This window comes from Pseudomonas peli (genome assembly GCF_050563605.1).
GTDB classification, from domain to species: Bacteria; Pseudomonadota; Gammaproteobacteria; order Pseudomonadales; family Pseudomonadaceae; genus Aquipseudomonas; species Aquipseudomonas peli_A.
Map to the genome: position 1 here is coordinate 172,266 of NZ_JBNXUH010000003.1, position 56,566 is coordinate 228,831.

Annotated in this window: 51 protein-coding genes and 1 riboswitch (2 of these 52 only partly in view); of the genes, 24 read left to right on the plus strand and 27 right to left on the minus strand. The window is 62.0% G+C overall.

Translation table 11 applies throughout. The features are described 5' to 3' along the window. The 3 genes from ACQ4LH_RS05395 to ACQ4LH_RS05405 form a co-directional block, all read left to right on the plus strand. Nucleotides 1–1,674, plus strand: the 3' portion of a protein-coding gene (locus ACQ4LH_RS05395; protein WP_430696267.1) for a primosomal protein N'. It extends 546 nt beyond the left edge of the window; only the last 1,674 of its 2,220 coding nucleotides appear in the window; its start codon lies beyond the left edge, outside the window; its stop codon occupies nucleotides 1,672–1,674. Between the two features lie 235 nt (nucleotides 1,675–1,909). After that, the gene (dbpA, locus tag ACQ4LH_RS05400) at nucleotides 1,910–3,289 is read left to right on the plus strand and encodes an ATP-dependent RNA helicase DbpA (protein WP_430696268.1); all 1,380 of its coding nucleotides are present in this window, start codon (nucleotides 1,910–1,912) and stop codon (nucleotides 3,287–3,289) included. Nucleotides 3,290–3,367: 78 nt separating this feature from the next. Continuing rightward, the gene (locus ACQ4LH_RS05405) at nucleotides 3,368–4,603 is read left to right on the plus strand and encodes a diguanylate cyclase domain-containing protein (protein WP_430696269.1); all 1,236 of its coding nucleotides are present in this window, start codon (nucleotides 3,368–3,370) and stop codon (nucleotides 4,601–4,603) included. A gap of 21 nt (nucleotides 4,604–4,624) precedes the next feature. Here the strand turns inward: ACQ4LH_RS05405 and ACQ4LH_RS05410 are convergent, their stop codons facing one another. Then, a complete protein-coding gene (locus ACQ4LH_RS05410; protein WP_430696270.1) occupies nucleotides 4,625–5,419 on the minus strand; it encodes an acyl-CoA thioesterase in 795 nt (264 codons plus the stop codon). A gap of 50 nt (nucleotides 5,420–5,469) precedes the next feature. Then, nucleotides 5,470–6,300 carry an alpha/beta hydrolase family protein gene (locus ACQ4LH_RS05415; protein WP_430696271.1) on the minus strand — a complete coding sequence of 277 codons (831 nt, stop codon included), beginning with the start codon at nucleotides 6,298–6,300 and terminating at the stop codon, nucleotides 5,470–5,472. 138 nt (nucleotides 6,301–6,438) lie between these two features. On the opposite strand from ACQ4LH_RS05415, the gene ACQ4LH_RS05420 reads away from it, so the two are divergent. Continuing rightward, nucleotides 6,439–7,437, plus strand: coding sequence for a GlxA family transcriptional regulator (locus ACQ4LH_RS05420; protein ID WP_430696272.1), 999 nt, complete (start codon nucleotides 6,439–6,441; stop codon nucleotides 7,435–7,437). 35 nt (nucleotides 7,438–7,472) lie between these two features. On the opposite strand, the gene ACQ4LH_RS05425 is transcribed toward ACQ4LH_RS05420, so the two are convergent. Beyond that, nucleotides 7,473–8,210, minus strand: a complete 738-nt coding sequence (locus ACQ4LH_RS05425; protein WP_430696273.1) for a substrate-binding periplasmic protein — start codon at nucleotides 8,208–8,210, stop codon at nucleotides 7,473–7,475. A gap of 79 nt (nucleotides 8,211–8,289) precedes the next feature. On the opposite strand from ACQ4LH_RS05425, the gene ACQ4LH_RS05430 reads away from it, so the two are divergent. Then, on the plus strand, nucleotides 8,290–9,528 hold the full coding sequence (locus ACQ4LH_RS05430) for an NAD(P)/FAD-dependent oxidoreductase (RefSeq protein ID WP_430696274.1): 1,239 nt from the start codon (nucleotides 8,290–8,292) through the stop codon (nucleotides 9,526–9,528). 237 nt (nucleotides 9,529–9,765) lie between these two features. Here the strand turns inward: ACQ4LH_RS05430 and ACQ4LH_RS05435 are convergent, their stop codons facing one another. Next, nucleotides 9,766–10,626: a type 1 glutamine amidotransferase domain-containing protein gene (locus ACQ4LH_RS05435; RefSeq protein ID WP_430696275.1), complete on the minus strand. Its 861-nt coding sequence runs from the start codon at nucleotides 10,624–10,626 to the stop codon at nucleotides 9,766–9,768. A 125-nt stretch (nucleotides 10,627–10,751) separates the two neighbouring features. Then, the gene (locus tag ACQ4LH_RS05440) at nucleotides 10,752–11,534 is read right to left on the minus strand and encodes a substrate-binding periplasmic protein (protein WP_430696276.1); all 783 of its coding nucleotides are present in this window, start codon (nucleotides 11,532–11,534) and stop codon (nucleotides 10,752–10,754) included. 171 nt (nucleotides 11,535–11,705) lie between these two features. Between ACQ4LH_RS05440 and yccS the strand changes: the two genes are divergently transcribed. Continuing rightward, nucleotides 11,706–13,877, plus strand: a complete 2,172-nt coding sequence (yccS, locus tag ACQ4LH_RS05445; RefSeq protein WP_430696277.1) for a YccS family putative transporter — start codon at nucleotides 11,706–11,708, stop codon at nucleotides 13,875–13,877. Continuing rightward, the gene (locus tag ACQ4LH_RS05450) at nucleotides 13,874–14,356 is read left to right on the plus strand and encodes a GreA/GreB family elongation factor (protein ID WP_430696278.1); all 483 of its coding nucleotides are present in this window, start codon (nucleotides 13,874–13,876) and stop codon (nucleotides 14,354–14,356) included. Before yccS ends, ACQ4LH_RS05450 begins: the two co-directional genes overlap by 4 nt. Here ACQ4LH_RS05450 and ACQ4LH_RS05455 read toward each other — a convergent pair. Next, a complete protein-coding gene (locus tag ACQ4LH_RS05455) occupies nucleotides 14,353–15,108 on the minus strand; it encodes a substrate-binding periplasmic protein (RefSeq protein ID WP_430696279.1) in 756 nt (251 codons plus the stop codon). The genes ACQ4LH_RS05450 and ACQ4LH_RS05455 overlap by 4 nt on opposite strands. 151 nt (nucleotides 15,109–15,259) lie before the next feature. Between ACQ4LH_RS05455 and ACQ4LH_RS05460 the strand changes: the two genes are divergently transcribed. Beyond that, on the plus strand, nucleotides 15,260–15,493 hold the full coding sequence (locus ACQ4LH_RS05460) for a DUF2789 family protein (protein WP_090250004.1): 234 nt from the start codon (nucleotides 15,260–15,262) through the stop codon (nucleotides 15,491–15,493). Here the strand turns inward: ACQ4LH_RS05460 and ACQ4LH_RS05465 are convergent. The 3 genes from ACQ4LH_RS05465 to ACQ4LH_RS05475 form a co-directional block, all read right to left on the minus strand. Further along, nucleotides 15,476–16,000 carry a M48 metallopeptidase family protein gene (locus ACQ4LH_RS05465; RefSeq protein WP_430696280.1) on the minus strand — a complete coding sequence of 175 codons (525 nt, stop codon included), beginning with the start codon at nucleotides 15,998–16,000 and terminating at the stop codon, nucleotides 15,476–15,478. The two genes, ACQ4LH_RS05460 and ACQ4LH_RS05465, sit on opposite strands and share 18 nt — an antisense overlap. 91 nt (nucleotides 16,001–16,091) lie before the next feature. Further along, nucleotides 16,092–17,192, minus strand: coding sequence for a PQQ-dependent sugar dehydrogenase (locus tag ACQ4LH_RS05470; protein ID WP_430696281.1), 1,101 nt, complete (start codon nucleotides 17,190–17,192; stop codon nucleotides 16,092–16,094). Nucleotides 17,193–17,229: 37 nt separating this feature from the next. Then, the gene (locus tag ACQ4LH_RS05475; protein ID WP_430696282.1) at nucleotides 17,230–17,679 is read right to left on the minus strand and encodes a hypothetical protein; all 450 of its coding nucleotides are present in this window, start codon (nucleotides 17,677–17,679) and stop codon (nucleotides 17,230–17,232) included. A 177-nt stretch (nucleotides 17,680–17,856) separates the two neighbouring features. Between ACQ4LH_RS05475 and ACQ4LH_RS05480 the strand changes: the two genes are divergently transcribed. After that, the gene (locus tag ACQ4LH_RS05480) at nucleotides 17,857–18,867 is read left to right on the plus strand and encodes an alpha/beta hydrolase (RefSeq protein ID WP_430696283.1); all 1,011 of its coding nucleotides are present in this window, start codon (nucleotides 17,857–17,859) and stop codon (nucleotides 18,865–18,867) included. Between the two features lie 69 nt (nucleotides 18,868–18,936). Here the strand turns inward: ACQ4LH_RS05480 and ACQ4LH_RS05485 are convergent, their stop codons facing one another. Together ACQ4LH_RS05485 and ACQ4LH_RS05490 are read right to left on the minus strand one after the other, a co-directional pair. After that, a complete protein-coding gene (locus ACQ4LH_RS05485) occupies nucleotides 18,937–21,429 on the minus strand; it encodes a collagenase (RefSeq protein ID WP_430696284.1) in 2,493 nt (830 codons plus the stop codon). Nucleotides 21,430–21,618: 189 nt separating this feature from the next. Beyond that, entirely contained in the window at nucleotides 21,619–21,990 is a 372-nt protein-coding gene (locus ACQ4LH_RS05490) for a hypothetical protein (RefSeq protein ID WP_430696285.1), read from the minus strand. 565 nt (nucleotides 21,991–22,555) lie between these two features. Between ACQ4LH_RS05490 and ACQ4LH_RS05495 the strand changes: the two genes are divergently transcribed. Next, on the plus strand, nucleotides 22,556–23,239 hold the full coding sequence (locus tag ACQ4LH_RS05495; protein WP_430696286.1) for a polysaccharide lyase family 7 protein: 684 nt from the start codon (nucleotides 22,556–22,558) through the stop codon (nucleotides 23,237–23,239). Between the two features lie 53 nt (nucleotides 23,240–23,292). Here ACQ4LH_RS05495 and fba read toward each other — a convergent pair whose 3' ends face one another. From fba to tkt, 6 genes are all read right to left on the minus strand, one after another. Beyond that, the gene (gene fba, locus ACQ4LH_RS05500) at nucleotides 23,293–24,357 is read right to left on the minus strand and encodes a class II fructose-bisphosphate aldolase (protein ID WP_430696287.1); all 1,065 of its coding nucleotides are present in this window, start codon (nucleotides 24,355–24,357) and stop codon (nucleotides 23,293–23,295) included. Nucleotides 24,358–24,525: 168 nt separating this feature from the next. Beyond that, on the minus strand, nucleotides 24,526–24,852 hold the full coding sequence (locus ACQ4LH_RS05505) for an MliC family protein (protein ID WP_430696288.1): 327 nt from the start codon (nucleotides 24,850–24,852) through the stop codon (nucleotides 24,526–24,528). 12 nt (nucleotides 24,853–24,864) lie between these two features. Continuing rightward, nucleotides 24,865–25,053, minus strand: a complete 189-nt coding sequence (locus ACQ4LH_RS05510; RefSeq protein WP_430696289.1) for a hypothetical protein — start codon at nucleotides 25,051–25,053, stop codon at nucleotides 24,865–24,867. 127 nt (nucleotides 25,054–25,180) lie between these two features. Beyond that, a complete protein-coding gene (locus tag ACQ4LH_RS05515; RefSeq protein WP_430696290.1) occupies nucleotides 25,181–26,344 on the minus strand; it encodes a phosphoglycerate kinase in 1,164 nt (387 codons plus the stop codon). A 4-nt stretch (nucleotides 26,345–26,348) separates the two neighbouring features. Continuing rightward, nucleotides 26,349–27,404 (minus strand): erythrose-4-phosphate dehydrogenase, encoded by a 1,056-nt coding sequence (gene epd / locus ACQ4LH_RS05520; RefSeq protein WP_430696291.1) that lies wholly within the window; start codon nucleotides 27,402–27,404, stop codon nucleotides 26,349–26,351. Between the two features lie 66 nt (nucleotides 27,405–27,470). Further along, complete coding sequence (tkt, locus tag ACQ4LH_RS05525; RefSeq protein WP_430696292.1) at nucleotides 27,471–29,471, minus strand: transketolase; 2,001 nt, start codon at nucleotides 29,469–29,471, stop codon at nucleotides 27,471–27,473. Between the two features lie 197 nt (nucleotides 29,472–29,668). Between tkt and ACQ4LH_RS05530 the strand changes: the two genes are divergently transcribed. Then, nucleotides 29,669–30,700 carry an ArsR/SmtB family transcription factor gene (locus ACQ4LH_RS05530; RefSeq protein ID WP_430696293.1) on the plus strand — a complete coding sequence of 344 codons (1,032 nt, stop codon included), beginning with the start codon at nucleotides 29,669–29,671 and terminating at the stop codon, nucleotides 30,698–30,700. Continuing rightward, nucleotides 30,697–31,887 (plus strand): methionine adenosyltransferase, encoded by a 1,191-nt coding sequence (gene metK / locus ACQ4LH_RS05535; RefSeq protein WP_430696294.1) that lies wholly within the window; start codon nucleotides 30,697–30,699, stop codon nucleotides 31,885–31,887. The genes ACQ4LH_RS05530 and metK overlap by 4 nt, the downstream gene beginning before the upstream one ends. A 69-nt stretch (nucleotides 31,888–31,956) precedes the next feature. On the opposite strand, the gene ACQ4LH_RS05540 is transcribed toward metK, so the two are convergent. Continuing rightward, nucleotides 31,957–32,871 (minus strand): hypothetical protein, encoded by a 915-nt coding sequence (locus tag ACQ4LH_RS05540; RefSeq protein ID WP_430696295.1) that lies wholly within the window; start codon nucleotides 32,869–32,871, stop codon nucleotides 31,957–31,959. Between the two features lie 90 nt (nucleotides 32,872–32,961). On the opposite strand from ACQ4LH_RS05540, the gene ligB reads away from it, so the two are divergent. Together ligB and ACQ4LH_RS05550 are read left to right on the plus strand one after the other, a co-directional pair. Continuing rightward, entirely contained in the window at nucleotides 32,962–34,632 is a 1,671-nt protein-coding gene (gene ligB / locus ACQ4LH_RS05545; protein ID WP_430696296.1) for an NAD-dependent DNA ligase LigB, read from the plus strand. Nucleotides 34,633–34,695: 63 nt separating this feature from the next. After that, entirely contained in the window at nucleotides 34,696–35,085 is a 390-nt protein-coding gene (locus tag ACQ4LH_RS05550) for a DUF1090 domain-containing protein (protein ID WP_430696297.1), read from the plus strand. Nucleotides 35,086–35,090: 5 nt separating this feature from the next. Here the strand turns inward: ACQ4LH_RS05550 and ACQ4LH_RS05555 are convergent, their stop codons facing one another. From ACQ4LH_RS05555 to ACQ4LH_RS05570, 4 genes are all read right to left on the minus strand, one after another. Next, nucleotides 35,091–35,540 (minus strand): c-type cytochrome, encoded by a 450-nt coding sequence (locus ACQ4LH_RS05555; RefSeq protein WP_430696298.1) that lies wholly within the window; start codon nucleotides 35,538–35,540, stop codon nucleotides 35,091–35,093. A gap of 121 nt (nucleotides 35,541–35,661) precedes the next feature. Next, nucleotides 35,662–36,048, minus strand: coding sequence for an MAPEG family protein (locus ACQ4LH_RS05560; RefSeq protein ID WP_430696299.1), 387 nt, complete (start codon nucleotides 36,046–36,048; stop codon nucleotides 35,662–35,664). 98 nt (nucleotides 36,049–36,146) lie between these two features. Further along, nucleotides 36,147–37,430 carry a Zn-dependent hydrolase gene (locus ACQ4LH_RS05565; protein WP_430696300.1) on the minus strand — a complete coding sequence of 428 codons (1,284 nt, stop codon included), beginning with the start codon at nucleotides 37,428–37,430 and terminating at the stop codon, nucleotides 36,147–36,149. A gap of 95 nt (nucleotides 37,431–37,525) precedes the next feature. After that, nucleotides 37,526–39,013 (minus strand): NCS1 family nucleobase:cation symporter-1, encoded by a 1,488-nt coding sequence (locus ACQ4LH_RS05570; protein ID WP_430696301.1) that lies wholly within the window; start codon nucleotides 39,011–39,013, stop codon nucleotides 37,526–37,528. Between the two features lie 637 nt (nucleotides 39,014–39,650). On the opposite strand from ACQ4LH_RS05570, the gene hydA reads away from it, so the two are divergent. The 3 genes from hydA (at nucleotide 39,651) to preA (ending at nucleotide 43,846) form a co-directional block, all read left to right on the plus strand. Next, the gene (gene hydA / locus ACQ4LH_RS05575; protein ID WP_430696302.1) at nucleotides 39,651–41,090 is read left to right on the plus strand and encodes a dihydropyrimidinase; all 1,440 of its coding nucleotides are present in this window, start codon (nucleotides 39,651–39,653) and stop codon (nucleotides 41,088–41,090) included. 113 nt (nucleotides 41,091–41,203) lie between these two features. Continuing rightward, complete coding sequence (locus tag ACQ4LH_RS05580) at nucleotides 41,204–42,571, plus strand: NAD(P)-dependent oxidoreductase (protein ID WP_430696303.1); 1,368 nt, start codon at nucleotides 41,204–41,206, stop codon at nucleotides 42,569–42,571. Next, a complete protein-coding gene (preA, locus tag ACQ4LH_RS05585; protein WP_430696304.1) occupies nucleotides 42,572–43,846 on the plus strand; it encodes an NAD-dependent dihydropyrimidine dehydrogenase subunit PreA in 1,275 nt (424 codons plus the stop codon). Nucleotides 43,847–43,922: 76 nt separating this feature from the next. On the opposite strand, the gene ACQ4LH_RS05590 is transcribed toward preA, so the two are convergent. Next, nucleotides 43,923–44,543 carry a TetR/AcrR family transcriptional regulator gene (locus ACQ4LH_RS05590; RefSeq protein ID WP_430696305.1) on the minus strand — a complete coding sequence of 207 codons (621 nt, stop codon included), beginning with the start codon at nucleotides 44,541–44,543 and terminating at the stop codon, nucleotides 43,923–43,925. A 141-nt stretch (nucleotides 44,544–44,684) separates the two neighbouring features. Continuing rightward, nucleotides 44,685–44,835, plus strand: a riboswitch (S-adenosyl-L-homocysteine riboswitch). A 22-nt stretch (nucleotides 44,836–44,857) separates the two neighbouring features. On the opposite strand from ACQ4LH_RS05590, the gene ahcY reads away from it, so the two are divergent. From ahcY to ACQ4LH_RS05615, 5 genes are all read left to right on the plus strand, one after another. Continuing rightward, nucleotides 44,858–46,252 (plus strand): adenosylhomocysteinase, encoded by a 1,395-nt coding sequence (gene ahcY, locus ACQ4LH_RS05595; protein ID WP_430696306.1) that lies wholly within the window; start codon nucleotides 44,858–44,860, stop codon nucleotides 46,250–46,252. An 86-nt stretch (nucleotides 46,253–46,338) separates the two neighbouring features. Beyond that, the gene (gene metF, locus ACQ4LH_RS05600) at nucleotides 46,339–47,184 is read left to right on the plus strand and encodes a methylenetetrahydrofolate reductase [NAD(P)H] (protein ID WP_430696307.1); all 846 of its coding nucleotides are present in this window, start codon (nucleotides 46,339–46,341) and stop codon (nucleotides 47,182–47,184) included. 243 nt (nucleotides 47,185–47,427) lie between these two features. Further along, on the plus strand, nucleotides 47,428–48,801 hold the full coding sequence (ppnN, locus tag ACQ4LH_RS05605; RefSeq protein ID WP_430696308.1) for a nucleotide 5'-monophosphate nucleosidase PpnN: 1,374 nt from the start codon (nucleotides 47,428–47,430) through the stop codon (nucleotides 48,799–48,801). A 106-nt stretch (nucleotides 48,802–48,907) separates the two neighbouring features. Continuing rightward, nucleotides 48,908–49,681, plus strand: coding sequence for a substrate-binding periplasmic protein (locus ACQ4LH_RS05610; protein WP_430696309.1), 774 nt, complete (start codon nucleotides 48,908–48,910; stop codon nucleotides 49,679–49,681). A gap of 153 nt (nucleotides 49,682–49,834) precedes the next feature. Continuing rightward, complete coding sequence (locus ACQ4LH_RS05615; RefSeq protein ID WP_430696310.1) at nucleotides 49,835–51,718, plus strand: DEAD/DEAH box helicase; 1,884 nt, start codon at nucleotides 49,835–49,837, stop codon at nucleotides 51,716–51,718. Between the two features lie 108 nt (nucleotides 51,719–51,826). Here ACQ4LH_RS05615 and ACQ4LH_RS05620 read toward each other — a convergent pair whose 3' ends face one another. After that, nucleotides 51,827–52,405 carry a YceI family protein gene (locus ACQ4LH_RS05620; RefSeq protein ID WP_430696311.1) on the minus strand — a complete coding sequence of 193 codons (579 nt, stop codon included), beginning with the start codon at nucleotides 52,403–52,405 and terminating at the stop codon, nucleotides 51,827–51,829. A 60-nt stretch (nucleotides 52,406–52,465) separates the two neighbouring features. Then, nucleotides 52,466–53,011, minus strand: a complete 546-nt coding sequence (locus tag ACQ4LH_RS05625; protein WP_430696312.1) for a cytochrome b — start codon at nucleotides 53,009–53,011, stop codon at nucleotides 52,466–52,468. Nucleotides 53,012–53,313: 302 nt separating this feature from the next. On the opposite strand from ACQ4LH_RS05625, the gene ACQ4LH_RS05630 reads away from it, so the two are divergent. Continuing rightward, nucleotides 53,314–54,720 carry an adenosylmethionine--8-amino-7-oxononanoate transaminase gene (locus tag ACQ4LH_RS05630; protein WP_430696313.1) on the plus strand — a complete coding sequence of 469 codons (1,407 nt, stop codon included), beginning with the start codon at nucleotides 53,314–53,316 and terminating at the stop codon, nucleotides 54,718–54,720. 84 nt (nucleotides 54,721–54,804) lie between these two features. Continuing rightward, complete coding sequence (locus ACQ4LH_RS05635; protein WP_430696314.1) at nucleotides 54,805–55,524, plus strand: 16S rRNA (uracil(1498)-N(3))-methyltransferase; 720 nt, start codon at nucleotides 54,805–54,807, stop codon at nucleotides 55,522–55,524. A 56-nt stretch (nucleotides 55,525–55,580) separates the two neighbouring features. On the opposite strand, the gene ACQ4LH_RS05640 is transcribed toward ACQ4LH_RS05635, so the two are convergent. Together ACQ4LH_RS05640 and ACQ4LH_RS05645 are read right to left on the minus strand one after the other, a co-directional pair. Then, nucleotides 55,581–56,051, minus strand: coding sequence for a chemotaxis protein CheW (locus ACQ4LH_RS05640; RefSeq protein WP_304870112.1), 471 nt, complete (start codon nucleotides 56,049–56,051; stop codon nucleotides 55,581–55,583). A gap of 31 nt (nucleotides 56,052–56,082) precedes the next feature. Further along, nucleotides 56,083–56,566, minus strand: partial view of a chemotaxis protein CheB gene (locus tag ACQ4LH_RS05645; RefSeq protein ID WP_430696315.1) — the final stretch only. The gene runs 536 nt beyond the window's last position; 484 of the gene's 1,020 nt are visible here — the last part of the coding sequence; its start codon lies beyond the right edge, outside the window; it ends in the stop codon at nucleotides 56,083–56,085.

The window sequence follows — 56,566 nt, forward strand, 5'->3', positions numbered from 1 at the left end:
GTCCGCCGCCATGCACCCAGCGAGCGCCACGCCAACTGGCTGGCGCAACCGGAACTGCCGCTGAATGCCGAACAACGCGCGGCCAGTGAAGCGATCCGCTCGGGTCTCGGCAGCTTCAACGCCTTTCTCCTGGCCGGGGTGACTGGCAGCGGCAAGACTGAGGTCTATCTGCAACTGATCCGCGAAACCCTGGAGGCCGGCAAACAGGCCCTGGTGCTGATCCCGGAGATCAACCTCGGCCCGCAGACTCTGGCGCGTTTCGAGCAGCGCTTTAATGCGCGCATCGCCCTGTTGCACTCGGCAGTAAATGATCGCGAACGCCTGGACGCCTGGCTGGCGGCGCGTGATGGCGAGGCGGACATCATTATCGGCACCCGCTCGGCGCTGTTCACCCCCATGCAGCGGCCGGGGTTGATCATCATCGACGAAGAACACGACGCCTCCTATAAACAGCAGGAAGGCCTGCGCTATCACGCCCGCGATCTGGCCGTGGTGCGCGCGCATCAGGAAAACATCCCGATTGTCCTCGGTTCAGCCACGCCTTCGCTGGAAAGCCTGCACAACGCCTACAACGGCCGCTACGCCCTGCTGCACCTGCGCGAACGCGCCGGCGGCGCCAAGCAGCCGCGTTTTCTGCGTCTGGATGTAAAAAGCCGGCCGCTGGATTCCGGTATCTCCGGCCCGATGCAACAAGCCATCGCCCAAACCCTACAAGCTGGCCAGCAGGTGTTGGTGTTCCTAAACCGCCGCGGTTTCGCCCCGACTCTGCTGTGTCACGACTGCGGCTGGCTATCGGAATGCCCGCGTTGCGATGCGCGGATGACCGTGCACCAGCGCTCACGCGAGCTGCGCTGCCACCACTGCGGCCACGTCGAGCGCCAACCGAGCAACTGCCCGAAATGCAATAACGTCGACCTACGCCCGGTCGGTGCGGGCACCGAACGCGCCGAAGAACGCCTGGAGATTCTCTTCCCCGACGTGCCGGTATTGCGCGTCGACCGCGACAGCACCTCGCGCAAAGAAGCCATGACCACCCTGTTCAACACCGTGCAGCGCGGCGAGCCGTGCATCCTGGTCGGCACGCAGATGCTCGCCAAGGGCCACCACTTCCCCCGCGTGACCCTGGTGGCGATTCTCGATGCCGATGGCGGGCTGTTTTCCGCCGATTTCCGCGCCAGCGAGCGCATGGCCCAGCTGATTGTGCAGGTCGCCGGTCGCGCCGGACGCGCGGAAGAGCCGGGCAAGGTGATTATCCAGAGCCACCTGGCCGACCATCCTTTATTGGTGCAGCTGACCGAGCAGGGCTACTTCGCCTTCGCCGAACAGGCCCTGAGCGAACGGCGCGGCGCCGGCCTGCCGCCGTTCTGCCACCTCGCCCTGCTGCGCGCCGAAGCCCATAAACCCGGGCAGGCCGAAGGCTTTCTCGACGACGCCTGCAGCGAAGCCGAGCTGTTGTTGACCGAGCTGAAACTCAGCGGCATCGAACTGCTCGGCCCGGTACCCGCTCCGATGGAACGCCGCGCCGGTCGTTACCGCGCCCAACTGCTGGTCCAGGCCAACGCCCGCGCGCCGCTGCACCGCTTGCTCAATACCTGGATGCTGGCCCTCGAACAAATGCCCAGCGGCCGCGCCGTGCGCTGGTCGTTAGACGTAGACCCGATCGACCTCTTCTAGAACCTTTTTACGATCTGCTGCGCGTCGGCCCTGCTGCGTTAAAAACAGGCTCGGAATGCTCATTTACACCAGTAAACTCCGCTTCCTCGCCTGTTTTTTCCTTGCATGGCTCTAGCTCGCGAGATCGTAAATAAGGTTCTAAGCCGCGCCGGCCCACGACCGGCTGCCTGTTAACGTCAGGGCGTAGGGCGCAGCCTGTTACACTGCACGCCATTTCGTTTAGCAGGCCTGTACCGTGACCAACACCGCTTTCTCTTCTCTGCCGCTTTCCGCCGCCATGTTGGCGAACCTCGAGTCGCTCGGTTACACCGAGATGACCCCGATTCAGGCGCAGAGCCTGCCCGTCATGCTCAAGGGCATGGACCTGATTGCCCAGGCCAAGACCGGCAGCGGCAAGACCGCGGCCTTCGGCATCGGCCTGCTCAACCCGCTCAACCCGCGTTTCTTCGGTTGTCAGGCGCTGGTGATCTGCCCGACCCGCGAGCTGGCCGACCAAGTGGCCAAGGAACTGCGCCGCCTGGCGCGCTCAGCTGACAACATCAAGATTCTTACCCTGTGCGGCGGCGTGCCATTCGGTCCGCAGATCGGCTCGCTGGAACACGGCGCGCAGATCATCGTCGGCACCCCGGGGCGCATCCAGCAGCACCTGAGCAAGGGCACGTTGAAGCTCGACGGCCTCAACACCCTAGTCCTCGACGAAGCCGACCGCATGCTCGACATGGGTTTCTACGACAGCATTGCCGAGATCATCGGCCAGACCCCAAGCCGCCGGCAGACTCTGCTGTTCTCCGCCACCTACCCGAGCGGAATCAAGCAGCTCAGCGCCAGCTTTATGCGCGACCCGCAGCAGGTCAAAGCCGACGCCCTGCACGACGATACGCAGATCGAGCAGCGCTTCTACGAGATCGCCCCGGAAGAACGCATGGACGCGGTGGTCAAGCTGCTCAACTGCTACCGACCGCAATCCTGTGTGGCCTTCTGCTTTACCAAGCAGCAGTGCCAGGAAGTGGTCGACCACCTCACCGCCAAAGGCATCTCGGCTGCCGCGCTGAACGGCGACCTGGAACAACGCGACCGTGATCAAGTGCTGGCGATGTTTGCCAACCGCAGCCTGTCCGTACTGGTGGCCACCGATGTGGCCGCACGCGGCCTGGATATCGATGCGCTGGACATGGTGATCAACGTCGAACTGGCGCGCGATTCGGAAATTCACATTCACCGCGTTGGCCGTACCGGTCGTGCCGGCGAAAAGGGTCTGGCCATGAGCCTGGTCGCCCCAGCCGAAGGCCATCGCGCCCAGGCCATCGAAACCCTGCAAAGGGCTCCGCTCAACTGGCATCCGCTGAGCAGCCTGAAACACCAGGGCGGCGCGCCGTTACAGCCGCCAATGATTACCCTGTGCATCGGCGCGGGCCGCAAAGAAAAACTGCGCCCTGGCGATATTCTCGGTGCCCTGACTGGCGATGGCGGCATCCCCGGCGCGCAGGTCGGCAAGATCGCCATCTTCGACTTTCAGGCTTATGTGGCCGTTGAGCGCGTCGTGGCCATGCAGGCGCTCAAGTGCCTGACTGAAGGCAAGATCAAGGGCCGCACACTGCGCGTGCGCACCCTATAGTTGCTTAAAGTAGTTGCCTAGCAGCGCGAACTGAACAGACGGCCGCAGTCATGCGGCCAGCAAAGAGGAGCCCTCCCCTTGCGCAATATTCTGGTGATCGAAGACAGCCCCCTGGTGCTGAAAATTCTCGAACATCTGTTTCGCAAGGAGACCGGCTTTCAGCCGATCTTCTGCGCCTCCATGGGCGAAGCCCAGGTGATGCTGGAAACCTCGGCCGAGCTGTTCTTCGCCGCCATCGTCGACCTCAACCTGCCGGACGCTCCGGACGGTGAGATCGTCGATGTGGTGATGGGTTATCACCTGCCCTGCATCGTCCTCAGCGGCACCTACAACGAGCAACGCCGCGATCAGATGCTGCTCAAAGGCGTGGTCGACTACGTGCTCAAGGAAAGCCAGCACTCCTACGAGTACGCCTTCCGCCTGCTGCACCGCCTGGAAAGCAACAGCGAAGTGAAGATCCTCATCGCCGAGGACTCCGACGCCACCCGCCATTACATCCGCCACGTGCTGACCCCGCACCGCTACCAGATTCTCGAAGCCTGCGACGGCGACGAAGCCCTGCGCATCCTCAAGGAACAGCCGGATATCGACCTGCTGGTGGTCGACCACAGCATGCCGGGGCTCAGCGGTTTCGATCTGGTCAAACTGCTACGGCAGAAGATGAAGCGCCACGAACTGATCATTCTCGGCCTCTCGGCGGACGTGAAAGGCTCGCTCAGCGCCAAATTTATCAAGCACGGCGCCGATGATTTTTTGCGCAAACCCTTCTGCCCGGAAGAGCTCAACTGCCGGGTGATGTCGACCCTGGAGCGCCGCGACCTGCTGCGCGCACTGAAACAGGCCGCGCAGTTTGATGCCCTGACCGGGCTGAACAACCGCCGCGCGTTCTACGAGCACGGTCAGCAGCTGTTCCAGCAGGCCCGCTCGGGCGGTCGCGACCTTAGCGTGGCGATGCTCGACCTGGACTTCTTCAAACGGATCAACGACGAACACGGTCACGCCAGCGGCGATACGGCGCTGATTGCCTTCGCCCGCGCGTTTTCCGCTGCCTTCCCCGACGCCCTGCTCGGCCGTCTGGGCGGTGAAGAGTTCGCCATGGTCAGCCAGCAGGATGCCGCAGCCCTCAGCGAAACCCTTGATCAGCTACGCAGCCACTGCGCCAGCCTGAAATATGCCATCGGCGCACCGCCCCTGTCGTTCAGCGCCGGCATTTACCATGGCGCACCAGATGACCTGGAAAGCCTACTGCACCAGGCCGATCTGCGCCTGTATCAGGCCAAAAATCTGGGCCGCGGGCGCAACTGCTGGCAGTAGCCACCCCACCCGCAAGCCCTATTAGCCAAATACGCTGACGGTTTGTCGGCTCAGCACAGCCACTTGGCCATGCTTGTCCCACAGACGGGCATCGATATGGCTATAGCCGTTTGCCGAGTTTTGGATATCCGCCTGGTATTGCCACCAATCATTGGCGCTGCACGCCTCCGGCACCGCTACAAAGCTGATGGCCCAGGTCAAGGAGCTGCCCGAGGTGGGCTTTTTCAACATGCTGAATACTGCCGGCGGCCAGGCATCCAGTAGGGCCAGAATGGCCGCTACCGAAATGGCGTGCGGCGAGTCCTCGCGTAGCTTGATCCAACCGCCCATTGTCGTTTGCTCAGAGCCCATAAAGGGCATTTTCCCCACCGTGTAGCGGTAATCGAAATACTGGGTGAAGTCGGGCGTGAGACCTGGGATAAACGGAAAGGCCTGTACCTCATCCGGAGCGGTAAAGGCAGGCGCCCGTTCTTGCGCCACACTCAGCATGGACTCCCGATCGCCGCCAAAGCTGGCCAGCATTACGGCACAGGCTTGGTCATTCTGATAAGCCGTCGCTTGCACCTGGGTGGCGCCCTTGCCTTCACGCAACACCGTCACCTGAACCTCCATTGCCCCGGGCGCAACGGGGGCGATAAAGGACAGCAGCACAGAACGTACCGGGCGGTCATGGGCCACTTGTGTGGCGACTTTCTCGAACAGCACGGCGGCCAGCATGCCGCCAAACGTGGCGCGGCCCTGGCCCCAATGCTCTGGAATAGTCACTATGGGTGCAGTGCTATCCCGCACTGCCGCCATGGCATCGTTGAAGTTCATCACTCATCCTTAATTTTGCTTATTGAGGTTTTTTCAAGCAGTAACCCGGCTCAAGACGCCAAGCGCTCTTCCAGCAAATGCCGATCTAAAAACCCTATGACTTTCTCGGCATATTCTTTGGGCTGCGCGGCATAGGCATGGGTGTGTTCGGCCCCCGGTACCTGCCAGAACTCCGTTGCGGTCTTGCCGTGCAGGGCCTGCAGCAGCAACTTGCCGTCCTTGACCGGGGTGAGCTCATCGGCCTCGCCGTAGATCAGCAACAGCTCGGGGCTGCCCACCAGGCGCTGCGCCGCGTAGGTGGGGCGCAAGCTGCGCTCACCGGCGGGATACACCAGCTTGGACAGTTGGATGCCCAGCTTGGGAATGGGGTAACGCGACCAGAAGTGCAGCAGGGTCGGAAAGGCTGATTCCAGCACCGCCACTTTGAACGGATGATCGGGCTGCGCCAGGGCGCACAGGCTCATGGCCGCGCCCATCGACGCACCGAGCACCGCCACGGGCAACGCCGGGTATTGCGCCTGCAAGGCACGGCCGGCGGCGAGCACATCCAGCGGGTAATCCATAGTGGTCGAGGTGCTTTCGCCGAAGCCGTTCAAGTCAAACAGCATCACGTGATAGCCCGCCTGGCGCAGCAGTTCGGCATGCCCGTACTTCATCCAGAAACCCTTGGCTGCCACGCCCATGGGGTGTGCCAACAGCACTGCACCCTTGGCCTCTGCGGTGTGCGCCGACGCTAACAATGCAGAAATACGCGCCCCCGACAGGCTGTCGACAGTCAAACGCTGCCACTGGCTCTGCTCAACGTCTTCCGGCCAGCGCCAGGGCCGTACAAAGCGGCCGAAGAAAGGCTTCTTGAACAGCCGGTATGCCGTATTTTTCATGCTGGAAATCCCTGTGTTATCGATGATCGGACGCTGATAAGCACAGACTAGAGCGCACGCATGGCTGCCTCTATGAGCAGAAATGACATATAACATGCGATTTTTACCAGCACGCCCCGCACCGACCGGAGAGTAGACATGCGCGTCACCGTCCTGATGGCCGATCACTGCTCCTCCACCAGTGTGGCGGCGACCCTGGAGTTTTTCGCCACCGCTAATGCCCTGCACCGCTACGCGACCCAGAAAAGCGCGCGCCATGAATCCGACCACGCGCCGCTGTTTACCCTGGAAACGGCCTCGATTGATGGCCACAGCGTGGCCTGCACGGGCGGCCTGAAACTGGCCCCGGACAAAGCCCTGGATGAGGTACACAACCCGCAGCTGGTTATCGTGCCGGGTTTTATGTTCAACATTCTCGGCGTGCTGCCCGGCCTGGGCAGGATGGTCGAATGGCTGCAGCTGCAGCACCAGCAAGGCAGCTATATCGCCAGCATGTGCACCGGCGCCTTCGTCACCGCCCAAGCAGGGCTGCTGGATGGCCGCTGCGCCACCACGCACTGGCTGTTCAGCGAGCAATTCGCGCGACGCTTTCCCAAGGTGAAGTTACAACCCGAACGCACCGTGACCGACGATGGGCAGGTGCTGTGCTCAGGGGGCTCCACCAGCGGCAGCGATTTGCTGCTGCACCTGATCCGTAAGTTTTCCTCTCCGCAACTGGCCGCCGAGTGCGCGAAAAAGCTGCTGGTCGATGTCGCCGTGCGCAGCCAAACCCCTTACGCCAGCACCACCTTTAAGAAAAACCATACCGACGCCGAGATTCTCAAGATCCAGGTCTGGTTGGAACATCGCCTGGCCCAGAGCATTGTCATGGAACAAGTGGCTGAGGAGTTCTGCTTGAGCATGCGCAACTTTATCCGCCGCTTCAAAGCAGCCACCGAACAAACCCCCATCGAGTATTTGCAGAACCTGCGCATTGAACGGGCCAAGTTCCTCCTGGAAAGCAGCCAGCAAGGGTTTGAACAGATCACCCTGCAGGTGGGCTATGACGATGGCAATTCCTTTAGGCGCCTGTTCAAACAGCGGGTTGGACTGACCCCCAGCGCCTATCGCAAGCGCTTTGAAAATGTGCGCCCGTGATCAGCGCAACATGCCCCAGAACCGACAGCAACGCCCTACAAACCGTGGCGCTGAAAGATCTGCGCATAGGTGCCATCGGCACGCATTTCCTCGATCGCCTTGTTGAAGGCATCGGCAATCTGCTGATGCTGCGGGTGTTGACGGCTGACCAGAATATGCAGACCGTTCTCGCTTAACGGCTGCGGCAGAAACTCCAGCTGGTTGCGAATCCCGGCCAGGCTGCGGCCCAGGTGATAGCGCGCCACCAGCTCGTCCTCCAGGGTCAACTGCACCCGCCGCGCCTGCAGCATGCGCGCGCCCACTTCAAAGCCGACCACCCCGACCTTGGTCAACCGGCTGTCCTGATCAAACTCGCTGGAATAGGCATAACCGCGCACCACAGCAATGCTGTAGGGGTACAAATCCGGCAGTTGGCGGAAATTGATCTGACTGCCCTTACGCTGCAGAAAGCGGATGCGGTTGATCAGGTAGGGCTGTGAATAATGGCCAAAAACGGCCCGCTCATCGGTGTACCAGGCGTTGATCAGCACATCGTAGATTTCCTGCTGCAACCCCCGCACCGCACGCTCCCACGGCACCTGAACATAACTGGTGGTGTAGCCAGCGCGGGTCAGCGCGGTGGTCACTAGGTCGGAGGACACCCCGTTGTTCAGCAGCGTCTGATCATTGAATGGCGGCCAGGGGTCCGCCACCAGACGCAAGGTCTCTGCAGCGCTGCCATACAGGGGTGCCAACAGCGCCCACGACAGCAGGCAGGCACGCAGTCCATTCATCAACGGGGCTCCAGAGAAAACCGAAAGCTAAGCCTAGTCGATCACCGGCGCAGCCACACCCCACTGACCATACGCTAAGATGCGCGCTGTTTTGCGCCCGCCGTGGCGCACGTCGCAGGTTGAGGAAATTGCTGTGCTTACACCCCAGGTCGTGATTATTGGAGCCGGTGCCGCCGGACTTATGTGCGCATTGACGGCTGCCGCGCGCGGCCGTCAGGTGCTGCTGTTGGATCACGCCAACAAGGCTGGCAAGAAGATCTTGATGTCCGGCGGTGGGCGCTGCAATTTCACCAATATGTACTGCGAGCCGAGCAACTTTCTTTCGGAAAACCCGCACTTCTGCAAATCCGCTCTGGCGCGCTACACCCAGTGGGATTTTATCGGCCTGGTGGCCAAGCACGGCGTGGCGTACCACGAGAAGAAACTCGGCCAGCTGTTCTGCGATAACAAGGCCAGCGACATCCTCGGCTTACTGCTAAGCGAGTGTGATGAAGCGGGCGTTGAGCTGCGACTGGACACCTCGGTCAGCGAAATCAGCAAACTGGACAGTGGTTACCAGCTGCAGACCAGCGCCGGCGCGGTGCGCTGCGAATCGCTGGTGATCGCCACCGGCGGCCTGTCGATTCCAACCCTCGGTGCGACCGGTTTCGGCTATCAGGTGGCCAAACAGTTCGGCCACGAGCTGCTGCCAACCCGCGCCGGCCTGGTGCCGTTCACCATCACCGACCCGCAGCTCAAGGAGCTGTGCAACGAGCTGTCCGGCACCTCGGTGGAAGACTGCGTGGTGAGCTGCAACGGCCAGAGCTTCAAGGAAAATATCCTGTTTACCCACCGCGGCTTAAGCGGCCCGGCGATTCTGCAGATTTCCTCATTCTGGCAACCCGGGGAGGCCATCAGTATCAACCTGCTGCCGCATATCGACCTGCCTGAGTGGCTGGCCGAGCAGCAGCGCGAACGCCCTAACAGCGAGCTGAAAACCCTGCTCGCCGAGCTGTTTACCAAAAAGATGGCCGGGCTGCTGGCGGACAACTGGTTCGCCTCCAAACCGATGAAGCAGTACACCCACGCCGAACTCAAGGCGATTGCCGAGCAGCTCGGCGACTGGCAGCTGGTGCCAGCCGGCACCGAGGGCTACCGCACCGCCGAGGTGACTCTGGGCGGCGTGGATACCCGCGAGGTGTCGTCGAAGACCATGGAGTCGCTGAAGTCGCCGGGGCTGTATTTTGTCGGCGAGGTGCTGGACGTCACCGGCCACCTGGGCGGTTTCAACTTCCAGTGGGCCTGGGCCTCGGGTTACGCCGCCGCGCAATACGTCTAACCTCCCACGCTTTAGAAGCCGTTTCGGATCTCACGAGCTAGAGCGAGACAAGGCAGAAATGGCCGAGGGCGCGGACGACTGCATGGATGCAGGAGGTAGAACGAAGCAGGATGCCCGAGTCGAGTTTAATGAGCAGTACTCGTTTCACTCGCCCTTCGGGCCGCGCTAAAGCGCGTTAGCCGCAAGCGGCTTTCCGAGGCCATTTCTAACGCAGTATCGCCGACGCGCAGCAGATCCTTAGCCCAGCAGCTCGATAAAGCGCTGGGCAAATGTATGCACATCCCCCGGCCAGCGCGCCGACACATAGTTGCCATCACACACCACCCAGGCCGGGCGGCTATCGCTCGGGCTGTCGCGGTGCAGACCACTGGTCTTGCGCAGGCGCTGCGGCGCATCCGCCGGCACGTCGAGAAAATCCGCCGGGCTGGCCAGGGCGCGACTGACTTCGGCCTGCACGCTCATATAGCCCGCCGGCTCGCCGGGCGCCTCCAGGTAAGTGCGGTAGTAGTCCGGGTCCCAGAAACGGCCATAGAAACGAGTCAGGTCCCAGGCGCTCTTTTCCATGGCCCAGGTCAACGCAGTGGTCTTGCGTCCATACAGCGCTGAGCGGCCATCCGCCCCCGGACTGCGCGCCGCCAGCAACACGCCATGGCAGATCGCCGCGAGCGGTTTGTTACTGGCGAAAAACGCACCGACAAAGGTCTGCAGGCTCTGACTCTCCAGATAGGCGCGCATGCCGCGCGACCAATGTCCGCCGGGCAATAACAGGCCGTCAAAATCTGCGACCTGCAACTGCGGGTAGGCCAACGGCTGGCGAAACTCGGCATCGTCCAGCATGTGCTTGTAGGCGTCACGGGCGCCCCGGCGCGCGCGTAGCAGCAGCCCGAGCAGCTTCAAGCGGCGCAGCCCTGGCAGGCGTGCCCAGGGATCCAGCCCTTCACCCGTGAGCATCAGCGGATCACCCACAGCAACCTGAGCGTCTGCCGTAGCAAAGCGCACCCGGTGGCCGGCGCCGCGCAGCAACTGCCAACTGATGGCGACCTCACTGGGGTCAAAGTCGCGATTGGGCAAGACGATCAGGATAGTTTTATTGGGCATGGCAAGGCTCTCGGCGTGATCCCGCGAGCTTAGTCACACCAGCCCACAGCGACGAGTGGCCCAGCAGGCCAATGCAGCGACTATCAGCGCTCACTCGCGGCAGCAAACGGGAGAACCGAGCAACCCTAGGGTGCGTCAACAGGTGCGGGGAGGAGCTCCGGCAGCGGCTCACCCGGCAGCCACTTCTGGTGGATAGCGGCAAAGCTGCCGTCGCTTTTCATATCATCCAGCTCACGTTGCCAGCGGGCGATCAGGGCGTCGTCGGTGTCGGGCGAGAAGGCGATATAACTGTCGCTGTGCACAAACTCGAAGAGCAGCTGCACCTCGTCCACCTTGATATCACCCTGCGCCAGCAGCGTGCTGAGGGTCAGGTTATCCAGCACCATCAGCTTGATTCGCCCGCGCTTGAGCATACTCACCACCTGCGCCGGCCCAGTCACCGGGGTCAGGTTTGTGAAGCCCAGGGCTTGCAGACGTTGATGGCTGTACCAGTCACGTGGCACGGCAATTTCACCGTACTCACGCGCCTCTTCCAGGCTCTTGATCGAGAGAAACGAGCTGCGCAGGGCGTAGAAGCTGGCGACGCTGCGCGTCAGCGGGCCGACCCATTTGAACAGTTCCTCGCGCTCACGGGTGCGCATAGTCACGAACAGGCCGGTATTGGGCCGAGTCAGGGCCTGCTGATAACCGCGCGCCCAGGGCACGACGTTAATCGGCGCGTTTTGCCCGGTGCGCAGCATGATCGCCTGCACCACTTCGGTGGCGAGGCCAGTCGGCTTGCCGTTCTCGCTGAAATTGATTGGTGGGTATTCTTCGGTATACAGGCGCAGGGGTTGCGCCTGCACACTCACGCACAGCAGGCTGACAAGCAGCAGCGAGAGCAATCCACGCACACAGGTGTACAACACGGCAGATGCCTCGCGAATGAGCGGATAGATTTAGCGTAGCCCGGCCGCAGTGATTCACATCACGCAACCGATCAGCGCGACATTTTAATCGGCCCGAGCGCCGCTTGCTGCTGCCAAGTCGACACAGACTCCGTTAGGCTGCTACCTGTTACGGTTGATCAAGGTCGGGCCATGCCGTCCACTGCGCTGCGCCACTCGTTTCGTCGCCTCTGGGCCCAGGACAAATTCAGCTACAGCCTGCGGGTGTTTATCGCCCTGAGCGGGGCTTTGCTGCTGTGCTGGTCGCAGGGCTGGATGCATGCGCTGATCCCGCTATTTCTCGGGGTGATCGCCAGCGCCCTGGCGGAGACCGATGACAGCTGGCAGGGCCGCGTGGTGGCGCTGCTGGTCACCCTTGGCTGCTTCAGCGTGGCGGCCTATGCGGTGGAATTTCTGTTCCCCTACCCCTGGCTGTTCGTCTGCGCCCTGGCGCTATCGAGCTTTGCCCTGACCATGCTCGGCGCACTCGGCGAACGCTACGCCACCCTCGGCGCGGCCACGCTGATTCTCGCGGTGTACAGCATGATCGGCGTGGAGCAGCGCGGCGGCGCGGCGGGCCTCTGGCAGGAGCCATTGCTGCTGGTGGCAGGCGCAGCCTGGTATGGGCTGCTGTCGGTGCTGTGGAATGCGCTATTTGCCAACCAGCCGGTGCAGCACAGCCTGGCGCGACTGTTTCGCGAGCTGGGCCAGTACCTCAAGCTCAAGGCGGCGTTGTTCGAGCCGCTGCGTCAGCTGGATGTGGAAGAACGCCGGCTGGCCCTAGCCAAACAGAACGGTCGGGTGGTGGCGGCGCTGAATGCGGCCAAGGAAATCATCCTGCACCGGGTCGGCAATGGCCGGCCGGGACCGAAAGTCAGCCGCTACCTGAAACTGTACTTTCTCGCCCAAGACATTCACGAACGCGCCAGTTCCTCGCACTACCCCTATAACGAGCTGGCCGAAGCGTTCTTCCACAGCGATGTGTTGTTCCGCTGCCAGCGCCTGCTGCGCCTGCATGGCGAAGCCTGTCAGCGCCTGGCCCAGGCCATCGAACTGCGCCAGCCGTTCGAGTACCGCGAGCTATGCCGCCAGGCGCTCGACGATTTGCACGACTCCCTCGAACACCTGCGCGTGCAAAGCAACCCGGCCTGGCGCCACCTGCTGCGCTCCCTCGGCGCGCTGGCCGGCAACCTGCGCAGCCTGGATACGCTGCTGGGTAACGCCAGCAACCCCGACGCCATGGCGGAGCAGCAGGACAGCAGCCTGCTCGACCGCGAGCCGCAGTCACTCAAGGATGTCTGGGAGCGTCTGCGCCTGCAGCTGACGCCGACTTCGCTGCTGTTTCGTCATGCCCTGCGCCTGTCGCTGGCACTGGCGGCCGGTTACGGCATGCTGCACTGGATTCACCCGACCCAGGGTTACTGGATACTGCTGACCACGCTGTTCGTCTGCCAGCCGAACTACGGCGCGACCCGGCTCAAGCTGGTGCAGCGCATCAGCGGCACGGTGCTCGGTCTGCTGCTGGGCTGGGCGCTGTTTGACCTGTTCCCCAATCCGCTGGTGCAGGCGCTGTTTGCGGTGGTCGCCGGGGTGGTGTTCTTTGCCCTGCGCAGCAGCCGCTACACCCTGGCCACGGCCGCCATCACCCTGCTGGTGCTGTTCTGCTTCAACCAGGTCGGCGATGGCTACGGGCTGTTTATTCCACGCCTGGTCGACACCCTGCTCGGCAGCCTGATTGCCGGCCTGGCCGTGCTGCTGATTCTGCCGGACTGGCAGGGCCGACGTCTGAATCGCCTGCTCGCCAGCACCCTGAGCTGCAACAGCCGCTACCTGCAGCAGATCATCGCCCAGTACGCCAGCGGCAAGCGTGACGACCTGGCCTACCGCCTGGCCCGACGCAATGCGCACAACGCCGACGCCACGCTGTCGACCACCCTGGGCAATATGCTGATGGAGCCTGGGCATTTCCGTAAGGAAGCGGATATCGGCTTCCGCTTTCTGGTGCTCTCACACACCCTCTTGAGTTACCTCTCAGGCCTTGGCGCGCACCGCGGCGAAACCAGCCTGAGTGGCAGCGACAACCCGCTGCTGGCCAGCGCCAGCCAGTTGGCCGCCAGCCTGGAAGAGATTGCCAACTGCCTGAACGAAGAGCGCCCGGTGGCCATCCACAGTGACGCCGAAGAACAGCTGGCTGCCGAGCTTGAGCAACTCAGCGACGACCTGGACGACCAGCAGCGCCTGGTGCAAACCCAGCTGGCGCTAATCTGCCGCCAACTCGGGCCGCTGCGCACCCTGGCCGCACATCTACTGAAGAACCAAGCATGAACAAATCCCAGTTGCTGCAACAGGTAATCGCCCGCCTCGAAGATGACCTGCGGCAGGCCCAACAGGCGGCGCTGACCGCCTATGAAACGGCGACCCATGAAGAAAATATCGCCGAGAACAAATACGACACCCTGGGCCTCGAGGCGTCCTATCTGGCTACCGGGCAGGCACGCCGCGCCGCCGCCATTCGCCAGACCCTGTCCAACTGGAAGCAGCTGGTATTACGCACGTTTGACCCACAGCTGGGCATCCAGCTCGGCGCGCTGATCGAGTTGAGCGATGACCAAGACCGCCGCCAATGCCTGTTCCTCGGCCCGGACGGCGCAGCGATGAAGCTGCTGCAAGATGGCCAGACCGTGCAGGTGATTGGCCCACAAGCGCCCCTCGGGCAGATCCTGCTTGGCAAGGCCGTTGGCGACGAAGTGACCCTGCGCCTGGCCAGTGGAGTGCAGCTGTTGGAAATTGTGCGAGTCGTTTAAGGAATTTCCACCTGCCAGTCCGCAGCCAACTGCGCCAGCCGGCCCTGCTCGATCATCTGCTGCAGCGCCCGATCGAACTCCTCACGCAAAGGCCGGTAACGCTCATCGCGGGGAAAGGCGAAGTAGCCGTCCTGCAGGTCGATCGGCGTTTCAAGCTGTTCGAGTTTGTCAGCCAGCCCCAATGCTAAAAGCACCGGCTGGGTATTACGCTGATTGCTGGCCAGAAGATCCAGGCGGCCGGCACCGAGCATCTTCAGGCCATTCTCGACCCTTTCCACGGTGACTAACTCGAGCTGCCCGCGCCGGCTGTCGAAACGCTCACCATAGGCCCAGGCACGTACCACGCCGATGCGCCGACCGAGCAACTGCTGATAGTCGCCGTGCCAGCGCAATACGCTGCCGCGCTGGCGGTAGAAGACGATGTGGTCGCGGTAGAAAGGCCGAGCAGAGAAGGCAAAGAGTTGCTCACGTGCGGCGTTCTTGTAGGGACCGATAAGGATATCGCCCTCCCCGCGCGCCACCATGTGCTGCGCGCGGGCCCAGGGATACAGCTCGAAGCGGACCTGATAGCCCAACGGCTCCAGCGCCTGACGCAGCACGCTGGTGGCGAGGCCGCTATAGCCACTGCCGTGCTGCTCGAACACCCCGGGGAAATTGCTGCCGACGGCCAACAACTCACGCCCCGCCAGTGGCGCGATCAGCAGCGCGCAGCAACATGCCAGCGACAGCCTGCGCAGAAAGTTCGAACACATGGGGGAGCGGCCTCAGCCATGGGATGGCGGTATCTGCCAGCCTAGCAGGTCAATCCGACAGGCAAGCCGAGCACGCACCTTCATGCAACTGTTTGCGCATCTGTCGGTCGACTAAAGGGCTATCAGCCGATAGCGTTCGAGGGAGACCGCTATGCAAGCCAATGTCCAAGAGCTCGAAACACTGTTTCAACAACTGGGTCTCGAGCATGACCAGATCAGCATCGACCTCTTTATCAAGCGCCACTCACCCTTGCCGGAAGACTGCCGCCTGGCCGATGCGCCGTTCTGGGACCCAGCCCAGGCCGACTTTCTTCGTCAACAGTTTCTAGCCGATGCCGAATGGGCCGAAGTGGTAGATCAGCTCAACTTACTGCTGCGGGGCTGACAACTCACCGAGCGCCCCGGGCAGTTCGCGCCAGGTCAGGTACACCCGCAGGTCGAACTCCAGCTGGTGGTAGCCCGGCAGCATGTATTCGCAGAGTTTGTAGAAGGCCTTGTTGTGCTCGGCCTCCTTCAGATGCGCCAACTCGTGCACCACGATCATCTGCAGAAATTCCGGCGCGGCCTCGCGAAACAGCGAGGCCACACGGATTTCCTTCTTCGCCTTGAGCTTGCCGCCCTGCACCCGCGAGATCGCCGTGTGCAGGCCGAGGGCACGGTGGGTCAGGTCGAGGCGATTGTCGTAGAGCACCTTGTCGATGGCCGGGGCATTGCGCAGATGCTCCTGCTTGAGGCCCTGGATATAGGCGTACAGCGCCTTGTCGCTTTGAATCGCATGCTTGCCACTGTAGGAGCGCGCCAGATAATCGCCTAGGCGCTGCTCGGCAATCAGCTGGCGGATCTTGTCTTGCAGCTGGGCCGGGTAGCCTTGCAGGTATTTAAGCGGGGTCATGGTCAAAGTGGCGCAGGCACGGTAAGGCCGTGGATTATGCCGCAAGCCGCACGCACCAGGGTGCGGCTTTTAACGCCATTCGGCGGCGCGGTTACTGGCTCGGCACTACCCGCAGCAGGCGGCCATCGGCACTGTCGGTCAGCAGATACAGCGCGCCATCCGGTCCGCCGCGCACATCGCGAATGCGCTCGGCCAGTTCTTCAAACATGACTTCTTCACCGGCCAGTTTGCCGTCCTGCAAACGGATGCGGCGCACGCTGCGTTCGGCCAGGGTCGAGGCAAACAGGTCGCCCTGCCACTCGGGGAATAGTGCGCCGCGATACTGGGTCAGGCTCGACGGCGCCACCGAGGGCGTCCACTGCAATAATGGCTGCTGCAGGCCGGGCAGCTCGGTGTAGGGCGAAATCTGCGCGCCGGTGTAATCCACACCATAGGTGATCAGCGGCCAACCATAGTTGTTGCCCGGCTCGATCAGGTTCAGCTCGTCACCGCCGCGCGGGCCGTGTTCATGGCTGTAGAGCCGCTGCAGCTGGTTGTCATAGACGATGCCCTGCACGTTGCGATGGCCCAGGCTGTAGATCTCTGTAGCAGCTCCGGCCTGCCCCACCAGCGGATTGTCCTTGGGAATGCTGCCATCGCGATTAAGGCGCACGATCTTGCCGATATGGTTGCTCAGGTCCTGGGCCTGTTCACGCAGGTCAAAGCCATCGCCCAGGGTCAGTACCAACGTGTTATCCGGCAACCAGGCCATGCGCCCGCCGTAGTGTGCAGCGCCAGCTTTGGCCGGCTGCGCGCTGAATAGCACCTGCACATCCTGCAGCTGGCCATCAACCAGACGCGCCTTGGCCAGACGGGTGTTGTTGGCCTGGGCGGTGCCGTAGGCGTAGCTCAGGTAAAGCTGCTGATTGCTGGCGAATTCGGGATCGAGCAGCACCTCCATCAGCCCGGCCTGAGCGGCGACAAAACCCTCGGGCACCCCGCCAACCGGCTGCGGATTAAGGCTGCCGTCCGCCTCGATGATGCGCAGGCGACCGACTCGCTCGGTCACCAGCATGCGGCCATCCGGCAGAAAGGCCAGCGACCAGGGGTGCTCCAGGCCTTCGGTCACGGTTTCGATGCGGTAATCCATGGCGTGCGCCAGGCTGCTGCCAAGCAGAACAAGCAACAACAGGGCGCGGGACGTATTCAACATGGTTCGGGCCTTTTGTTCGCAGAGGGATAAATCAGGATTACGCCGGCGGCGAACGCCGCGCCAACAGGGCAAATAACAGCGCACCCAGGCTGCCGCAGACCATAAGCCCGAGGGTGCCGGCCAGGCTACGGTTGGCGCCGATCAAGGTCGGCATCGGCAGCAGCGCATTGGCTAACGCCATTGCCAGCCACACGGCCAGCGCACCGGCCAGGGCAAACAACAGCCAGCGGCCAGTGGGCCAGCTACGCGCCAGCAGGCTCGCCGCCGGTAGGGCGAAGGTAAAACCGAGGATCACCAGCACCGCGAAGGTCGGGCTGAAACCCAGAAGATCCAGGCAGGTAGTGTGCGCACGCACCCCAAGCGGCATCGGCGCACCAAGCGCCTGCAGATTGGCCAGGTTGAACTGCGTCTGCAGCACGCTGCCCATCACACTTGCCAGCAAAACAGCCAGGAGGAAGTACAGCAAAGTGCGGGATTTACTCGGCATGCGGGCGGACTTCCAGAGACGACAGTGGCCCGAGTATGGACCAGCGCGCCGAGCTGCATGCGGCCGGTGTTTTACATGGTTTTACCAAGCACACAAATGGGCGATAGGCGCAGTCACAGCGCTGTAGCAGAATGCCAGCAGCATCCTGCCGACAATAACCCACACAAGAACCGCACGATGAAAAAAGCCCTGCCACTTTGCGCGCTTGTCCTCGCGCTGCTCGCCGTAGCGTTCAGCCTCGGCCCGGTTCCGCCAGTCGATACACAACTGACGCCGACCCAGCTGCCCACGGACCTCGGCCGCTACCTGACCGAGAGCGAAGCGCGCTATCCGGACATCACCCCAGGCGCAGAAAAGACCATCGTCTGGGCGCATCCGGACCAACGCCAGACCGATCTGGCAATCATCTACCTGCATGGCTACTCGGCCACCCGCCAGGAAACTGCGCCGCTGAGCGAGCAGCTGGCCCAACAACTGGGCGCCAACCTGTTCGCCACCCGCCTAAACGGTCACGGCCGCAGCGGTGCAGCGATGGCCGAAGCCAGCGTGCACGACTGGCTGGAGGACAGTCAGGAGGCCCTACAGATCGGCCAGCGCCTGGGCAAACAGGTGCTGGTGATCGGCACGTCCACCGGCGCCACGCTCGCCACTTGGCTGGCGCTGCAGGGCGATAACCCGCAGGTACTGGCGTATATCATGGTGTCGCCGAACTTCGCCCCCAAAGACCCGGCCGCGACCGTACTGACCTGGCCCTGGGCCAAACATTTCGTGCCGCTGCTGCTAGGCCCCGAGCATCAATGGCAGCCGCGCAACCCGCAGCAGGCGCGCTACTGGAGCCACCGCTACCCGGTGCAGGCGCTGCTGCCAATGATGGCGCTGGTGAAATACGTGCGCGAACAGCCGCTGGAGCAGATCAACACACCGATCCTCACGCTCTACTCGACGGACGATCAGGTGGTCAGCGCTCCAGCCATCGAAGCGGCATTTGCCCGCTTTGGCTCGGCGCACAAGCAACTGATCGCCCTCAAGGACACCCAGGACCCGTCACACCACGTGCTGGCCGGCGACATTCTTTCGCCACGAGACACCGCACGGGTAAGCCTGGCGATCATGCAGTTCCTAAAAACCTTGCCGAGTGCTGCGTCATTACCGGCGCGCAACGCGGCCCAGCTGCAACCAAGCCCATAAAAAATGCCCGTATCCAAGGATACGGGCATGCGTTACAGATCAAACCATAGGCCTTATGCCAACTGCGCTTCAGTCACGCGGCGGGCGGGCCAAGCTTGCGCGCGTGTCCAGCTGACGCTGATGCGCCGTGGCATGTTCAGGCATCTCCTGCACTTCACTCAGCTGCGCGGCACTGCGCGGTTGCTGCTGCCAGCTGGCAAGTAGCTGGTCGCGCCACTGCGGATACTGGGCGCCATGCGACCGATTCAGCTCATCCAGCGCCAACCGATAAGCAGCCAGGTCATTGCGGCGCAGGTGTGCAGCCAATGCCAAATGTCGGGCTGGATCGCGCTCCTGCAGGTAGCGATGCAGGGTGTAAGACCAGTGATAGACCATGCTGCTGCCACTCTCGTAACTCAGCTTGGTGATGGCCTCAAGGCTCGGGCGCTGGCCGGCTGCCACTCGACTGATGTCATTCATGCCACGCTCGAAGTGGCTTCCCCAGGCCAGGTATTCTGCCAACCCTTCCGCCCACCAGGTGGTCAGATTCAGCGGGTAGTGACCAAAGGCCCCGTATTGATTGAAGCGACCGTCCAGGTAGTGGACGTACTCATGATTCAGGTTCCACACCTGCCCCGCCTGCACATAAGCGAAGAAGCGCGCCTGATTACCCGCCAACCACGGACTACCTTCCAGATACATGCCGCCATTGTCGGTGCTGAAGCCATACAGCAGCCCACCGAACTTCTGGTACTGCTCACGACTGGAGAAAATCACCAGCTCCAACGTCGCGTTGAGGTCATCGGCTACCGGCGTCCAGTTAGTCTGCATGATGCGATGGAAGTCCTGCTCCTGCTTGCCCAGGCTCTGGCAGATTTCCAGCATTTGCGTCTGGCTCAATGGTTGTGAGCGCACCTTAAGTGTGGGGCCGCAAACGTGCGTTTGTGGCAACACCTGAGCAATTTCAAACTTGTAGCACAGCCCGTTGAACAAGCTGCTACACGCACCGTCGACATCTGCGCGGTAGGCGTAGTCGACGTAATAACTGCGGAAGTTGCTCTTCAGCTCCAGATCATCCAGCACCCCTTGCCCAAGGTGCGCCTGCATCACCTGGCGCGCCGCACGGTTGCTGCCCTCGCGCCAGATGCCATCACTCAACTGGGCAAGCTTGCCCAAGGCCTCAATAGCGTTCATCACGATAAAGCCATCGCGATTGAGCCACAGCGCATTGCGGCTGCTAGCCAGTTCGGCGATCGCGTCTGCAAAGCGGTTGTCCTGGATCAAGGCACTGCGCAATGCACCTTCAGCCCAGCCAAAACGGTCAAACAGGTTCAGGGTTTCGAATACCGCATCACCGTAACTGCGCTCCTTGCTCAGCTGTGCGGTGTTGCTGAAATGCTGCAATAGCGACTGCAAGCGCGGCAGGTGCCGCACGATGCTGGCACTGGATTGCGGCGTGGCCATCAGCGCACCAAGACCGACAACATAGCCCTCGATCACTTGCCCGGAAGCTTTCTGGTAGGTCAGCAACTCACGCATGTTCGATACCTGGAACAGGGCGTGTTCCAGCATGCTCAACTGCGCAGGCGTAGCCTTGCTGAAACCCAGGAAGTAGTTATAGGCACGCACGTAGTACAAAAGCTTGTTCAGGTCAGGGTCCTGAATCTGTTGCTGACGGGCCAGAAAGTCGATGGAGGCCAACACCGCCTCCAAGCGCCCAGCCTTGGCATGCTGGAAATGCTCGACGAAGAACTCGTTATCCAGCACCTCACGGACCATTGGCGAGAAATCCGCTTTAGTCCGCAGCAAGGGGTCCAGCGGAGGCAGAGTTGGCTGCACCGGCGGTTGCGGCGCAACCGGTGGCTCTATCGGGGGCTGCACCGGTGGTGTAACGGGAGGTGTAACCGGCGGTTGCGGCTGTGCCCCGCTGCGCAGCTGCAGACGAACCTGGGTAATACCGGAGTGGGCATGCTTGCTGTCCCTGATCTGGTAGCTGAAGCTGTCCTCGGCGCTCTGATCGCGATAGGCCCGATAGCTGTAGCGGCCGGTTTTACCATCCAGCTTGAGGCTACCCTGGCGTGGATAATCAATGATGCTGAACGTCAGCGGATCGCGGTCCGCATCGCGGCCCAACAAGGTCGCTTCAAACAGCGCACTCGCGTTCACCGCCAGAGCCTGACTGGTGGCCTCTGGCGCACGGTTACCGGCCCTGCCGTCGGCAGGCAACAGGTTAAGTTGCACCACGGCAGGTGCCGACCAGCTCTTGCCATCGGTGGCGCGGTATTCAAACTCGTCGTAATGGCCAGTGGCGCTGGCCGTCGGCTGATACTCATAACGCCCAGTGTTCCAGTCCAGCTGGATACGGCCGTACTTGGGCTGCTTGGTAATCGCAAAAGTGATCCGGTCGCCCTCTGCATCGCGTGCCCAGATCCAGCTGGCATTCACTTTGCCGGCTGCGATGTGCTCACTGTGGCCACGCACTTCAGGGGCCTGGTTGACCTCAGCAACCGCGGCGCTCAGCGGGGTCAAAGCCAGGACTAGCGCGCAGACGTGCAGGTCTTTTCTGATTATTTTTCTGAACATAGCGTCATCATCTTGATGAATAGTAAGGGCCGCGGACTCTATCCAGCCCCCTACCATGAAGACGCCAATCACCGCACGTTAGCCGCAACTTGCCCGGCTTTTACCGTGTTAATCCCGAATTTGCGCAACTGATCGCAGCTCAAGTGCCAACTCGTTCGTACCACGTACCCTCTACACATCGGCCTGGGCTTATTGCGGCTTCACAGCACAGGGACGAGCATCAACATCGAAAGCACACGGCCGCCCAAGTAAATAACTGCGGTAGACCTGCAACAGCTGCACAGCCGTAAGGCGGCAAGCCTGCACCCGGCACTGCGCATTGAAGGCAAAAGCGCTCTGCTCAGCCTCCGCCAGGCGGATAGTCAGCGCCGGCCAGTCCGTGGCCGGCGCATCGGCCGGGGTAAACAGCAGCCGGCCATCACGCTGCACCAGCGGCGCGCCGGCCGCCGCATAGTCGAAGACAAACAGCAGGGTGCGCGAGGTCTTGGTGGTGCATTCGGCGCGGCTAAGGCATTGCTGCGGATCGTTCGGCAGCGGCGCGCTCGGCGGCGCTGACGGCAACGGCGCTTGCCCGGCGCAACTGGCCAGAAACGCACAAAGAGCGGGTACGAGAAGTGCATTGATGATGGAATGCCTGCAGACCCGGGAGTAGCGCACCGCTCTTGGGCTGCCCATAAACCCCGTTCTAACCGCACCGTTACGCGATAAAACGCCGCCCAGGGACCGCCCGCCCGTCGGATAGTTCCGCGCAGAAAACCGCTTATCAGCATTTTTCTTCCAAAAAACTGACGCTTTTCTCAAGAAACTCTCCTTAGTTATCAAGGCACGGATTTTTCCAGACACCTTTTTGTGCCGTGTTTTTTGCTGGCCAGATACTGGCCAGGCAGTAAAACAGCAGTTTATTGGCGCCAATAAAACAGCAAATAACAGTTAACACACCCCGCCATCAGACGTATAAAGCCCCCAGCTCGGCGGCTCCTTGGTCTTCGAGCGAGGTGGCAGCACTGCCGCTTCCCCCTAGCCCTAACTTTTAGTTCGAGCGCACAGGCCGGAATGCCGAGTACATAACTACTGACTCGTGGATGAGATATGCCCGACTGAAAGTTCTCAATAGAGAACTCAGTCAATGATCGACCTCGCAACCTGGAACCTCACCATCCCTGTCGGCGTGCCGGCTACCGTCATCTCAACCCCCCTGCTGGTGGGTGGCTATCAGGACCACTACTTCCAGTCCGACGCCGCCAAAATATTCTTCTGGGCGCCAGTCAATGGCAGCACCACCCCCAATGCCAGCTACCCCCGTAGCGAACTGCGCGAAACCTTTGCCGATGGCAAACTGCGCAACTGGACCTACCCGAGTGCCGACAACTACCTGAGCGCGACGCTCAAAGTCACTCAGGTACCCTCGTCCGGCAGGATGGTGATTGGCCAGATCCATGGCTACAAAAACGATAAGCCCATGCTCAAGCTGGAGTACGAGTACAAGGGGAGCACAGCCAGCGGCACCCTCGTGGCCAAGCTGCGCATGATTCCCGACGGTACCGTCCAGACCGTCAAGCTGGCCAGCGGCCTGAGCCTTAACCAGGAACTCAAGTACAGCATCCACCTGACCCCCAACGGCACCCTGGGAATAAGCGTCAACGCCGCGAAGTGGAGTGCCCGCCTGAATAAGGGTTGGGCCACCCACCTGCTGTATTTCAAGGCGGGCGCCTATCCCCAAGACAGCAGCGGCTATGAGACCGAAGCCGGCAGCGCGACCTTCTACAAGCTCAAAATCGAACACAGGCCCCTGCCCATCACCAGCAACTGAACGCAAAAGCCCGCTCAGTGAGCGGGCTTTTTTATTGCGCGAGTGCTTGCGGCTTAGTTGACCTTGGCGGCCAGCTCACCCTTGGCATAACGCTGGAACATGCCTTCCAGGGAGATCGGCTTGATCTTCGAGGCATTGCCTGCGGTGCCGAAGGCTTCGTAACGGGCGATGCAGATGTCGCGCATGGCGGTGACGGTGGCGCCGAAGAACTTGCGCGGGTCGAACTCGCTCGGGTTGGTCGCCATCAGGCGGCGCATGGCACCGGTGGACGCCAGGCGCAGGTCGGTGTCGATATTGACCTTACGCACGCCGTACTTGATGCCTTCGACGATTTCCTCAACCGGCACGCCGTAGGTTTCTTTGATGTCGCCGCCGTACTGGTTGATGATCGCCAGCCACTCTTGCGGCACCGAAGAGGAGCCGTGCATCACCAGGTGGGTGTTGGGGATGCGCGCGTGAATCGCCTTGATGCGGTCGATGGCGAGGATGTCACCGGTCGGCGGCTTGGTGAACTTGTAGGCGCCGTGACTGGTGCCGATGGCGATAGCCAGAGCATCAACCTGGGTGCGCTTGACGAAGTCGGCGGCCTCTTCCGGGTCGGTCAGCATCTGGCTGTGATCCAGCACGCCTTCGGCGCCAACACCGTCTTCTTCGCCGGCCATGCCGGTTTCCAGGCTGCCCAGGCAACCCAGCTCACCTTCAACCGACACACCGCAGGCGTGGGCGAAGGCCACCGTCTGCTGGGTCACGGCGACGTTGTAGTCGTAGTCGGCCGGGGTCTTGCCGTCTTCTTTCAGCGAGCCGTCCATCATTACCGAGCTGAAGCCCAGCTGGATCGAGCGCTGGCAGACGTCCGGGCTGGTGCCGTGGTCCTGGTGCATGCACACCGGGATATGCGGGAATTCTTCAATGGCCGCCAGGATCAGATGGCGCAGGAACGGCGCGCCGGCGTATTTACGGGCACCGGCGGAAGCCTGAACGATCACCGGGGAATCGGTCTTGTCGGCCGCTTCCATGATCGCGCGCATCTGCTCGAGGTTGTTGACGTTGAAGGCCGGCACGCCGTAGCCGAATTCGGCGGCGTGGTCGAGCATCTGACGCATGCTGATAAGTGCCATGTTTTTCCTGTCTCCCGCAAAGGGTCGTTAATCGTTGCCAGCCTGCCGCAGGGGCGGGCCGTGTTCAAGTTTCTGGGACCAGGGGTTGCGCCCTTCCCGCCTCGCACACCAGCGGCGCGCGAGGGTAAAGCCTGGAGGGCCACGTAAGCCCGCCATCAATCTTGTCCGCTACTGCGCCTTGCAGCCGCGACCGATCAGGTCGTTATCGGCCACCCGATACACCAGGCCTTCCTCACCCTTGGTGTGGAACGCCAGCATACCGTCGCTGTACAGCGCGCCAGAGCCCGCAGGCTCCAGCTGCAGGCGATGAACGATATCGCCGCCGCCCAACCTCAGGTCGAGCGCTTCGCGGCTGCTATCGGTAAAGCGCCACAGCACCTCGGCCTGGCTGTCGCAGACCCAGCGGGTCCACTCATCGCTCGGTGCCGGCTGGCTGGCGCATGCCCCCAACAACAGCATCGCGGCGGCCAGTGCAATCCATCCTTTTCCCGCCATCCGCTTCCCCTGTCAGCAGCGTTGATCCGGCATTCCGCCGTCGGCACCACTGCCGCTCTGACTATCAATACGCTGATCATCCTGATTGCTCGGCGTCTCGATCTGCGCAGGACTGAAGACCTTGCAGGCCTCTTCCCGGACATGATCAGCGCAACCGACCAGCAACAGACCGATAACCCCCAATACGACAAACCTGCCCATGGTCACACTCCTTGCTTGGTTACTCAGACAATCCGATCTACCGGGGGTTACCCGTGCAGATACAGGGACTCGTCCTTCACCCTAGCAGGGCCACGCCGACCACGCGCCGATCATGCCCGTTAGGCGCTCAACCCTTGGCGCGGGCTTCAAGCACTTCCACAGCCGGCAGCACTTTGCCCTCGACGAACTCGAGGAACGCGCCACCACCGGTGGAGATATAGGAAATCTGCGCACCAACGCCGTATTTGTCGATGGCCGCCAGGGTGTCGCCACCGCCGGCAATGGAAAACGCCGGGCTTTCAGCGATGGCCTGGGCCAGCACCTTGGTGCCGTTGCCGAACTGGTCGAACTCGAACACCCCGACCGGGCCGTTCCACAGAATGGTCTTCGAGGATTTCAGCAATTCGGCAAACTGCGCGGCGGTTTGCGGGCCGATGTCGAGGATCATGTCGTCTTCAGCCACATCGGCCACCAGTTTGACTGTGGCTTCGGCGTCTTCGGCGAAAGCTTTGGCGACTACCACGTCGACCGGCAGCGGCACGCTGACCTTGGCCGCGATGGCTTTGGCGGTATCCACCAGATCGGCTTCGTACAGCGACTTGCCCACCGGGAAACCGGCAGCAGCGAGAAAGGTGTTGGCGATACCGCCACCGACAATCAGCTGGTCGCAGATCTGGCTCAGGCTATTGAGCACGTCGAGCTTGGTCGACACCTTGGAGCCGGCAACAATGGCGGCCATCGGCTTGGCCGGGTTACCCAGCGCCTTGCCCAGGGCGTCCAGCTCGGCAGCCAGCAAGGGGCCTGCGCAGGCAACCTTGGCGAACTTGGCCACGCCATGAGTCGAACCCTCGGCGCGGTGAGCGGTGCCGAAGGCGTCCATAACAAACACGTCGCACAGCGCGGCGTATTGCTGGGCCAGCTCGTCAGCGTTCTTTTTCTCGCCCTTGTTGAAACGCACGTTCTCGAACAGCACGATCTCGCCGGCCTTGAGCTCGACACCGTTCAGGTAATCGGCAACCAGAGGGACATCGCGGCCCAGCGCCTTGCTCAGGTAGGCGGCGACGGGAGCCAGGCTGTTCTCTTCGCTGAACTCACCTTCAGTCGGGCGGCCCAGGTGCGAGCAGACCATCACGGCTGCGCCCTTCTCCAGCGCCAGCTTGATGGTCGGCAGGGAGGCGAGGATGCGCGCGTCGCTCTTCACCACGCCGTCTTTTACCGGCACGTTGAGGTCTTCGCGGATCAGCACGCGCTTACCGGCGAGGTCGAGGTCGGTCATCTTCAGAACGGTCATGTAATCAGTCCTTCACGGGGGCTGGAGTAGTCAGGGAAAGAAAGTGTTCGGCGACATCGAGCATGCGGTTGGCAAAGCCCCACTCGTTGTCGAACCAGGCCAGCAGGTTGACCAGACGCGGGCCGGAGACGCGGGTCTGACTGCCGTCGACAATCGCCGAATGCGGGTCGTGGTTGAAATCGCAGCTGGCGTGGGGCAGTTCGGTGTAGGCCAGCAGGCCTTTTAGCGGGCCGCTCTCGGCCGCCTGACGCAACACCGCGTTGATCTCGGCCGCCGAAGTATCACGGGCGGTCTGCAGGGTGATATCCAGGCACGAGACGTTGACCGTCGGCACCCGTATGGCTTTGGCCTGGATACGCCCGCTTAGTTCCGGCAGCAGCCGCTCAATACCTCGGGCCAGACCGGTGGACACCGGAATCACCGACTGAAAGGCCGAGCGCGTACGGCGCAGGTCTTCGTGGTGGTAGGCATCGATCACCGGCTGATCGTTCATCGCCGAGTGGATGGTGGTGATCGATACGTACTCGATGCCCACCGTTTCATTCAGCAACTTGAGCAGCGGCACGCCGCAGTTGGTGGTGCAAGAGGCGTTCGACACCAGCAGCTCGCGGCCGCTCAGGCAATCCTGATTGACCCCGTAGACCACCGTAGCGTCGATATCCGCCTCGCTGGCCATCGGTTGCGACAGCAGCAGGCGTGGCGCGCCAGCATCGATAAAGCGCTGGGCATCGGCACGACTGGTGTACTGACCGGAACATTCCAGCAACAGGTCGATATCCAATGCGGTCCAATCGACGCCTTCTGGCGTCGACTGGCGCAGCACCTGCACGCAGTCGCCATTGATATGCAAACAATCGCCGTCGACTTTCACCTCACCGGGAAAGCGCCCGTGGGTGGAGTCGAAGCGGGTCAGGTATTCGATGCTGGCCTGGTCGGCCAGATCATTCAGCGCGACGATTTCCAGCTGCGCCCCCGCACCTCGCTCATGCAGCGCACGCAGCACGCAGCGGCCGATACGGCCGTAGCCGTTGAGGGCGATTCGATAGGGGCGCTTGGACATGGCGATCTCGATGGGGAAGCGGAGATGGCTGAGCCGCAGAGAGCGGCCCAACCATCATGCAGCGGATCAGGCTTCCAGCAGCTCGGCGGCGGTTTCCAGGATGTTTTCGACGGTGAAGCCGAATTCCTCGAACAGCGCCGGGGCCGGGGCGGACTCACCGAAGGTGGTCATGCCGATAATGCGGCCTTCCAGACCGACGTACTTGTACCAGTAGTCGGCATGCGAGGCCTCGATGGCGATCCGCGAACCCACTTGCACCGGCAGCACAGCTTGCTTGTAGCCGGCGTCCTGCTGGTCAAACACGCTGGTGGACGGCATCGATACCACGCGCACCTTGCGGCCTTGCTCGCTGAGTTTCTCAAACGCAGATACGGCCAAACCGATTTCCGAACCGGTGGCGATCAGGATCAGTTCCGGCTCGCCAGCGCAGTCCTTCAATACATAACCACCACGGGCGACATCGGCCAGCTGCTGGGCGCTGCGCGACTGGTGCGGCAGGTTCTGCCGGCTGAAGATCAGTGCGGACGGACCGTCGTTACGCTCGATGGCGTATTTCCAGGCCACCGCCGATTCCACGGCGTCGCATGGGCGCCAGGTATCGAGGTTCGGCGTGCCACGCAGGCTGGCCAGTTGCTCGATTGGCTGGTGGGTCGGGCCGTCTTCACCGAGACCGATGGAGTCGTGGGTAAACACGAACAGCACGCGCTGCTTCATCAGCGAGGCCATGCGCACGGCATTGCGCGCGTATTCCATAAAGATCAGGAAGGTCGCGCCGTACGGCACGAAGCCGCCATGCAGAGCCACGCCGTTCATGATCGCGCTCATGCCGAATTCGCGCACGCCGTAGAACATATAGTTGCCGGACGCGTCGTCAGCCGACACGCCCTTGCAGCCTTTCCACAGGGTCAGGTTGGAGCCGGCGAGATCCGCCGAGCCACCGAGGAATTCCGGCAGCAGTGGGCCGAACGCGTTCAGTGCGTTCTGGCTGGCCTTGCGACTGGCGATGGTTTCGCCCTTCTCGGCGACTTCCTGGATGTAGGCAGCGGCTTTGGCGGCGAAGTCGGCTGGCAATTCACCGGCAACACGGCGCTTAAACTCGCTGGCCAATTCAGGATGCGCGGCGGCGTAAGCAGCAAAACGCTGATCCCACTCGGCTTCGGCGGCAGCACCGGCCTCTTTGGCGTCCCACTCGGCGTAGATTTCGGCCGGGATTTCGAACGGGCCATGGTTCCAGCCCAGGGTGGCGCGGGTCAGGGCGATTTCGTCATTGCCCAGCGGCGCGCCGTGGCACTCTTCCTTGCCCTGCTTGTTCGGCGAGCCGAAACCGATGGTGGTCTTACAGCAGATCAGGGTCGGACGGTCGCTGGTTTTGCGCGCGGTTTCGATGGCCATCTTGATTTCTTCGGCGTCGTGGCCGTCGACATTGCGAATCACCTGCCAGCCGTAGGCTTCGAAACGCGCCGGGGTGTCGTCGGTGAACCAGCCGTGCACTTCGCCGTCGATGGAGATGCCGTTGTCGTCGTAGAAGGCGACCAGTTTGCCCAGACCCAGGGTGCCGGCCAGGGAGCAGACTTCATGGCTGATGCCTTCCATCATGCAGCCGTCGCCCAAGAAGGCGTAGGTGAAGTGGTCAACGATCTGGTGGCCGTCGCGGTTGAACTGCGCGCCCAGCACTTTTTCGGCGATGGCGAAACCGACGGCGTTGGCGATGCCCTGGCCGAGTGGGCCGGTGGTGGTTTCCACGCCAGGGGTGTAGCCGTATTCCGGGTGGCCCGGCGTGCGGCTGTGCAGTTGACGGAAGTTTTTCAGGTCTTCGATGCCCAGGTCGTAGCCGGTCAGGTGCAGCAGCGAGTAAATCAGCATCGAGCCGTGGCCGTTGGACAGCACAAAGCGGTCACGGTCAGCGAACTTCGGGTTGCTCGGGTTGTGCTTGAGGAAGTCACGCCACAGCACTTCGGCGATATCCGCCATACCCATCGGGGCACCGGGGTGGCCGCTGTTGGCTTTCTGCACGGCATCCATGCTCAGGGCACGAATGGCATTGGCTCGCTCACGACGGCTGGGCATCACTGAATCTCCTACGGGCTGCTTTGGCAACTGGGGGTCGAAAAAGGCGGCCATTTTCGCCCAGCGGGACCTATTGGGGCAATGACAGATAGTCGCGCAGCCAATGTTTTCTGGCCTGAGCACCAGCAAGGGCAATATCAAAACTTTTTGATATTGCCCTTGCTGGATAAAAAGTGACCGACTAGACTGCCCAGCCTATGAATATGCGCGCCTCCCATTTGGCCTTTGAGCCGGTCGACGCCCTCGCCGCCCTGTGCAAGGCCAGCGGTGATGCGCTGCGCCTGAATATCCTGCGCACCCTGGCTAACGACTCGTTCGGCGTACTGGAGCTGGCGCAGATTTTCGCCACCGGCCAATCCGGTATCAGCCACCACCTCAAGGTCCTGGCCCAGGCCGGGCTGGTAGCAACGCGCCGCGAAGGCAATGCGATCTTCTACCGCCGCGCCCTGGCCCAGGGCGACCAGCTGGGCAGTCGCCTACATGCCGCACTGCTGGAAGAAGTCGATCAGTTGCCACTGCCGGCCGAGGTGCAGCAGCGCATTGCCGCCGTACACGGCCAACGCGCCGCCGCCAGCCAGGAGTTCTTCGCCCGCAGCGCGGCCAGCTTCCAGGCGCAGCAGGACCTGATCGCCGGTCTGCCGCAGTACCGCGACAGCGTGCTGGCCCTGCTTGACTCCCTGGGCTTTGCCAGTGACGCCAGTGCCGTAGAGATCGGCCCCGGTGACGGTGGTTTTTTGCCGGAGCTGGCGAGGCGCTTCCAGAATGTGCTGGCTCTGGACAACAGCGCGGCGATGCTCGAACTGGCGCGCATGCGCTGCGCCGAAGAAGGCCTTGGCAATGTTGAGCTACAGCTGGCCGACGCCCTGCACGACGACTACCCAGCCGCCGACTGCCTGGTGCTGAACATGGTGTTGCACCATTTCGCCGCCCCAGCTGAGGCTCTCAAGCAGCTGGCTCAGCGTTTGAAACCAGGCGGCAGCCTGCTGATCACCGAACTGTGCAGCCACAACCAGAGTTGGGCCCGCGAAGCCTGCGGTGACCTCTGGCTGGGCTTCGAACAAGACGACCTGGCCCGCTGGGCAGTCGCAGCCGGCCTTAACACCTGCGAAAGCCTCTATGTGGGCTTGCGCAATGGCTTTCAGATTCAGGTTCGGCACTTTGCCAAACCTTCAGTAACCATTGGCCTACGGGCTGCAATCACCGGTACACAACAGGAAACCGAACGATGAGCGAATACTCCCTCTTTACCTCCGAGTCCGTCTCCGAAGGCCATCCCGACAAAATCGCCGACCAGATTTCCGATGCGGTGCTGGACGCCATCATCGCCCAGGACAAGCACGCCCGCGTGGCCGTGGAAACCCTGGTCAAGACCGGTGTAGCAATCGTTGCCGGTGAAGTCACCACCAGCGCCTGGGTCGACCTGGAGCAGATCGTCCGCGACGTGATCTGCAACATTGGCTACACCAACTCCGACGTCGGCTTCGACGGCGCCACCTGCGGCGTGCTGAACATCATTGGCAAGCAGTCCCCAGACATCAACCAGGGTGTCGACCGTGCCAAGCCGGAAGACCAGGGCGCTGGCGACCAGGGCCTGATGTTCGGCTACGCCAGCAACGAAACCGACGTGCTGATGCCTGCGCCGATTCGCTTCTCCCACGCACTGGTGCAGCGTCAGGCCGAAGCGCGCAAATCCGGCCTGCTGCCGTGGCTGCGCCCGGACGCAAAATCCCAGGTCACCTGCCAGTATGAGAACGGCAAGGTGGTCGGCATCGACGCTGTGGTGCTGTCTACTCAGCACAACCCGGAAGTGTCGCTGAATGATCTGCGCGAAGGCGTGATGGAACTGATCATCAAGCACTCCCTGCCAGCCGAGCTGCTGCATAAAGGCACCCAGTACCACATCAACCCAACCGGCAACTTCGTGATTGGCGGCCCGGTGGGCGACTGCGGTCTGACCGGTCGCAAGATCATCGTCGACAGCTACGGCGGCATGGCCCGTCACGGCGGCGGCGCGTTCTCCGGCAAGGATCCCTCCAAGGTTGACCGTTCGGCCGCCTACGCCGGTCGTTATGTGGCAAAAAACATCGTTGCCGCGGGCCTCGCCGAGCGCTGCGAAATCCAGGTTTCCTACGCCATCGGCGTGGCCCAGCCGACATCGATCTCGATCAACACCTTCGGCACCCACAAAATCGCCGAAGACAAGATCATCAAGCTGGTGCGCGAGGTGTTCGACCTACGCCCGTACGCCATCACCAAGATGCTCGACCTGCTGCACCCGATGTACCAGGAAACCGCAGCCTACGGCCATTTCGGCCGCACCCCGGAGCAGAAGACTGTCGGCGACGACACCTTCACCACCTTCACCTGGGAAAAGACCGACAAGGTCGCCGACCTGCGCGCTGCCGCTGGTCTGTAAGCCCAACTCAGCTACAGAAAAAACCCGCTACGGCGGGTTTTTTATTGCCTCAGCTGGCTACTCATCACGCTAGGGCGTCGGCGTAAACCAATAGGCAGGCTTGTCGAAGGGATGATTGGAGGAGAGATGGGGGTTGGCAATCCTCAATGTGCGCCGGCGATCCAGGCCAAGCTGCTGGATGGTGCCGGCGTACTCTTCGGCGAACAGTCGATCCAGAATGCCGTCGGCCATCAGCGCGAGCATGCCTTCCTCGACACGCTGCGCGCGCAACCGACCCTCATCGGTGCGGGCAAACCAGAAGTACACCGGCAACGGGTAATACAGCAGCAACTCGCGCTCGATGGCCATCTGCGGGTACTTCCTGCGCCAATGCGCCAGCTCGCCGCTTACCTCGCTTACACCACGGCCGAAGGCATCGAAACGGCGCAGCATCAGCATATGGAACAAGCCTTCATAGCTGCTGCCGGTGACCACCGGTAATCCGGCCGCCTGATACACCGCCACATCGGACCACTCACGCTGTTGGCCAAAGCGCAGCTGGCGCAACTGCTCAAGCGACTGAATACCGGTAAAGCGCGGCTGGTCGGCGGCCTGAATCAGGAACACCCGGTAACCGAGCAGGCCCTTGTCGACCGGGATCTTTACCGGCAGCAAAGCCTCTTCCAGAGCCTGCGTGGCATCCAGCACCAGGGTATTGAGGCCAACCTGCGGGCGCTGCATCTCGACCACCTGCAACTTCTCGCTCATCGGCTGGCCGGGTTCAAGTCGATAATCGCCATATTTGCCGCGGGTAACCTCCAGCGCCGCACGCAATACACGCCAGTGATAGTCGTAGCGCTGGTCACCCTCGGTTTCCGGTGCGTTGTGGACAAAATGCCACTGCGGCGCCACATCCTCGGCCGCATACACCGCAGCAAACGGCGCAAGGCCTGCGGCAAGCAAACACAGGCAAACACGGCCCAACCGAGACAAACCCATTGGCATAACAGCCACCACCCCACACAAGTGCCAAAACTGACTCATTAAGCATAGCTGCTACGCTGAATAAACCGCTTCCGAGCAAGGACGCTCAGCATGAAAGCCGCTATCGCGCTTTTATTTATCGCCCTAACCCTCGACGCCTGGGCCGCCTGCCCGGACTGGCAGGCGCCACGCGCCGAGTTGGAAATTACCGCACTGAGCCAGCAACTGGCAGCATGGGACGACGCCTACCATCGCCAGGGCGAGTCGCCGGTGGCGGACGAACTCTATGATCAAGCCAGCGCCAACTTGCAGAACTGGCGTGCCTGCTTCCCCAAAGCGACAGTCACCCCTAACGATCCGCTGAGCACCAGTAACGGCCGCCATCACCACCCAACCGCCCATACCGGCCTGCGCAAACTGGCCGACAGCCATGCGGCAGGCGCCTGGATCGCCAGCCGCGAGGATTTGTGGATTCAGCCCAAGGTCGATGGTGTTGCCGTCAGCCTGATCTATCGCGACGGCCAGTTGCAGCAGCTGACCAGCCGTGGCGATGGCCGCAGCGGTCATGACTGGAGCAACCACGCGCGCCACCTGCCGGCGCTTCCCGCGCAGCTCCCTAAACCGCTCAGCCTGGTGCTGCAGGGCGAGTTGTACTGGCGTCTGCCGGCGCATATCCAGCATAAAGCCGGCGGACTCGGCGCACGCAGCAAGGTCGCCGGGCTGATGAACAGGCAGACGCTGACCACCGAGGAAGCCGCCGGTATCGGCCTGTTTGTCTGGGATTGGCCCGATGGCCCGGCACTGATGCCCCAGCGCCTGCAGCAGCTGGCGGAGTTGGGCTTTGCCGACAGCCAGCATTTCAGTCAGCCGATCCGAAACCTCGAACAAGCCGCCAATTGGCGCGAGCGCTGGTACAACAGCGCCCTGCCCTTCGCCACCGATGGCGTGGTGCTGCGCCAAGGGCAACGCCCGGAGGCGGCGCGCTGGCAAGCCGAACCGCCGCACTGGGCCGTGGCCTGGAAATACCCGGTGAGCCAGGCCTTGGCCGTGGTACAGGCGGTGGACTTTCGTATCGGCCGCAGCGGGCGCATTACCCCGGTGCTGCGCGTACAGCCGGTCAAGCTGGATGACAGGCGCATCGAATATGTCAGCGCCGGCTCGCTGCAACGCTGGCAAGCGCTGGATATTCGCCCAGGCGATCAGGTGGTAATCCGCCTCTCCGGCCTGACCATCCCCGCGCTGGACAGCGTGCTCTGGCGCACCCAGCAACGCGCCGCACTGCAAGTGCCTGACGCGGCGGCCTATCACCCTTTGAGCTGCTGGCGCGCCACCCCAGCCTGCGCCAGCCAGTTCCGCGCGCGCCTGGCCTGGCTTAGCAGCAAACAGGGCCTGGCCTTACCGGGCGTAGGACCCGGCACCTGGGAAAAACTGCTGCATGCGCAACGCCTGAACAGCCTGCTCGACTGGTTGCACCTCTCAAACGAGCAGCTCAGCAGCGTGCCAGGCCTCGGCCCACGCAGCTCAGCCGCACTGCAGCAGAGCTTCCGCCTGGCCCGCGAACGGCCTATGCAGGACTGGCTACGCGCCCTCGGCCTGCCGATCAATGGCAACCTGGCGCTGGACGCCGACTGGGACACACTGGCGCAACGCAGCGTGGCCGACTGGCAACGTCACGCCGGTATCGGCCCACAGCGGGCGGCGCAGTTACGGGCCTTCTTTCAACACCCGGAAGTACAGGCGCTGCGGCAACAACTACGTGCCGCGCAGATAGCCGGGTTTTGAGCAGAAATAAACTTTGCCCAACGCGAGCGGTCGACTGCACGCAACCCTCACCCAGGAGCCACCATGCACAAAACATTACTACTGGGCAGCCTGCTGCTGGCTGCCACACTGGCCACTGCCGCCACCACACAGCTCAGCCAACTCACCGGCTGCGCCGCCAAGCGCCAGGCCATCAGCGAGCAAATCGAGGCAGCCAAAAGCCACGGCAACAGCAGCCAGCAAGCCGGCCTGGAAAAAGCCCTGAAGGAAGTTGAAAACAGCTGCAACGATGCCAGCCTGCGCGCAGAACGTGAGGCCAAGGTGGTAGAAGCCGATGAGGAAGTGAGCGAGCGCGAAGGTGATCTCCGCGAAGCCCTGGCCGACGGTGATCAGGACGACATCAGCAAGCGCCAACTTAAACTAGAGGAAGCCCGCACAGAACTGCAGCAGGCCCGCGAAGAGCTAGGCAAGTAGCTCAATTAAAACGCGCGAAACTCTTCATGACAGGCCTTGCAGCTTTCCTCGACACGCTGCATCGGCGCGGCCAGCGCCTCTGGTGTTAGCGGTTGTGCGGCAGTGGCCGCAACCAGCGCTGCGGTGCTGGCTTCCATGGCCTGGGCCAGCTCCTGAAAACGCGCCTGACGCTGCCAGACGTCATCCTTGGCGCGACTTTCCTCACCCTCTTCGCGCACTTGCGGGAAGTGCTGCCAGGGCGTGCGGGTCAGTTGATCGAGTTTGGCCGCGCCATCGACAAATGCCTGTTCCTTGAACGCCAACCGCCCGCGCAGCATGCCGCCGAGATCCTCGCTGACCTTGAGCATCTGCTTGAAGATGGTCTGGCGCTGACCTTCCGGCGAATTAGGATCGACGCCGCCGCAGCCACTTACGGCCAGCGCCAGCACAACGAGGGACAGGGTTTTAAACTTCATAACACCTTCAGAGCCAACAACCGGTGAATAACGGGCGACAGTATCGCCACCCGCTACCCAGCGGCCAAGCGTGGTGTTTTGCCGCAGATGACAAAACCCGTGCCCACACTCGCCAGCCGGGTTAAGCCGAGACTACGAACAAGCTGACAATCAGCCCCATATTGACGAACCACACCAGCGAACGCACCGGTGCCCAGTCAGCCAGATAGCAGATGAAATAGAGGATGCGGCTGGCGACAAAGGCTATTGCCAGCTGGTCGATCAGCGACTGCTCGGCACCGCCAGCCAGGTGGGCGATGATCACCGCGGCGGAAAACGCCGGAGTGACTTCGAAGCTGTTGAGCTGGGCGTTATTGGCGCGCCGGCCGAGGCCGCTGAGGCCGTTCAAAAATGCCCGCGGATCATAGTTGTACTTGGGGCTGAAGCCACCGCTGACGGCCTTGGCCGTGACGGTGGACAGGTAAGGCAGAAACAACGCAATCAACACACACCAATAAGCAACAGTCATGGCAACTCCCTAGGTTTGGACAAACAAGCCGAAGCTTGGCGTGCAACCTTAGCTCGCGTCCATGACCGCCGCCGGCAATGCTGCGGCAATTCAGCCAATCATGCCGCCAGTTTGCCCTTGGCCAGCGCCACGGAGGCCGCAAGCATGGCGCGCAGCAATACCGCACAACCGGCAGCCAAGTCGGCTGGCGCCGCATTCTCGATCTCGTTGTGGCTGATACCGCCCTCGCACGGCACAAAAATCATCCCGGCCGGGCCAAGCTCGGCAAGAAAAATCGCGTCATGCCCGGCGCCGCTGACGATATCCATATGCGACAACCCCAACCCCACCGCCGCGCCACGCACCGCCTCGACACAGTCCTGATCGAAATACAGCGGCGGGAAATCCGCCGTCGGCGTCAGCTCGAAGCTCAGACCATGCTTGGCGCAGGTCGCCTCGATCACGCTACGCACCTCGGCAATCATCGAATCCAGCCGCGCCGGCTCCAGGTGACGGAAGTCCAAGGTCATGCGCACCTCGCCGGGAATCACATTGCGCGAACCGGGATAAGCCTGCAGGCAACCGACCGTGCCGCAAGCGTGCGGTTGATGCTCCAGCGCCACCCGATTGACCGCGGCGACGACGGCAGCGGCACCGACCAGGGCGTCCTTGCGCAGGTGCATCGGCGTTGGCCCGGCATGGGCCTCGACGCCTTTAAGATTCAGATCGAACCACTTCTGCCCGAGTGCGCCGAGCACAACACCGATGGTCTTGCCCTGATCCTCAAGGATTGGCCCCTGCTCGATATGCGCCTCGAAATAGGCACCTACCGCATGACCGGTTACCGCGCGAGTGCCGGCGTAGCCGATGGCGTTCAATGCCTCACCGACACTGACACCCTCGGCGTCGCGCTTGGCCAGGGTTTCTTCCAGGGTAAATTTCTCGGAAAATACCCCGGAACCCATCATGCAGGGGGCAAAGCGCGAGCCTTCCTCGTTGGTCCACACCACCACTTCCAGCGGCGCTTCGGTCTGGATGCCTAAATCATTCAGGGTACGCAACACCTCGACGCCGGCCAGCACGCCGAAGCAGCCGTCGAACTTGCCGCCGGTGGGCTGGGTGTCGATATGGCTGCCGGTCATCACCGGCGGCAGCGCGGCGTTACGCCCGGGGCGGCGGGCAAAGATATTGCCGACGCCATCTACCGTTACGGAGCAGCCGGCCTCCTCACACCAGCGCACGAACAGGTCGCGGGCCTGACGGTCGAGATCAGTCAGCGCCAGGCGGCAAACCCCGCCCTTGACGGTGGCCCCGAGCTGCGCCAGCTCCATCAGCGATTGCCAGAGGCGCTCGCTGTTGATATGCGGCTGGCTGGATTGCAGAACCTCGATGGCAGTTTTCATGGTGATCTCCTCGGGCCTTTCTAGTTTCTGTTACACGCCCTCGGCATCGGAGCGCGTCGCTGGATCGAATCGCGGGCATGGCCCGCTCCTACACCTTAAACCGGCGCCTTGGCCGCTACAGGCTGCGCGCTACGTAGGCTGCACAGCCCGAAGTAGATCAGCCCGCCCAGGAAGGAGCCGGTAAACCAGCCGTAGTCGTAGAACCAGCTGAAGGCGCTGCTGCCGAGCGACAGCAGGGTCAGCGCCACGGGTACGGCAAAGGCGACAAAGCCGATCCAGTTCCACGCCGGGTACACGTCGTCGCGGTACAGGCCGGCCAGGTCGAGGCGCTGTTTCTTGATCAGGAAATAGTCCACCACCATGATCCCGGCGATCGGCCCGAGCAGGCTGGAATAACCCAGCAGCCAGTTGGAATACACGCTTTCCAGGCTCAGGTCGGAGACCAGCAGGCCGAGCTTCTTCAGCAGCTCATGGCCCATCAGGCCGAGACCGATCAGGCCGGTGAGGATCACCGCCTTGGTGCGGTTGATCAGCTTGGGCGCGATGTTCTGGAAGTCGTTGGTGGGCGAGACGATATTCGCCGCGGTGTTGGTCGACAGCGTGGCAACGATGATCAGCGCCATTGCCAGGGCGACCCAGCCGGGGCTCTGGATATGACCGATCAGGCTGACCGGATCAGACACCGTTTCACCCACCAGGGAAGCCGACGCGGCGGTCATCACCACGCCAAGAGCGGCAAACAGGAACATGGTCAGCGGCAGGCCGAGCACCTGGCCGATGATTTGGTCCTTTTGGCTTTTCGCGTAACGGCTGAAGTCGGGGATGTTCAGCGACAAGGTTGCCCAGAAGCCGACCATGGCGGTCAGGCCGGCGAGAAAGTAACTGGTAACACTGGCGCCTTCGGGGCGATTGGCCGGCTGCGCCAGCAGTTCGCTCATCGACACATTGGGCAGCGCCCACACCAGCAGGCCGGCACCGACCAGCACCAGCAGCGGCGCAGAGAGGGTTTCCAGCCACTTGATCGACTCGGCGCCGCGCAGCACCACCCACAGGTTGAGCACCCAGAAGATCATAAAACCGATCACCTCACCGGTGCCGCCCAGGCTCTTCCAGCCCTCGAATATCGAACCGAGCAACAAGTGAATGGCCAGGCCGCCGAACATGGTCTGAATACCAAACCAGCCGCAAGCGACCACGGCGCGAATCAGGCAGGGTACGTTGGAGCCGATGACCCCAAATGACGAACGCAGCAATACCGGAAACGGGATGCCGTACTTGGTGCCGGGGAAGGCGTTCAGCGTCAGCGGAATCAGCACGATGATATTGGCCAGCAGAATCGCCAGCAGTGCCTCGCCGACAGACAAGCCAAAGTAGGCGGTCAGTACGCCGCCCAGGGTATAGGTCGGCACGCAGATCGACATGCCGACCCACAGCGCGGTGATATGCCACTTGTTCCAGGTGCGCTCATGCACCTTGGTCGGGGCGATGTCGTGGTTATAGCGCGGGCTGTCGAGTACGTCGGGGCCAGCGGCCAGTTCGTACAAGCCATCGCGTTCAGTCACTTGCGATCTGCTCTGTTGCATGGGCCTCTCCAGTCATTGTTCTGATTATTCGCTCACCGGGCTTAACCGCCGCCGGGCAGTGGTTGCGCTGCCAAACGGCCGTTCGCGATGGCCGGAGTACATTTCCATCTCAGGGCCGGCCAGCTTGGTAGCGACGGCTATCAATAAGCGTGCCGGGAACCTGTTCAGCTCATCTATCACGCGCAGTAAAAGCGGCTAATCACTTGTTTTATAAGACTTTCAATAAACCAAGCAGGTTTGCATCACCTGCTTTGCCGGGTCGTTCTCGATCCAGCGCGCAAGCCTGTCTACCTAGTCAGGATTCAAAGTGGTGCAGGCAAATATTTTTCCTGCCACCACCGCCTGTTCGTCGCCTGGTTCAAGCGCCTGATTTTGCATAGGAAATCTTGACCATATTTGGTTCTTGTCAAGTGCGTCAAAATGGTGAGCGGCTGCACCATTTTGCAGATTTTTATATTTTTATCTTATTAATCAGTAATTTATGCATTACAAAAGGCACTTAAAAATAATCTTGATCAATCACATAGCAGCGACTAGATTCAATTCCTGTCAGGCATGACAGGAATACAGACCCCTCGCCTGACAGGCCATAACACCAAGAACCGGCACGCACCGGTCAGCCTGAGAGGAATTCGCTATGTCGCTGTTGATCCGTGGCGCCACCCTGATCACCCATGAGGAAAGCTACCGCGCCGATGTGCTCTGCGCCGACGGCCTGATCCAGGCCATCGGCGACAACCTCGACGCCCCTGCGGGCTGTCAGGTGCTCGACGGCAGCGGCCAGTACCTGATGCCCGGAGGCATCGACCCGCACACACATATGCAATTGCCCTTTATGGGTACGGTAGCCAGCGAAGACTTCTTCAGCGGCACCGCCGCCGGTCTGGCTGGCGGCACCACTTCGATTATCGATTTCGTGATTCCCAACCCGCAGCAATCGCTGCTGGAAGCCTTCCACACTTGGCGCGGCTGGGCGGAAAAATCCGCCTCCGACTACGGTTTCCACGTCGCCATCACCTGGTGGAGCGAGCAGGTCGCCGCCGAAATGGGCGAGCTGGTGGCGAAGTTCGGGGTCAACAGCTTCAAGCATTTTATGGCCTACAAGAACGCCATCATGGCCGCCGACGACACCCTGGTGGCGAGCTTCGAGCGCTGCCTGGAACTGGGCGCGGTGCCCACCGTGCATGCGGAAAACGGCGAACTGGTCTATCACCTGCAGCAGAAACTGCTGGCCCAGGGCCTGACCGGGCCGGAAGCACATCCCCTGTCGCGGCCCTCGCAGGTTGAAGGCGAAGCCGCCAGCCGCGCCATTCGCATCGCCGAAACCCTCGGTACGCCGCTGTATCTGGTGCATGTCTCAACCAAAGAAGCCCTGGATGAAATCACCTACGCCCGCGCCAAGGGCCAGCCGGTGTACGGCGAGGTGCTGGCCGGCCATCTGCTGCTGGACGACAGCGTGTACCGCCACCCGGATTGGCAAACCGCCGCCGGTTATGTGATGAGCCCGCCGTTCCGTCCGCGCGGGCATCAGGAAGCGCTGTGGCGAGGCCTGCAATCGGGCAACCTGCACACCACCGCCACCGACCACTGCTGCTTCTGCGCCGAGCAGAAAGCCGCCGGGCGCGATGACTTCAGCAAGATCCCCAACGGCACGGCAGGGATTGAGGACCGTATGGCGGTGCTGTGGGATGAAGGGGTCAACAGCGGCAAGCTGTCGATCACCGACTTCGTCGCGCTGACCAGCACCAACACCGCGAAAATCTTCAACCTGTTCCCGCGCAAAGGCGCGCTGCGCGTCGGCGCCGATGCTGACCTGGTGCTCTGGGACCCACAGGGCACACGGACGATCTCAGCCAAGACGCATCACCAGCAGGTCGACTTCAACATCTTCGAAGGCAAGACCGTGCGCGGCGTGCCCAGCCACACCATCAGCGCCGGCAAGCTGGTCTGGGTCGATGGCGACCTGCGCGCGGAACGCGGCGCCGGCCGTTATATCGAGCGACCGGCCTACCCGGCGGTGTTCGACCTTCTCAATAAACGCGCCGAGCAGAACCGCCCGACTGCCGTCGAGCGCTAAGCCGCCAAACAGGCACCACTGATGTCTTCGCCACACCGGCCCGCAGAGGCCGGACGGTCGCTTATACGCTGTTAACTGCCCAATAAAAGCCACAAAACCGTGAGGCAATAACCGTGATAGACACCCTCAGCCATTTGCCGCGACCGGATGCCGGCGCCGCCGAACTGGCCGATCGCTTCAGCGATCTGGCCCCGCCGCTCACCGCTCGCCAGGCCGCCCTGGAAAGCGCGCGCTGCCTGTATTGCTACGATGCGCCCTGCGTAAACGCCTGCCCCAGCGAGATCGATATCCCCTCGTTTATTCGCAATATCAGCCATGAAAACGTTCAGGGCGCGGCGGAGAAAATTCTCTCGGCGAATATCCTTGGCGGCAGCTGCGCCCGCGTCTGCCCCACCGAAATTCTTTGCCAGCAAGCCTGCGTGCGTAACAACGCGCAGGAATGCGCGCCGGTGCTGATCGGCCTGTTGCAGCGCTACGCCATCGACAACGCGCAGTTCAGCGAGCATCCATTCCAGCGGGCCCCGGCCAGCGGCAAGCGCATCGCCGTGGTCGGCGCGGGGCCGGCCGGCTTGTCCTGCGCCCATCGCCTGGCCATGCACGGTCACGAGGTGGTGATTTTCGAGGCCCGCGAGAAAGCCGGTGGCCTTAATGAATACGGCATCGCCGCCTACAAGCTGGTGGATGATTTCGCCCAACGCGAAGTGGATTTTCTCCTGCAGATCGGCGGCATCGAGATCCGCCACGGCCACAAATTGGGCGACGACCTCAGCCTGAGCGAGCTGCACCAGCAGTTCGACGCGGTATTTCTCGGCATCGGCCTGGCCGCCAGCAAACGCCTCGGCCTGCCGGGCGAAGATGCGCCGGGCCTGCTCGCCGCCACCGATTACATCCGCGAACTGCGCCAAAGTGATGACCTGACACAATTGCCCGTGGCCGAGCGCTGCATCGTGCTCGGTGCCGGCAACACCGCCATCGACATGGCGGTGCAGATGAGCAAACTCGGCGCGCGCGACGTCAACCTGGTGTACCGCCGTGGCTTCGAGGAAATGGGTGCCACCGAGCACGAACAGGACATCGCCAAAGCCAATCAGGTACGCCTGCTGACCTGGGCGCAACCGGAAGCCGTGCTGCTCAACGAGCAAGGCCAGGTGCGCGGCATGCGCTTCGCCCGCACCCGCCTGGAAAATGGTCGTTTGCAGAGCACCGGGCAGACCTTCGAGCTGGCCGCCGACGCCATCTTTACCGCCATCGGCCAGGCCTTTGACGGCCAAGCCCTGGGCGACCCGCTGGCCCGCGAGCTGAAGCGTGAGGGCGAACGAATCTGGGTCGACGCCCAGCTGAAAACCAGCGTGCCCGGTGTGTATGCCGGCGGCGACTGCACCGCCCTGGGCCAGGACCTCACCGTACAAGCCGTACAGCACGGCAAGCTGGCCGCCGAGGCCATCCACTCTCATCTGATGCTCAATGTGGAGGCCGCATAAATGGCCGATCTATCCATCGAATTCGCCGGTATCAAGGCCCCCAACCCGTTCTGGCTGGCCAGCGCGCCGCCCACCGACAAAGCCTACAACGTGGTCCGCGCCTTCGAAGCCGGCTGGGGCGGCGTGGTGTGGAAGACCCTCGGCGAAGATCCGGCGGCGGTCAACGTATCGTCGCGCTACTCGGCGCATTTCGGCCCTAACCGCCAAGTGCAGGGCATCAACAATATCGAACTGATCACCGACCGCTCACTGGAGATCAATCTGCGCGAAATCACCCAGGTGAAGAAGGACTGGCCGGACCGCGCGCTGATCGTCTCGCTGATGGTGCCCTGCGTCGAGGAATCCTGGAAAGCCATCCTGCCGCTGGTAGAAGCCACCGGCTGCGACGGCATCGAACTGAACTTCGGCTGCCCCCACGGCATGCCCGAGCGCGGCATGGGCGCAGCGGTCGGTCAGGTGCCGGAATACGTGGAGATGGTCACCCGCTGGTGCAAGACCTACAGCTCGCTGCCAGTGATCGTCAAACTGACACCCAACATCACCGACGTGCGCCTGTCCGCCCGCGCCGCCCATCGCGGCGGTGCCGATGCGGTGTCGCTGATCAACACCATCAACTCGATCACCAGCGTCGACCTGGATCGCATGGTCGCCCACCCCATAGTCGGCACGCAGAGCACCCACGGCGGCTACTGCGGCTCGGCGGTCAAACCCATCGCCCTGAATATGGTCGCCGAGATCGCCCGCGACCCGGAAACCCGTGGTCTGCCGATCTGCGGCATCGGTGGTATCGGCAGCTGGCGCGATGCGGCGGAATTCGTGGCGTTGGGCTGCGGTGCGGTGCAGGTGTGCACGGCGGCCATGCTGCATGGCTTTCGCATCGTTGAAGAGATGAAGGACGGCCTGTCGCGCTGGATGGACAGTCAGGGCCATACCAGCCTGCAGGATTTCTCAGGCAAAGCAGTGGGCAATACCACCGACTGGAAGTACCTGGATATCAACTACCAAGTGATCGCCAAGATCGACCAGGACGCCTGCATCGGTTGCGGCCGCTGCCATATCGCCTGCGAAGACACCTCGCACCAGGCCATCGCCAGCCTGACCCAGGCCGACGGCACGCATAAGTACGAGGTAATCGACGAAGAGTGCGTGGGCTGCAACCTGTGCCAGATCACTTGCCCGGTGGAGAACTGCATTGAAATGGTGCCCCAGGACACCGGCAAACCCTTCCTCGACTGGAACCACGACCCGCGCAATCCGTATCGCGTGGCCAGTTAAACCGCTGATCGCGGGCATAGTCCACTCCTACAGACGAAACACGTAGGAGCGGGCTATGCCCGCGAAAACCAACCGGTTATGGCTCCAACCCAATCCCACGCAAGATCACACTGGTCACCGTCTGCACCGCGCGCTCGAACTGCAGTTCGGAGAGCGCCTGGTGATCGTTAAGCACACTCACCTGATGGCTGAAATCGGCGTAGTGCTGGGTCGAGGCCCAGATCATATACAGCAAGGCAGACGGTTCGACGGCCAGGATGCGTTTGTCGTCGACCCATTGGCGGATCTTCGCTTCCTTCATCTTGGCCCAACTGTAGAGGCTGTCATCCAGGGTTTCGCCAAGCATCGGCGCACCGTGGATGATCTCGTTGGCCCAGACCTTGGAGCCATGCGGGCGGCTGCGCGAGTGGTTCATCTTGGCGCGGATATAGGTACTCAGTACCACGCGCGGATCGTCATACATCTCGAAGCACAGCGCGTCCTGCTTCCACACTTCCAGCAGGTCCAGCAGCACCGCGCGGTACAGCTCGTCCTTGGTGCTGAAGTAATAGTGCAGGTTGGAACGCGGCAGCTCGGCCTGCTCGGCGATATCGCCCATGGCGGTGCCGCCATGGCCTTTTTCGGCGAACACCTTTTCCGCGGCCAGGAGAATTTTCTCGACGTTGCGGCGGCGAATCTCGATTTTGTGATTGCCCATGACAGGTCCATGACTACGCAATGCAGCAAGGCTACCATCCGCGCCGAGGCGGGGCGACGGAAAGCCTTTGGCTAAATCCCCAGCATGGCTATAATCACCCCCGCTTCACGCAACCGGCACAGCTCCGGTTGCTCCCGCCACCTGTCCGAGGGGCGCTGCAGCATGCGGTAAGTTTGTTTTGAATCCCCAAGCCTCGCATTCCAGCAATGCAATCAGGCGGATTCAAATCAAACTTCCGCCTGTCAGGCTCGGATGGGGCGTTAACCATACGCATCAACGGCGCCCATTCGCAGACAACGAATGGAGAGCTTTTTATGAGCGCCGCTTTTAACGATTTCAAAGTCGCCGACATTTCCCTGGCTGCCTGGGGCCGTCGCGAAACCATCATCGCCGAATCCGAAATGCCAGCCCTGATGGGCCTGCGCCGCAAATACGCCAGTGAGCAGCCGCTGAAAGGCGCGAAGATCATCGGCTGCATCCACATGACCATCCAGACTGCCGTGCTGATCGAAACCCTGACTGCACTGGGCGCCGAAGTACGCTGGTCGTCGTGCAACATCTTCTCGACTCAGGACCAGGCCGCTGCCGCCATCGCAGCCGCCGGTATCCCGGTCTTCGCCTGGAAGGGCGAGACCGAAGAAGAGTACGAGTGGTGCATCGAGCAAACCATCCTGAAAGATGGCCAGCCGTGGGATGCCAACATGATCCTCGACGACGGCGGCGACCTGACCGAGATCCTGCACAAGAAATACCCGCAGATGCTCGAGCGCATCCACGGCGTCACCGAAGAAACCACCACCGGCGTACACCGCCTGCTGGACATGCTGGCCAAGGGCGAGCTGAAAATCCCGGCGATCAACGTCAACGACTCGGTGACCAAGAGCAAGAACGACAACAAGTACGGCTGCCGTCACAGCCTGAGCGACGCCATCAAGCGCGGCACCGACCATTTGCTGTCCGGCAAGCAAGCACTGGTGATCGGCTACGGCGACGTGGGCAAGGGCTCAGCGCAGTCGCTGCGTCAGGAAGGCATGATCGTCAAGGTCACCGAAGTTGACCCGATCTGCGCCATGCAAGCCTGCATGGACGGCTACGAAGTGGTTTCACCGTTCAAGGACGGCATCAATGACGGCACCGCCGCCAGCATCGACGCACAGCTGCTGGGCAAGATCGACCTGATCGTCACCACCACCGGTAACGTCAACGTCTGCGACGCCAACATGCTCAAGGCCCTGAAGAAGCGCGCCGTGGTCTGCAACATCGGTCACTTCGACAACGAAATCGACACCGCTTTCATGCGCAAGAACTGGGCGTGGGAAGAAGTGAAGCCACAGGTGCACAAGATCCACCGCACCGGCGCTGGCAGCTTCGATCCGCACAACGATGACTACCTGATCCTGTTGGCCGAAGGCCGTCTGGTTAACCTGGGCAACGCCACTGGCCACCCAAGCCGGATCATGGACGGCTCGTTCGCCAACCAGGTGCTGGCGCAGATCTTCCTGTTCGGCCAGAAGTACGCCGACCTGTCGCCAGCCCAGAAAGCCGAGCGTCTGACCGTGGAAGTGCTGCCGAAGAAGCTCGACGAAGAAGTGGCCCTGGAAATGGTCAAAGGCTTCGGCGGCGTCGTCACCCAGCTGACCAAGACTCAGGCCGACTACATCGGCGTGACCGTCGAAGGCCCGTTCAAGCCGCACGCTTACCGCTATTGATGCGTAGGGTGGGTTGGCCGCGCGGCCGACCCATCGAGAACCCTGGTGGGTTAGCCTGCGGCTGACCCACCCTACGGAATGTCCTTATGTCTCAAGAACGCCGTTACAGCTTCGAGTTCTTCCCCACCAAGACCGACGCCGGGCACGAAAAACTGATGAATGTGGCGCGCCAACTGGCAACCTACAACCCCGATTTCTTCTCCTGCACCTACGGTGCCGGTGGCTCCACCCGCGACCGCACGCTGAACACCGTGCTGCAACTCGATGGCGAGATCAAGGTCCCGGCTGCGCCGCACCTGTCCTGCGTCGGTGACAGCAAGGCCGAGCTGCGCGAGCTGCTGACCCTGTACAAGAATGCCGGGATCAAGCGCATTGTCGCCCTGCGCGGCGATCTGCCTTCCGGTATGGGCATGGCCAGCGGCGAACTGCGTTACGCCAACGAGCTGGTCAGCTTTATCCGCGAAGAAACTGGCGACCATTTCCATATCGAAGTGGCCGCCTACCCGGAAATGCACCCGCAGGCACGCAACTTCGAAGACGACATCGCCAACTTCGTGCGCAAGGCCAAAGCCGGCGCCGACAGTGCAATCACCCAGTACTTCTTCAACGCCGACTGCTACTTCTACTTCGTCGAGCGCGTGCGCAAACTGGGTGTGGATATTCCGGTGGTGCCGGGCATCATGCCGATCACCAACTACAGCAAGCTGGCGCGCTTCTCCGACGCCTGCGGTGCGGAAATCCCACGCTGGGTGCGCAAGCAACTGGAAGCTTACGGCGACGATACCGACAGCATCCAGGCGTATGGCGAGCAGGTCATCACTGAAATGTGCGAGCGCCTGCTGCAAGGCGGCGCGCCGGGTTTGCACTTCTACAGCATGAACCAGGCCGAACCGAGCCTGGCGATCTGGAACAACCTCAAGCTGCCACGCTAACGCTTCACGGCAGCCACATCGGCACCCGCGCCCTGCGGGTGCCGATGGTTTTCCCGGCCATGCGCTATGGCCCACCTGGCCAGACACTGCAGCCTTTTCACCACTCGCCCGGCAAACCACGGTAGCCTTTTGCAACGCACTACCGGGTCAACCCATAGTCCAAAGTACTCAGTCACGACCATACTTTCAGCAAGCGTCTAGCCATGTAGGGCTTACGCGGTATCACAACCATGGAGCGCCGCAATGGCCGCACGAAAAAAGACCAACGCCTCAGTCACCCCCAAAGGCAGCCTGGAAACCCTCTCGCAACGTGAAGTGCAGCAGCTGCGCGAAACCGGTTCCGGCAGTGTCTATGCACTGTTCCGCCAGTGCGCCCTGGCGATCCTCAACACCGGCTCGCACAGCGACAACGCCAAGACCATTCTGGAAGCCTACCCGGACTTCGAGATCCGCATCCTGCAGCAGGATCGCGGCATTCGCCTGGAACTGTTCAACGCCCCGGCCGACGCCTTTGTCGATGGTGAAATGATCGCCAGCACCCGTGAGATGCTGTTCAGCGCCCTGCGCGACATCGTCTACACGCAGAGCGAGCTGGAGAACAAGCGGGTCGACTTCGGCAGCTCCCAAGGCATCACCGATTACGTCTTCCACCTGCTGCGCAACGCCCACACCCTGCGCGCCGGCGTCGAACCGAAGATCGTAGTGTGCTGGGGCGGCCACTCGATCAGCACCGAAGAATACAAATACACCAAGAAAGTCGGCCACGAACTGGGCCTGCGCGGCCTGGACATCTGCACCGGCTGCGGCCCTGGCGTAATGAAGGGCCCGATGAAGGGCGCGACCATTTCCCACGCCAAACAGCGCAACGTGCACGGCCGCTACCTGGGCCTGACCGAGCCGGGGATCATCGCCGCCGAAGCGCCCAACCCGATCGTCAATGAGCTGGTGATCCTGCCGGATATCGAGAAGCGCCTAGAGGCCTTCGTCCGCGTCGGCCACGGCATCATCATCTTCCCCGGCGGCGCGGGCACGGCTGAGGAGCTGCTGTATTTCCTCGGCATCCTGATGCACCCGGACAACCAGAACATCCCCTTCCCGCTGATCATGACCGGGCCACGCAGCGCCGCCGCCTACCTCGAGCAGCTGCATGAGTTTATCGGCGCGACCCTGGGTGAAGCGGCGCAGCAGCGCTACAGCATCATAATCAACGACCCCGAGCAGGTCGCCCGGGAAATGGCCGAAGGAATCAAGGCGGTCAAACAGTTCCGCCGCGAACATAACGACGCCTTCCACTTCAACTGGCTGCTGAAGATCGACGAAAGCTTCCAGCACCCGTTCGAGCCGACCCACGCCAACATGGCCAGCCTCAAGCTGACGCGCCAGCAACCGGTGCATGAACTGGCGGCTCACCTGCGCCGGGCGTTTTCCGGGATTGTCTCGGGCAACGTCAAGGACAAGGGCATCCGCCTGATCGAGCAATACGGCCCTTACGAGATCACTGGCGACCGCGACATCATGCAGCAACTCGACCAATTGCTGCAGGCCTTCGTCGACCAGCACCGGATGAAACTACCGGGCAACAGCGCCTATGTGCCCTGCTACAAGCTGACCAGCTGAGCCGTTAATAGAAAAAATTTGTATGAACCATGAGCGGCCGACCTGCGCAGATAGCAGCTACATTGAGACAGGGTATTTGCAATGAAGTCTGCGAGGTCACCGCACCATGGCCAGGTTGTATGCACTGCTTTTCCTGTTGTCTTGCACCTTCAACAGTTACGCCCAGCCCCTGAAAGTCTGCACAAATGAGTGGCCTCCCTACACCCTCCTCGAAGACGGCCAAGTGCGCGGTATTGATGCCGATCTACTGCATCTAGTGCTGACGAACCTGAATATCAGTTACGACATTACGCTGGAGCCGTGGCGACGCTGCTTGCGCAAGATGGGCGACGGCAAGCTGGATATTCTGCTGGATGCCTTCTACAGCGACGAACGTGCCAAGAGCATGATTTTCCCCAGTGAAGCCATGGCCGAGAGCGCGATGGTGCTTTTCCACGCACAAGCTCGGCCGCACCTTATCAACTCGGTAGAGGATCTTGCAGGCTTACGGGTTGGCACTGAACCCGGCTACGCCTACAGCAATCAAGCCTTCGCCAGCGGCACTCATTTTACCCGTGAAGATGCCCCGACTCTGGACGCTAACATCGGCAAACTTCTGTTGGGGCGCATTGACCTGGTCATTACAGATCGGGCAGTCGGCCTGTACACCGCCAAGACAATGGGCGCCGAAGATGCCATCGCTTACAGCCCGAAACCGCTGTACAGCGACCGCGTGTACGCCGCCTTCAGCAAACGGCCTGCAGTTGCAGCACTGGTGCCGCGCTTCGAGAGCGAACTGCGGCGCCTCAAAAGCAGCCCCGAGTACGCAGCAATACTGCGGCGCTATCACCAAAAAGTACCGGCTCAGACCGCCGAGCAGACCGACGCTCGCGCTAACTAGCGGCTCTGTTATACTCGGGCCTTCCCGCCAGGCTTGCGCCCGGATGCTAGCCCCCAGAGGCCAGTAGTACCGGACGGGATTACGCCCCCCAAGCGTGATTCAAGCCAGGCAATACACCCCATAGGGCTGCGCCCTCACTAGACAGGATTACACATGTCCTTTGCTTCCCTCGGTCTCTCCGAGGCATTAGTCCGTGCGGTCGAATCCGCCGGCTACACCCAACCCACTCCGGTGCAACAGCGGGCCATCCCCGCCGCGTTGCAAGGTCGCGACCTGATGGTGGCGGCCCAGACGGGTACAGGTAAGACGGGCGGTTTTGCCCTGCCGATCCTCGAGCGATTGTTCCCCAACGGTCACCCGGATCGCGAACAGCGTCACGGCCCGAAACAACCGCGCGTCCTGGTATTGACCCCGACCCGCGAACTGGCCGCCCAGGTGCATGACAGCTTCAAGCTGTATGCCCGCGATTTGAAATTCGTCAGCGCCTGCATCTTTGGCGGCGTTGGCATGAACCCACAGGTCCAGGCCCTGGCCAAAGGCGTCGATGTACTGGTGGCCTGCCCCGGTCGCCTGCTCGACCTGGCCAACCAGCGCGCCATTGACCTGTCGCACGTGGAAATCCTCGTCCTCGACGAAGCCGACCGCATGCTCGACATGGGCTTTATCCATGACGTGAAGAAGGTCCTCGCCAAGCTTCCGGCTAAACGCCAGAACCTGCTGTTCTCGGCGACCTTCTCGAAAGACATCACTGATCTCGCCGGCAAGCTGCTGCACAACCCGGAACGCATCGAAGTCACGCCGCCGAACACCACGGTCGAGCGCATCGAACAGCGTGTATTCCGCGTTCAGGCCAGCCACAAGCGCGCCCTGCTCGCCCACCTGATCACCGCTGGCGCCTGGGAACAGGTATTGGTGTTCACCCGTACCAAGCACGGCGCCAACCGCCTGGCCGAATACCTCGACAAGCACAACCTGCCGGCTGTAGCGATCCACGGTAACAAGAGCCAGAACGCCCGCACCAAAGCCCTGGCTGACTTCAAGGCCGGCAATGTGCGCATCCTGGTGGCCACCGATATCGCCGCCCGCGGTCTGGATATCGACCAGCTGCCGCACGTGGTCAACTTCGAACTGCCGAATATCGAAGAAGATTACGTGCACCGCATCGGCCGTACTGGCCGTGCTGGTCGTAGCGGTGAAGCAATTTCCCTGGTTGCCCCGGATGAAGAGAAGCTGCTCAAGGGCATCGAGCGCATGACCAAGCAGAAGATCGGCGACGGTGATCTGCTCGGTTTTGATGCCAGCACCGTCGAGGCCGAGCGCCCGGAAGTACGTGAGCCGCAGAAGCCACGTCAACCGCGCGGCGCCAAACCAGAAGGCGAACGCCATGGCGGCGGGCGCAAGGACAAAGGCAAGGACAGCGGCAAGGAACACAGCCGCGCAGCCAAGCCGCAGGGCGGCCGCAACCAACAGCCGCGCAACTCGTCCTCGGGGCGCGCTGCCGCGCCGGCCGTGCCCGCACTCCCTCCGGACCGCGCGCCGGATGAGTTCCGCGACGATGAAATCGATAATTTCGGCAACCGTGCCGACTATGTAAGCCCGAACCAGAACAAGCAGCAGAACCGTGGCCGTCGGCCCGGTACGCCTGCAGCGCCAAGCGGCCCGAGCGCCAGCAATGGCGTCGGTCTGGGTGCTCGTCCAGCCAAGCCGCCGCGCAGCAATGGCGGCGGTGCAAATGCTGGCGCGGGCGCACAAGGTCGCCGTCAGGGCTCAGGCTCTGGTGGCCAGGGCGGTCAGGGCCGTAATGGCTCCGGCCGTGCACGTCCGCCGCGTGACACCCGCACCACATCGCTGAACCGCGATGAGTTGCCACGCCAGGAAGCGGCGGTTAAAAGCCCGCGCGACAAGCAACCGGTAATCGTGCACAAGGGCTCGCGCCTGGACCGCTTCCCGACACCGGAGCAGCTCGACGAATTGGCGAGCGCACGTCCGCGCGGTGAAAAGCCGGCCCTGCTGACGCGCAACCGCGAAGAGTCATAGTCAGCTAGCCGCACACAAAAACGCCGCCCATTGGGCGGCGTTTTCGTTTGTGCAGCATCTAAGCAAGGATGGGTTAAGCCGCTGCGCGGCTAACCCATGCAGGCCGGCTTACTTGCGTACGCCTTCAACCGAGATGATCAGCTCAACGCTTTCCGAGGCTGGGCCCAGGTCTTTGCTGATGTCGAAGTCTTTCAGCTTCAGCGTGGTGCTGCCCTCGAAGCCAGCACGGTAGCCGCCCCATGGGTCCTTGCCTTCACCGATAAACTTGGCGGCAATCACCACCGGCTTGGTCACGCCATTGAGGGTCAGGTCGCCGGTGATATCGGCAGTGCCTTCGCCAGTGGATTTGACCGAAGTGGACGCGAAGGTCGCGGTTGGGTGCTTGCTAACGTTGAGGAAATCATCGCTGCGGATGTGCTTGTCGCGCTCGGCATGGTTGGTGTCGACGCTGGTGGTGTTCAGCGTCACGTTGACCTTGCTGTCCTGCGGCTTGGCGGCGTCGAAGCTGAAGCTGCCGTCAAAATCCTTGAACGTACCGTACAGCCAGCTGTAGCCCAGGTGGCTGATCTTGAAATTGACGAAGGCGTGCTGGCCTTGCTTGTCGATGGCGTAATCAGCCGCCATCGCCTGACCAGCGCCGATCAGTGCGCCACCAAGTGCCAGGGCTACTAGGGTTTTCTTCAACATGGGCATGCTCCTTGTGAGTGTGGGATGGGGCCCATTCAGCCCCGGAAACAGCAAACGGAACTAGCGACCGAACATCCGCGTAAGCGTACGGTCGCGATCAATAAAGTGGTGTTTCAGTGCAGCCAGGGCATGCACACCGGCGAAGATCACCAGCGCCCACGCCAGGTACTCATGCACGAATCCGGCTACATCTTCCTGATCAGGAATGCTGGTCAGGCTGGCCGGTACTTCAAACAAGCCGAATACCGGAATGCCGCGACCGTCGGCCGTAGAGATCAGGTAGCCGGAAATCATCAGCACAAACAGCCCCAGGTAGAGAAAGCTGTGGCCCAGCTTGCTGGCCAGGCGGGTCATCCGCCCGTGGTTCGGCAAACTCGCCGGCGGCGGACTAAACCAGCGCCACAGCAGCCGTCCAAGCATCACCGCAAACAGCACCAGGCCGATACTCTTGTGCAGGTCCGGTGCGGTCTGCCGCCAGCTGCTGTAGTAGTCCAGGTCGACCATCCAGTAACCCAGGCCAAACAGGCCGAACACGACCACCGCCACCAGCCAGTGCATGAGGATGCTGACCAGGCCGTAGTGAGAAGAGCTATTGCGCCATTGCATGCAAACTTTCCGATAAAGAAGAACTGAGACCGCGAGTGGAGCAAGACTAGCAACAAACCTATCGACTAAAAGCGGAAATTTTCGCTTTGAAATATCGGGAAATACGATGCGTTACTCGCCCCTTTAACTCAGCGAATTTAGTCTAGCGGCACTCGGCAAAGTTCAGCCGCCAGGCTACAGGCGGCATGATAGAGCGGATCAGCAGAGGCTTGGGTATTTGAGCGCGGTTGTGCCGTCCATCCGCTGCGGTGCTTCTGATAGGCTTGGCGCAGATGATTGCGAACCGAGGAATGAATCGAGCGATGAGCCTGAATGACCAGTGGATGCAGCGTGACCTGAAAGTGCTTTGGCACCCCTGCACGCAAATGAAGGACCACGAGCAGCTGCCGCTGGTGCCGATCAAGCGCGGCGAAGGCGTGTGGCTCGAGGACTTCGACGGCAAACGCTACCTCGACGCGGTCAGCTCCTGGTGGGTCAACGTATTTGGCCACGCCAACCCGCGGATCAATCAGCGCATCAAGGATCAGGTCGATCAGCTGGAGCACGTGATCCTCGCTGGCTTCAGCCATCAGCCGGTGATCGAATTGTCCGAGCGCCTGGTCAAAATGACCCCGGCAGGCCTGGACCGGGTGTTCTACGCCGACAACGGCTCGTCCTGCATCGAAGTCGCGTTGAAGATGAGCTTTCACTACTGGCTCAACGTCGGCAAACCAGCGAAGAAGCGCTTCGTCACCCTCTCCAACAGCTACCACGGCGAAACCATCGCCGCGATGTCGGTGGGCGATGTGGCGCTGTTTACCGACACCTACAAGGCGTTGCTGCTCGACACCATCAAGGTGCCCAGCCCGGATTGTTATCACCGCCCCGACGGCATGAGCTGGGAAGAACATTCGCGCAATATGTTCCTGGCCATGGAACAAACCCTGGCCGAGAACCACGGTACCGTCGCTGCGGTAATCGTCGAGCCCCTGATCCAGGGCGCTGGCGGCATGCGCATGTACCACCCGATCTACCTCAAGCTGTTGCGCGAGGCCTGCGACCGCTATGGCGTGCACCTGATTCATGACGAGATTGCCGTCGGCTTCGGCCGCACAGGGACGATGTTCGCCTGCGAACAGGCCGGCATCCGCCCGGACTTCCTCTGCCTATCCAAAGCCCTAACCGGCGGCTATCTGCCGCTAGCGGCGTGCCTGACCACCAACGAGGTGTATCAGGCCTTCTACGACGACTACTCGACCCTGCGCGCCTTCCTCCACTCGCACAGCTACACCGGCAACCCTCTGGCGTGCGCGGCCGCCCTGGCGACTTTGGATATCTTCGAGCAGGACAATGTAATCGAGGCCAACAAGGAGTTAGCCGCGCGGATGGCCAGCGCCACCGCGCACCTGGCCGACCATCCGCATGTCGCCGAGGTACGCCAGACCGGTATGGCCCTGGCCATCGAAATGGTCCAGGACAAGGCCAGCAAGACCGCCTACCCCTGGCAGGAACGCCGCGGCCTCAAGGTGTTCCTGCATGCTCTGGAGCGCGGCGCACTGCTGCGGCCACTGGGCAGCGTGGTGTATTTCCTGCCGCCTTACGTGATCACCCCTGAGCAGATCGACTTTCTCGCGGAAGTAGCCAGCGAAGGTATCGACATCGCCACCCGCACCTCGGTCAGCGTGGCGCAAGGCAATGCCAACTACCCCGGCTTTCGCGATCCGGGCTAAGGCATTCACCCTCAGCCGGCTGTATGCGGCACGCCTGAGGCGTTAAGCTTGCCGCCTCAACTGTGCCGCTGTAGCGATCAATCCATGCGCCTTTCTCGTTTCTTTATCGATGCCCCCCTCTCCCTCGGTCAGCACGAGCTGCCCGAAGCCCAGGCCCACTATATCGGCCGCGTGCTGCGGCATGCCGTGGGCGATGCGGTGCAACTGTTCGACAGCAGTGGCCAGGAGTTTCTCGGCGAACTGATCGAGGTGGGCAAGAAGAACGTGCGCGTTGAACTGCGCGAAGCCTTTGCCGGCCAGGCCGAATCGCCGTTGCATATTCATCTGGGCCAGGGCCTGTCACGCGGCGAACGGATGGATTGGGCGATTCAGAAAGCCACCGAACTGGGCGCCAATGAAATCAGCCTGATCGTCAGCGAGCGCTGCGAAGTGCGCCTCAAGGATGAACGCGCCGACAAGCGCATGGCGCATTGGCGGCAGGTGGCGATCAGCGCCTGCGAGCAATGCGGTCGCTCGGTGCTGCCGATCATTCATCCGCCCATCAGCCTGAATGACTGGCTGGGGCAGGTAACCGCCGAACTCAAGTTGGTGCTGCACCCTGTTGCGGAACCCTGGGCCAGCCACCCGCAGCCTAAGTCGCTGGCCTTTCTGATCGGCCCGGAAGGCGGTCTGAACGAGAGCGAAGTCGCCCTGGCCAAGACCCAGGGCTTCCACGCCGCCCGCCTCGGCCCGCGCGTGCTGCGCACGGAGACTGCGCCTGTCGTGGCGTTAAGCGTGGCGCAGCAGTTGTGGGGCGATTTCTAGCCCCCCTTCAGCGCCATAAAAAAGCCCGCTAACGCGGGCTTTTTGTTTGTTATCGGTCAGATCAATCCGGCGTCTGCCAGCTTCTGCTCCAACCCGATAAGGTCTGGGATCTTCAACACCGCCTCGCCAAACTGCACCGCATCCAGCTCCAGCGGCGACAAGGCAACATCGGCGCGTACCAGCTCGGCACCGACCTTGATCGAGCGCGGAATGCCCTGCACCAGCACGGCAATAAACTTAACCGCCGGACGGCCGCCGAGGGCGTTGATCACCGCAACACGAGAGCCCGGACTTACGCTGACCTGACCATCCGAGGCGGCCTCGAACGACAACAGCGGCAAGCGCAGATCACGCCAGGCAATCTGCCCGAGGAACCAGCTGGGCATGCCTTCACTGACCTGTGGCGCGCGGTAGGGAATCAGCTCGGCAACCGCCACGTTGGGCAGCAGCAGAGTACGGTCAGTCAGCGGCATCAACAGGCCGGTGAGGCTGTTGGCGCTGTTCTGCGTGGCGACGGCTTGGCTCATGAAAATATCCTGTACAGGGCACGGCCCCGGATTAACGGCACTGCTCGGCCAGGTGGTTGACCAGGGCTTCGGCAAGCTCACGCGGATCACCGCTATGGCTGCTGTAGCCGGCTTCACGCAGACTATCCGGCATGCTCGGGCAGGCGCAGCTGTCGGCACGCTGGGTCCAGATCAGGCCACCCTGGCGGCGTACATAAGCGGCAGCGGCGCTGCCGTCACTGCCCATGCCACTGAATGCGATCACACCGCTCAACGCGCCAAAATGCTGGGCCAGATTAAGCATCATCTGGTCGATCGACGGGCTGTAGGGTTCCGGCCAGCCACGCTCAGATATCTGCATCTGACCGTCATCGCTGAAGCCCAGCTCGTGGCTGATTGGCACGACCACCACTTCACCGCAACGTATTGCATCGCCGTGCCGTGCCGGATTGACGTGCCATTGGCTATGGCGGCCCACCGCTTGCGGTAGCGCGCTCTCGAAACTCGCATCGATATGCTGGGCATACACAAACCCC

Coding starts and splice junctions, on each gene's coding strand:
- metK (WP_430696294.1), top strand. CDS start 30,697: ATGAGCGAATACTCCCTCTTTACCTCCGAGTCCGTCTCCGAAGGCCAT.
- ACQ4LH_RS05430 (WP_430696274.1), top strand. CDS start 8,290: ATGCGCGCTGTTTTGCGCCCGCCGTGGCGCACGTCGCAGGTTGAGGAA.
- ACQ4LH_RS05610 (WP_430696309.1), top strand. CDS start 48,908: ATGGCCAGGTTGTATGCACTGCTTTTCCTGTTGTCTTGCACCTTCAAC.
- preA (WP_430696304.1), top strand. CDS start 42,572: ATGGCCGATCTATCCATCGAATTCGCCGGTATCAAGGCCCCCAACCCG.
- ACQ4LH_RS05550 (WP_430696297.1), top strand. CDS start 34,696: ATGCACAAAACATTACTACTGGGCAGCCTGCTGCTGGCTGCCACACTG.
- ACQ4LH_RS05625 (WP_430696312.1), bottom strand. CDS start 53,011: ATGCAATGGCGCAATAGCTCTTCTCACTACGGCCTGGTCAGCATCCTC.
- epd (WP_430696291.1), bottom strand. CDS start 27,404: ATGTCCAAGCGCCCCTATCGAATCGCCCTCAACGGCTACGGCCGTATC.
- yccS (WP_430696277.1), top strand. CDS start 11,706: ATGCCGTCCACTGCGCTGCGCCACTCGTTTCGTCGCCTCTGGGCCCAG.
- ACQ4LH_RS05480 (WP_430696283.1), top strand. CDS start 17,857: ATGAAAAAAGCCCTGCCACTTTGCGCGCTTGTCCTCGCGCTGCTCGCC.
- ahcY (WP_430696306.1), top strand. CDS start 44,858: ATGAGCGCCGCTTTTAACGATTTCAAAGTCGCCGACATTTCCCTGGCT.
- ACQ4LH_RS05615 (WP_430696310.1), top strand. CDS start 49,835: ATGTCCTTTGCTTCCCTCGGTCTCTCCGAGGCATTAGTCCGTGCGGTC.
- hydA (WP_430696302.1), top strand. CDS start 39,651: ATGTCGCTGTTGATCCGTGGCGCCACCCTGATCACCCATGAGGAAAGC.
- ACQ4LH_RS05435 (WP_430696275.1), bottom strand. CDS start 10,626: ATGCCCAATAAAACTATCCTGATCGTCTTGCCCAATCGCGACTTTGAC.
- ACQ4LH_RS05485 (WP_430696284.1), bottom strand. CDS start 21,429: ATGTTCAGAAAAATAATCAGAAAAGACCTGCACGTCTGCGCGCTAGTC.
- ACQ4LH_RS05415 (WP_430696271.1), bottom strand. CDS start 6,300: ATGAAAAATACGGCATACCGGCTGTTCAAGAAGCCTTTCTTCGGCCGC.
- ACQ4LH_RS05425 (WP_430696273.1), bottom strand. CDS start 8,210: ATGAATGGACTGCGTGCCTGCCTGCTGTCGTGGGCGCTGTTGGCACCC.
- ACQ4LH_RS05450 (WP_430696278.1), top strand. CDS start 13,874: ATGAACAAATCCCAGTTGCTGCAACAGGTAATCGCCCGCCTCGAAGAT.
- ACQ4LH_RS05640 (WP_304870112.1), bottom strand. CDS start 56,051: ATGAGCCAAGCCGTCGCCACGCAGAACAGCGCCAACAGCCTCACCGGC.
- ACQ4LH_RS05630 (WP_430696313.1), top strand. CDS start 53,314: ATGAGCCTGAATGACCAGTGGATGCAGCGTGACCTGAAAGTGCTTTGG.
- ligB (WP_430696296.1), top strand. CDS start 32,962: ATGAAAGCCGCTATCGCGCTTTTATTTATCGCCCTAACCCTCGACGCC.
- ACQ4LH_RS05465 (WP_430696280.1), bottom strand. CDS start 16,000: ATGACCCCGCTTAAATACCTGCAAGGCTACCCGGCCCAGCTGCAAGAC.
- ACQ4LH_RS05475 (WP_430696282.1), bottom strand. CDS start 17,679: ATGCCGAGTAAATCCCGCACTTTGCTGTACTTCCTCCTGGCTGTTTTG.
- ACQ4LH_RS05420 (WP_430696272.1), top strand. CDS start 6,439: ATGCGCGTCACCGTCCTGATGGCCGATCACTGCTCCTCCACCAGTGTG.
- ACQ4LH_RS05570 (WP_430696301.1), bottom strand. CDS start 39,013: ATGCAACAGAGCAGATCGCAAGTGACTGAACGCGATGGCTTGTACGAA.
- ppnN (WP_430696308.1), top strand. CDS start 47,428: ATGGCCGCACGAAAAAAGACCAACGCCTCAGTCACCCCCAAAGGCAGC.
- ACQ4LH_RS05560 (WP_430696299.1), bottom strand. CDS start 36,048: ATGACTGTTGCTTATTGGTGTGTGTTGATTGCGTTGTTTCTGCCTTAC.
- ACQ4LH_RS05565 (WP_430696300.1), bottom strand. CDS start 37,430: ATGAAAACTGCCATCGAGGTTCTGCAATCCAGCCAGCCGCATATCAAC.
- ACQ4LH_RS05495 (WP_430696286.1), top strand. CDS start 22,556: ATGATCGACCTCGCAACCTGGAACCTCACCATCCCTGTCGGCGTGCCG.
- ACQ4LH_RS05460 (WP_090250004.1), top strand. CDS start 15,260: ATGCAAGCCAATGTCCAAGAGCTCGAAACACTGTTTCAACAACTGGGT.
- ACQ4LH_RS05470 (WP_430696281.1), bottom strand. CDS start 17,192: ATGTTGAATACGTCCCGCGCCCTGTTGTTGCTTGTTCTGCTTGGCAGC.
- tkt (WP_430696292.1), bottom strand. CDS start 29,471: ATGCCCAGCCGTCGTGAGCGAGCCAATGCCATTCGTGCCCTGAGCATG.
- ACQ4LH_RS05530 (WP_430696293.1), top strand. CDS start 29,669: ATGAATATGCGCGCCTCCCATTTGGCCTTTGAGCCGGTCGACGCCCTC.
- metF (WP_430696307.1), top strand. CDS start 46,339: ATGTCTCAAGAACGCCGTTACAGCTTCGAGTTCTTCCCCACCAAGACC.
- ACQ4LH_RS05455 (WP_430696279.1), bottom strand. CDS start 15,108: ATGTGTTCGAACTTTCTGCGCAGGCTGTCGCTGGCATGTTGCTGCGCG.
- fba (WP_430696287.1), bottom strand. CDS start 24,357: ATGGCACTTATCAGCATGCGTCAGATGCTCGACCACGCCGCCGAATTC.
- ACQ4LH_RS05505 (WP_430696288.1), bottom strand. CDS start 24,852: ATGGCGGGAAAAGGATGGATTGCACTGGCCGCCGCGATGCTGTTGTTG.
- ACQ4LH_RS05540 (WP_430696295.1), bottom strand. CDS start 32,871: ATGCCAATGGGTTTGTCTCGGTTGGGCCGTGTTTGCCTGTGTTTGCTT.
- ACQ4LH_RS05410 (WP_430696270.1), bottom strand. CDS start 5,419: ATGAACTTCAACGATGCCATGGCGGCAGTGCGGGATAGCACTGCACCC.
- ACQ4LH_RS05515 (WP_430696290.1), bottom strand. CDS start 26,344: ATGACCGTTCTGAAGATGACCGACCTCGACCTCGCCGGTAAGCGCGTG.
- ACQ4LH_RS05555 (WP_430696298.1), bottom strand. CDS start 35,540: ATGAAGTTTAAAACCCTGTCCCTCGTTGTGCTGGCGCTGGCCGTAAGT.
- ACQ4LH_RS05635 (WP_430696314.1), top strand. CDS start 54,805: ATGCGCCTTTCTCGTTTCTTTATCGATGCCCCCCTCTCCCTCGGTCAG.
- ACQ4LH_RS05620 (WP_430696311.1), bottom strand. CDS start 52,405: ATGTTGAAGAAAACCCTAGTAGCCCTGGCACTTGGTGGCGCACTGATC.
- ACQ4LH_RS05510 (WP_430696289.1), bottom strand. CDS start 25,053: ATGGGCAGGTTTGTCGTATTGGGGGTTATCGGTCTGTTGCTGGTCGGT.
- ACQ4LH_RS05590 (WP_430696305.1), bottom strand. CDS start 44,543: ATGGGCAATCACAAAATCGAGATTCGCCGCCGCAACGTCGAGAAAATT.